Annotated in this window: 53 protein-coding genes (2 of these 53 only partly in view); 30 read left to right on the top strand and 23 right to left on the bottom strand. The window is 71.9% G+C overall.

Translation table 11 applies throughout. The annotated features are described in order from the left end of the window. Window positions 1-44: the 5' portion of a hypothetical protein gene (locus tag K4B79_RS22285; protein WP_232028619.1), read on the bottom strand. The gene continues 487 nt to the left of window position 1, outside the view; 44 of the gene's 531 nt are visible here — the first part of the coding sequence; the start codon lies at window positions 42-44; its stop codon lies off the left edge, out of view. Between the two features lie 245 nt (window positions 45-289). Here K4B79_RS22285 and K4B79_RS22280 point away from each other — a divergent pair, with 245 nt between their 5' ends. The 3 genes from K4B79_RS22280 to K4B79_RS22270 all read left to right on the top strand — a co-directional run bounded on the left by K4B79_RS22280 (window position 290) and on the right by K4B79_RS22270 (window position 3,590). Then, on the top strand, window positions 290-2,299 hold the full coding sequence (locus tag K4B79_RS22280) for a GDSL-type esterase/lipase family protein (RefSeq protein ID WP_232028618.1): 2,010 nt from the start codon (window positions 290-292) through the stop codon (window positions 2,297-2,299). A gap of 134 nt (window positions 2,300-2,433) precedes the next feature. Continuing rightward, a complete protein-coding gene (locus tag K4B79_RS22275) occupies window positions 2,434-2,988 on the top strand; it encodes a DUF2269 domain-containing protein (protein ID WP_232028617.1) in 555 nt (184 codons plus the stop codon). A 236-nt stretch (window positions 2,989-3,224) separates the two neighbouring features. Then, a complete protein-coding gene (locus K4B79_RS22270) occupies window positions 3,225-3,590 on the top strand; it encodes a hypothetical protein (RefSeq protein ID WP_232028616.1) in 366 nt (121 codons plus the stop codon). 19 nt (window positions 3,591-3,609) lie between these two features. On the opposite strand, the gene K4B79_RS22265 is transcribed toward K4B79_RS22270, so the two are convergent. The 4 genes from K4B79_RS22265 to K4B79_RS22250 are packed head-to-tail and all read right to left on the bottom strand — an operon-like array spanning window position 3,610 to window position 7,412. Beyond that, window positions 3,610-4,875, bottom strand: coding sequence for an NAD(P)/FAD-dependent oxidoreductase (locus tag K4B79_RS22265; RefSeq protein ID WP_232028615.1), 1,266 nt, complete (start codon window positions 4,873-4,875; stop codon window positions 3,610-3,612). Next, window positions 4,872-5,681, bottom strand: coding sequence for an amino acid ABC transporter ATP-binding protein (locus tag K4B79_RS22260; RefSeq protein ID WP_232028614.1), 810 nt, complete (start codon window positions 5,679-5,681; stop codon window positions 4,872-4,874). Before K4B79_RS22260 ends, K4B79_RS22265 begins: the two co-directional genes overlap by 4 nt. Further along, window positions 5,678-6,463, bottom strand: a complete 786-nt coding sequence (locus K4B79_RS22255) for an amino acid ABC transporter permease (protein ID WP_232028613.1) — start codon at window positions 6,461-6,463, stop codon at window positions 5,678-5,680. The genes K4B79_RS22260 and K4B79_RS22255 overlap by 4 nt, the downstream gene beginning before the upstream one ends. Before the next feature lie 16 nt (window positions 6,464-6,479). Next, the gene (locus K4B79_RS22250) at window positions 6,480-7,412 is read right to left on the bottom strand and encodes a substrate-binding periplasmic protein (protein WP_232028612.1); all 933 of its coding nucleotides are present in this window, start codon (window positions 7,410-7,412) and stop codon (window positions 6,480-6,482) included. A gap of 199 nt (window positions 7,413-7,611) precedes the next feature. Between K4B79_RS22250 and K4B79_RS22245 the strand changes: the two genes are divergently transcribed. Then, window positions 7,612-8,790, top strand: coding sequence for a CdaR family transcriptional regulator (locus K4B79_RS22245; RefSeq protein WP_232028611.1), 1,179 nt, complete (start codon window positions 7,612-7,614; stop codon window positions 8,788-8,790). Window positions 8,791-8,844: 54 nt separating this feature from the next. Here K4B79_RS22245 and K4B79_RS22240 read toward each other — a convergent pair whose 3' ends face one another. The 4 genes from K4B79_RS22240 to K4B79_RS22225 all read right to left on the bottom strand — a co-directional run bounded on the left by K4B79_RS22240 (window position 8,845) and on the right by K4B79_RS22225 (window position 12,621). Further along, the gene (locus tag K4B79_RS22240) at window positions 8,845-10,485 is read right to left on the bottom strand and encodes a thiamine pyrophosphate-binding protein (protein ID WP_232028610.1); all 1,641 of its coding nucleotides are present in this window, start codon (window positions 10,483-10,485) and stop codon (window positions 8,845-8,847) included. Further along, window positions 10,482-11,270 (bottom strand): cyclase family protein, encoded by a 789-nt coding sequence (locus K4B79_RS22235; RefSeq protein ID WP_232028609.1) that lies wholly within the window; start codon window positions 11,268-11,270, stop codon window positions 10,482-10,484. Before K4B79_RS22235 ends, K4B79_RS22240 begins: the two co-directional genes overlap by 4 nt. A gap of 135 nt (window positions 11,271-11,405) precedes the next feature. Continuing rightward, window positions 11,406-11,603, bottom strand: a complete 198-nt coding sequence (locus K4B79_RS22230) for a hypothetical protein (protein ID WP_067427462.1) — start codon at window positions 11,601-11,603, stop codon at window positions 11,406-11,408. Window positions 11,604-11,925: 322 nt separating this feature from the next. Next, on the bottom strand, window positions 11,926-12,621 hold the full coding sequence (locus K4B79_RS22225) for a lytic polysaccharide monooxygenase auxiliary activity family 9 protein (RefSeq protein ID WP_232028608.1): 696 nt from the start codon (window positions 12,619-12,621) through the stop codon (window positions 11,926-11,928). 224 nt (window positions 12,622-12,845) lie between these two features. Here K4B79_RS22225 and K4B79_RS22220 point away from each other — a divergent pair, with 224 nt between their 5' ends. Next, window positions 12,846-13,865: a LacI family DNA-binding transcriptional regulator gene (locus tag K4B79_RS22220; protein ID WP_232028607.1), complete on the top strand. Its 1,020-nt coding sequence runs from the start codon at window positions 12,846-12,848 to the stop codon at window positions 13,863-13,865. A 66-nt stretch (window positions 13,866-13,931) separates the two neighbouring features. Here the strand turns inward: K4B79_RS22220 and K4B79_RS22215 are convergent, their stop codons facing one another. Further along, the gene (locus tag K4B79_RS22215) at window positions 13,932-14,939 is read right to left on the bottom strand and encodes an aldo/keto reductase (protein ID WP_232028606.1); all 1,008 of its coding nucleotides are present in this window, start codon (window positions 14,937-14,939) and stop codon (window positions 13,932-13,934) included. 88 nt (window positions 14,940-15,027) lie between these two features. Between K4B79_RS22215 and K4B79_RS22210 the strand changes: the two genes are divergently transcribed. Both K4B79_RS22210 and K4B79_RS22205 read left to right on the top strand, forming a co-directional pair. Next, complete coding sequence (locus K4B79_RS22210) at window positions 15,028-15,942, top strand: AraC family transcriptional regulator (protein WP_232028605.1); 915 nt, start codon at window positions 15,028-15,030, stop codon at window positions 15,940-15,942. Between the two features lie 106 nt (window positions 15,943-16,048). Beyond that, window positions 16,049-16,891 carry a maleylpyruvate isomerase family mycothiol-dependent enzyme gene (locus tag K4B79_RS22205; protein ID WP_232028604.1) on the top strand — a complete coding sequence of 281 codons (843 nt, stop codon included), beginning with the start codon at window positions 16,049-16,051 and terminating at the stop codon, window positions 16,889-16,891. 21 nt (window positions 16,892-16,912) lie between these two features. Here the strand turns inward: K4B79_RS22205 and K4B79_RS22200 are convergent, their stop codons facing one another. Continuing rightward, complete coding sequence (locus K4B79_RS22200) at window positions 16,913-17,587, bottom strand: TetR/AcrR family transcriptional regulator (protein ID WP_232028603.1); 675 nt, start codon at window positions 17,585-17,587, stop codon at window positions 16,913-16,915. 140 nt (window positions 17,588-17,727) lie between these two features. Between K4B79_RS22200 and K4B79_RS22195 the strand changes: the two genes are divergently transcribed. Next, on the top strand, window positions 17,728-18,861 hold the full coding sequence (locus K4B79_RS22195) for an FAD-dependent oxidoreductase (RefSeq protein WP_232028602.1): 1,134 nt from the start codon (window positions 17,728-17,730) through the stop codon (window positions 18,859-18,861). A 56-nt stretch (window positions 18,862-18,917) separates the two neighbouring features. Here the strand turns inward: K4B79_RS22195 and K4B79_RS22190 are convergent, their stop codons facing one another. After that, window positions 18,918-19,337, bottom strand: a complete 420-nt coding sequence (locus K4B79_RS22190; RefSeq protein WP_232028601.1) for an arsenate reductase ArsC — start codon at window positions 19,335-19,337, stop codon at window positions 18,918-18,920. A 50-nt stretch (window positions 19,338-19,387) separates the two neighbouring features. Between K4B79_RS22190 and K4B79_RS22185 the strand changes: the two genes are divergently transcribed. Both K4B79_RS22185 and K4B79_RS22180 read left to right on the top strand, forming a co-directional pair. Beyond that, complete coding sequence (locus tag K4B79_RS22185) at window positions 19,388-19,702, top strand: ArsR/SmtB family transcription factor (protein WP_232028600.1); 315 nt, start codon at window positions 19,388-19,390, stop codon at window positions 19,700-19,702. Window positions 19,703-19,742: 40 nt separating this feature from the next. Then, on the top strand, window positions 19,743-20,609 hold the full coding sequence (locus K4B79_RS22180) for an aquaporin (RefSeq protein ID WP_232028599.1): 867 nt from the start codon (window positions 19,743-19,745) through the stop codon (window positions 20,607-20,609). Here the strand turns inward: K4B79_RS22180 and K4B79_RS22175 are convergent. Then, a complete protein-coding gene (locus K4B79_RS22175; protein ID WP_232028598.1) occupies window positions 20,540-20,917 on the bottom strand; it encodes an ArsR/SmtB family transcription factor in 378 nt (125 codons plus the stop codon). The genes K4B79_RS22180 and K4B79_RS22175 overlap by 70 nt on opposite strands. Window positions 20,918-21,071: 154 nt before the next feature. Here K4B79_RS22175 and K4B79_RS22170 point away from each other — a divergent pair, with 154 nt between their 5' ends. Then, complete coding sequence (locus tag K4B79_RS22170) at window positions 21,072-22,439, top strand: NAD(P)-binding domain-containing protein (RefSeq protein WP_232028597.1); 1,368 nt, start codon at window positions 21,072-21,074, stop codon at window positions 22,437-22,439. A 39-nt stretch (window positions 22,440-22,478) separates the two neighbouring features. Here K4B79_RS22170 and K4B79_RS22165 read toward each other — a convergent pair whose 3' ends face one another. After that, the gene (locus K4B79_RS22165) at window positions 22,479-26,420 is read right to left on the bottom strand and encodes a glycosyl hydrolase (protein ID WP_232028596.1); all 3,942 of its coding nucleotides are present in this window, start codon (window positions 26,418-26,420) and stop codon (window positions 22,479-22,481) included. Window positions 26,421-26,652: 232 nt separating this feature from the next. On the opposite strand from K4B79_RS22165, the gene K4B79_RS22160 reads away from it, so the two are divergent. Together K4B79_RS22160 and K4B79_RS22155 are read left to right on the top strand one after the other, a co-directional pair. Further along, window positions 26,653-27,960 carry an MFS transporter gene (locus K4B79_RS22160; protein ID WP_232028595.1) on the top strand — a complete coding sequence of 436 codons (1,308 nt, stop codon included), beginning with the start codon at window positions 26,653-26,655 and terminating at the stop codon, window positions 27,958-27,960. Between the two features lie 41 nt (window positions 27,961-28,001). Then, on the top strand, window positions 28,002-29,471 hold the full coding sequence (locus K4B79_RS22155; protein ID WP_232028594.1) for an L-fucose/L-arabinose isomerase family protein: 1,470 nt from the start codon (window positions 28,002-28,004) through the stop codon (window positions 29,469-29,471). Window positions 29,472-29,518: 47 nt separating this feature from the next. Here the strand turns inward: K4B79_RS22155 and K4B79_RS22150 are convergent, their stop codons facing one another. Further along, window positions 29,519-30,229: a FadR/GntR family transcriptional regulator gene (locus tag K4B79_RS22150; protein ID WP_232028593.1), complete on the bottom strand. Its 711-nt coding sequence runs from the start codon at window positions 30,227-30,229 to the stop codon at window positions 29,519-29,521. 297 nt (window positions 30,230-30,526) lie between these two features. Here K4B79_RS22150 and K4B79_RS22145 point away from each other — a divergent pair, with 297 nt between their 5' ends. The 6 genes from K4B79_RS22145 to K4B79_RS22120 are packed head-to-tail and all read left to right on the top strand — an operon-like array spanning window position 30,527 to window position 37,184. Next, a complete protein-coding gene (locus tag K4B79_RS22145) occupies window positions 30,527-31,423 on the top strand; it encodes a proline iminopeptidase-family hydrolase (RefSeq protein WP_232028592.1) in 897 nt (298 codons plus the stop codon). Window positions 31,424-31,441: 18 nt separating this feature from the next. Next, a complete protein-coding gene (locus tag K4B79_RS22140) occupies window positions 31,442-33,163 on the top strand; it encodes an ABC transporter substrate-binding protein (RefSeq protein ID WP_232028591.1) in 1,722 nt (573 codons plus the stop codon). After that, window positions 33,160-34,176, top strand: a complete 1,017-nt coding sequence (locus tag K4B79_RS22135; RefSeq protein ID WP_232028590.1) for an ABC transporter permease — start codon at window positions 33,160-33,162, stop codon at window positions 34,174-34,176. The genes K4B79_RS22140 and K4B79_RS22135 overlap by 4 nt, the downstream gene beginning before the upstream one ends. Window positions 34,177-34,178: 2 nt before the next feature. Further along, window positions 34,179-35,147: an ABC transporter permease gene (locus tag K4B79_RS22130; RefSeq protein ID WP_232028589.1), complete on the top strand. Its 969-nt coding sequence runs from the start codon at window positions 34,179-34,181 to the stop codon at window positions 35,145-35,147. Further along, window positions 35,140-36,165, top strand: a complete 1,026-nt coding sequence (locus K4B79_RS22125; protein ID WP_232028588.1) for an ABC transporter ATP-binding protein — start codon at window positions 35,140-35,142, stop codon at window positions 36,163-36,165. The genes K4B79_RS22130 and K4B79_RS22125 overlap by 8 nt, the downstream gene beginning before the upstream one ends. Continuing rightward, window positions 36,162-37,184, top strand: coding sequence for an ABC transporter ATP-binding protein (locus tag K4B79_RS22120; protein ID WP_232028587.1), 1,023 nt, complete (start codon window positions 36,162-36,164; stop codon window positions 37,182-37,184). The genes K4B79_RS22125 and K4B79_RS22120 overlap by 4 nt, the downstream gene beginning before the upstream one ends. A gap of 29 nt (window positions 37,185-37,213) precedes the next feature. Here K4B79_RS22120 and K4B79_RS22115 read toward each other — a convergent pair whose 3' ends face one another. The 5 genes from K4B79_RS22115 to K4B79_RS22095 form a co-directional block, all read right to left on the bottom strand. Then, window positions 37,214-37,900 (bottom strand): class E sortase, encoded by a 687-nt coding sequence (locus K4B79_RS22115; RefSeq protein WP_232028586.1) that lies wholly within the window; start codon window positions 37,898-37,900, stop codon window positions 37,214-37,216. A gap of 49 nt (window positions 37,901-37,949) precedes the next feature. After that, on the bottom strand, window positions 37,950-38,861 hold the full coding sequence (locus tag K4B79_RS22110; protein WP_232028585.1) for a YceI family protein: 912 nt from the start codon (window positions 38,859-38,861) through the stop codon (window positions 37,950-37,952). Between the two features lie 64 nt (window positions 38,862-38,925). Then, complete coding sequence (locus K4B79_RS22105) at window positions 38,926-40,005, bottom strand: maleylacetate reductase (RefSeq protein WP_232028583.1); 1,080 nt, start codon at window positions 40,003-40,005, stop codon at window positions 38,926-38,928. Beyond that, window positions 40,002-40,871, bottom strand: coding sequence for an intradiol ring-cleavage dioxygenase (locus K4B79_RS22100; RefSeq protein ID WP_232028582.1), 870 nt, complete (start codon window positions 40,869-40,871; stop codon window positions 40,002-40,004). The genes K4B79_RS22105 and K4B79_RS22100 overlap by 4 nt, the downstream gene beginning before the upstream one ends. A gap of 25 nt (window positions 40,872-40,896) precedes the next feature. Then, window positions 40,897-42,663: an FAD-dependent oxidoreductase gene (locus K4B79_RS22095; protein WP_232028580.1), complete on the bottom strand. Its 1,767-nt coding sequence runs from the start codon at window positions 42,661-42,663 to the stop codon at window positions 40,897-40,899. Between the two features lie 148 nt (window positions 42,664-42,811). Between K4B79_RS22095 and K4B79_RS22090 the strand changes: the two genes are divergently transcribed. From K4B79_RS22090 to K4B79_RS22075, 4 genes are all read left to right on the top strand, one after another. Further along, window positions 42,812-44,575 (top strand): helix-turn-helix domain-containing protein, encoded by a 1,764-nt coding sequence (locus K4B79_RS22090; protein WP_232028579.1) that lies wholly within the window; start codon window positions 42,812-42,814, stop codon window positions 44,573-44,575. A 119-nt stretch (window positions 44,576-44,694) separates the two neighbouring features. Continuing rightward, window positions 44,695-45,129, top strand: coding sequence for a Fur family transcriptional regulator (locus K4B79_RS22085; protein WP_232028577.1), 435 nt, complete (start codon window positions 44,695-44,697; stop codon window positions 45,127-45,129). 133 nt (window positions 45,130-45,262) lie between these two features. Then, window positions 45,263-45,565 carry a hypothetical protein gene (locus K4B79_RS22080; protein WP_232028575.1) on the top strand — a complete coding sequence of 101 codons (303 nt, stop codon included), beginning with the start codon at window positions 45,263-45,265 and terminating at the stop codon, window positions 45,563-45,565. Between the two features lie 71 nt (window positions 45,566-45,636). Further along, window positions 45,637-45,957: an ArsR/SmtB family transcription factor gene (locus K4B79_RS22075; protein WP_232028573.1), complete on the top strand. Its 321-nt coding sequence runs from the start codon at window positions 45,637-45,639 to the stop codon at window positions 45,955-45,957. A gap of 48 nt (window positions 45,958-46,005) precedes the next feature. Here the strand turns inward: K4B79_RS22075 and K4B79_RS47860 are convergent, their stop codons facing one another. Continuing rightward, entirely contained in the window at window positions 46,006-47,181 is a 1,176-nt protein-coding gene (locus tag K4B79_RS47860; protein WP_308280462.1) for a CobW C-terminal domain-containing protein, read from the bottom strand. 12 nt (window positions 47,182-47,193) lie between these two features. Further along, window positions 47,194-47,568 carry a hypothetical protein gene (locus K4B79_RS22065; protein ID WP_232028570.1) on the bottom strand — a complete coding sequence of 125 codons (375 nt, stop codon included), beginning with the start codon at window positions 47,566-47,568 and terminating at the stop codon, window positions 47,194-47,196. 235 nt (window positions 47,569-47,803) lie between these two features. Here K4B79_RS22065 and K4B79_RS22060 point away from each other — a divergent pair, with 235 nt between their 5' ends. The 7 genes from K4B79_RS22060 to K4B79_RS22030 all read left to right on the top strand — a co-directional run bounded on the left by K4B79_RS22060 (window position 47,804) and on the right by K4B79_RS22030 (window position 55,733). Then, the gene (locus K4B79_RS22060; RefSeq protein ID WP_232028569.1) at window positions 47,804-48,739 is read left to right on the top strand and encodes a metal ABC transporter solute-binding protein, Zn/Mn family; all 936 of its coding nucleotides are present in this window, start codon (window positions 47,804-47,806) and stop codon (window positions 48,737-48,739) included. 20 nt (window positions 48,740-48,759) lie between these two features. Beyond that, window positions 48,760-49,620, top strand: coding sequence for a metal ABC transporter ATP-binding protein (locus K4B79_RS22055; protein ID WP_374208505.1), 861 nt, complete (start codon window positions 48,760-48,762; stop codon window positions 49,618-49,620). Further along, a complete protein-coding gene (locus tag K4B79_RS22050; RefSeq protein ID WP_232028566.1) occupies window positions 49,617-50,498 on the top strand; it encodes a metal ABC transporter permease in 882 nt (293 codons plus the stop codon). Before K4B79_RS22055 ends, K4B79_RS22050 begins: the two co-directional genes overlap by 4 nt. A gap of 219 nt (window positions 50,499-50,717) precedes the next feature. After that, window positions 50,718-52,763, top strand: coding sequence for an iron uptake transporter permease EfeU (gene efeU, locus K4B79_RS22045; protein ID WP_232028564.1), 2,046 nt, complete (start codon window positions 50,718-50,720; stop codon window positions 52,761-52,763). Window positions 52,764-52,835: 72 nt separating this feature from the next. Continuing rightward, on the top strand, window positions 52,836-54,125 hold the full coding sequence (efeB, locus tag K4B79_RS22040; RefSeq protein WP_232028562.1) for an iron uptake transporter deferrochelatase/peroxidase subunit: 1,290 nt from the start codon (window positions 52,836-52,838) through the stop codon (window positions 54,123-54,125). A 58-nt stretch (window positions 54,126-54,183) separates the two neighbouring features. Continuing rightward, a complete protein-coding gene (locus K4B79_RS22035) occupies window positions 54,184-54,936 on the top strand; it encodes a DeoR/GlpR family DNA-binding transcription regulator (protein WP_232028560.1) in 753 nt (250 codons plus the stop codon). A gap of 128 nt (window positions 54,937-55,064) precedes the next feature. Beyond that, window positions 55,065-55,733 (top strand): hypothetical protein, encoded by a 669-nt coding sequence (locus K4B79_RS22030; RefSeq protein WP_232028559.1) that lies wholly within the window; start codon window positions 55,065-55,067, stop codon window positions 55,731-55,733. Between the two features lie 70 nt (window positions 55,734-55,803). On the opposite strand, the gene K4B79_RS22025 is transcribed toward K4B79_RS22030, so the two are convergent. After that, window positions 55,804-56,823: the 3' portion of a serine/threonine-protein kinase gene (locus K4B79_RS22025; protein WP_232028558.1), read on the bottom strand. 867 nt of this gene lie beyond the right edge of the window; the window shows 1,020 of its 1,887 coding nt (coding positions 868-1,887); the start codon falls outside the window, past its right edge; it ends in the stop codon at window positions 55,804-55,806.

Below are 56,823 nucleotides of genomic sequence, written 5' to 3'. Positions count from 1 at the left end.
GCGGTGGCCGTCGCGGTGGCGAACATCATGCGGGCAGAACGCATCCGAGAGTCCTTCCGTCGCCCCGGGCAGCTGACGCGTCGCCAGCTGAGGTGACCCGGTTCTGACGTGATCCACCGTCAGCCCTGTCCGCCGGTCCCACCATCCGGGGCGTTCACACGGGTTAAGCGCGCACCCGGTCGGCGGTGGCTCTTCCCGTGTGAGATCCCTTGACGCTGAACCGTTTCATTGCTTCCCTCGGAAGGCTGCCTCTGGGAGCGCTCCCACCCCACTTCTGAAAGGGATCCCCATGCAGATCACCCCCCACACCCCCTCCTCACACCACGTCAGACGCACTCTTCCGGCCCTCCTCACGGTGGTCCTCCTGGCCTGTCTGCTGTCGCTGACCGGCGGCTCCCCGGCCCGGGCCGCCGCGGGCGACGGGTCGGTGTCCGACCCCAACATCGTCTACGTCGGACGCTGGGACACCGGCTCCGGCACCACCGCGGTGCCCGGCTGGACCGGCGCCTATCTCCAGACCTCGTTCACCGGAACCACCGTCAAGGTCAGGGCCAGGGACGCGGTCAACCTCTACGTCAGCATCGACGGCGGGCCCGACGTCTTCCACGCGGGTGTGCGCGGCACGGTGAACCTCACGCCCCGGCCGCTCTCCTCCGGCACCCACACCCTGCGGATCTCCTACCGCTCCGGCGACACCGTCTTCCAGGGGCTGGTCCTGGACTCCGGTGCGCGCACGGTCGCCCCGAGCATGCCCTCCGGCCTGGTCGAGTTCGTCGGGGACTCCATCACCGCCGGTGCCCTCACCGACCGGCTGGCCCTCGACTCGTACGCCTGGAAGACCGGTGAGCGACTGGGGATGCGGCACACCCAGATAGCCCGCTCCGGCTACTGTCTGGTCGCCCAGTCCGGCTGCACGGGTCTGAGCGGCCAGTTCTTCAGGAACGCCAGCGCGGGTGGCACGAACTGGGACTTCTCCCGCTACCGGGCGAACGCGGTCGTCATCAACCTCGGCACCAACGACATCGGGCACGGGGTGAGCGGCGCCGCGTTCCAGTCGTCGTACACCAGGTTCCTGGCCGACGTGCGGGGCGTGTACCCGGACGCCCAGCTCTTCGCGGTGCAGACGCTCAAGAAGCGGTACGTCAACGAGACGAAGGCCGCGGTGAGTGCCCGGAACTCCGCGGGCGACTCCAGGGTCCACTTCGTCGACACCACGGGCTGGCTCACCGACGGCACGGACTACGAGGACGGCAACGGGCATCCCAACGAGGCGGGCCACACCAAGTTCGCGAACCGTCTCGCCCCGGTCGTCAACGCCCGCCTCGACGTCACGGCCACCGCGTCGACCAGGGCGGCGGCCGCTCCCGGCCAGCCCGGCGACCCCAACATCAAGCTCGTCGGCCGCTGGGACACCCAGAGTTCCGGCACCGCGTACACGCCGTACTGGGCGGGGGCGTACTACCGGGCCGGGTTCACCGGGCGGACCGTGAAGCTCAAGCAGCGGAACACGATCGACCTCTGGGCGCGTATCGACAACGGGCCCGTGACCTTCCACAACGACGTCAAGGGGACGGTGAACCTGACACCGACGCCACTGGCGGCGGGCAACCACACCCTCCAGGTCAACTACCAGGTGGTCGCGGGCTCCTACCGCGGTGACGCCGTCTTCCAGGGGCTGGTCCTCGACAGCGGGGCGACGACGTTCGCACCACCGGCGCCCACCAAGCTGGTCGAGTTCGTCGGCGACTCCATCACGGTGGGGACGACGACCTCGCAGAACGCCCGTACCGCGTACGGCTGGCTGATCGGGGAGCGGCTCGGCGTCGAGCACACCCAGATCGCCCAGGGCGGCGCCTGTCTGGTCGCGGCGGCGGACGGCTGCGTCGGCCTTGAGCAGCAGTTCGGCAGGCTCAACCCGAACGCGGCCACGCCGGACTGGAACTTCTCCCGCTACCGGGCGAACGCGGTCGTCATCAACCTCGGCACCAACGACGTCGGGCACGGGGTGAGTTCCCCGCAGTTCCAGACGGCGTACAGCAGTCTGCTGCGGAAGGTCCGCGCGGCCTATCCGCAGGCGTGGATCTTCGTGCTGGAGACCTTCCGGGGCCGGTACGTGCCGCAGACCGAGGCGGCGGTGCAGGCGGCCGTCGCGGGCGGGGACTCCCGGGTCTCCTTCGTCGACACCACCGGCTGGCTGGGCTCCGGCGACCTGTCGGACTCGGTCCATCCCAACGACCAGGGCCATCGCGTGATCGCCGACCGGCTCGCGCCGATCATCTCGGCACGGATCGGGGCCTGAGCCTGGGCCTGAGCCGACGGTCACGGCAGGAGCGTCGGACGTACGCCGGCGCCCCTGCCGTACGCCGTGGCCAGTACACGGGGTTACTCCCGCCGTCAGATGTCCGGCGGGGTCCCCCGGGGCACGGTGGTCGGGTGAAACTCAGCCGCCCCGCACGCCGGGCCTCCCTCGTCGTCCATGTAGCCGCCTCCGCGAGCTGGGTCGGGCTCACGCTCGGACTGCTCGCCCTCGGGGTCACCGCGGCCACCACCGGGTCCGCGGTGACCGTCGAAGCCTCCGTCCGCGCCATGAAGCTCTTCGCCGACTGGCTCCTGCTGCCGGTCGCCTTCCTCACGTTCCTCAGCGGTGTCGTGCTCTCCCTGGGCACACCATGGGGGCTGGCGCGGCACCGGTGGGTCTGGACGAAGTTCTGGCTGACCCTCGCCACCACCACCGCCACGGTCTTCGCCCTGCGCCCCGGGGTGAACTCCGCGGTCGCCGCCGTCGCCACGGGCGGACCACTGCCCGACGCCGGTGACGTGCTGTTCGGACCGATCGTCTCCCTGTCCGCCTACGTGTTCATGACGGTCATCTCGGTCCTCAAGCCCTGGGGCCCGACCCGTCGTGGCCGCAGGCTGCGGGAGTCGGCGCGCCGGCCGTCAGGCCGTGCGGCCGACGCGGCCACGGGGTCGGAATACCTGGTTCCGTGATATCGACGGTCCGGTCGGGGCTGTCGAGGTGTGGGGGCGTGGTGCGCGGTATACGTGCGGTCGTGGTGGCGGGTCTGGTGGGTGTGCTCGGTCTGGCCGGGTGTTCGCCCGGGGGCGAGGAGGGGTCGGGGCGGCCGACGGGCGCCGTGACGGCCTCGTCCGCAGGGCCGTCGCCCGGCTCGCCCCCTCCTCCGGTCCCTTCCACTCCTCCGGTCTCCTCGTCCCCCTCGCCGTCGGTGCGCCCCGCGCCCGTGCCCGTCACCGGTGCGGACCAGAAGCTGGTGACCATGACGGTCAGCGGCGGTTACGCCGGGGTCAGCAAGGAGGTGGTCCTCCGTGGTGACGGCACCGTCCGGGTCACGGACGAGGGCAGGACCGTCGTGCGGCGGGTCGGCGCCGCCCGGTTCACGGAGCTGCGCACGCTGCTCGGGGACCCCGCGCTGGACGAGGTCCCCGAGTTCACCATCGACATGGGCGCGGCGGACATGTTCCAGTACACGCTTCAGTTCGACGGCCGTACGGTCATGACGGACCGCTCGGCCGAGCAGCCCGCGCTGGACCGCCTGATCGGCGCCCTGGAGGCCTGGCTGCCGGAGGGCTGACGGCGTCGGTGACAGCCGGCTAGTCGCGCAGTCGGTCGTAGCGGAACGGGGCGAGGGCTTCGGGGCGGTGGCCGGTGCGGATGTACTCGGCGAGGCGGTGGCCGGTGACGGGGCCGAGGGTGACGCCGAGCATGCCGTGTCCGGTGGCCGCGTAGGCGTTGTCGTGGCCGGGGACGCGGTCGATGACGGGGAGTCCGTCGGGGAGGAAGGGGCGGCCGCCGACCCAGGGGTCACGGATCAGGGCGACCAGGTCGTCGGGGTCGTCGAACCAGCGGCCGAGGTAGTGCCGGCTGGCGAGGGCGACGGCGACGATCCGGCGCCAGTCGAGGCGGTTGTTGTTGCCGCTGAGTTCCATGGTGCCGCCGATGCGCGTGGTGGTGCCGATCGGTGAGGCGACGGCCCGGCGCTCGCCGAAGTACAGGGTGTGCCGGGGAGCCGGGTCCAGGTCCACGGAGAAGCTGTAGCCCTTGCCGGCCTGGAGGGGCAGCGAGTGTCCGAGCGAGCCCAGCAGGTGGGAGGAGCGCATGCCGGCCGCTACGACGACGGCCGAGCAGGGGATCTCGCTCTGGGCGGTGCGCAGCGCGGTGACGCGTCCGCCGGAGGTGCGGAACCCGGTGGCCTCGACGTTCTCGTGGACCTTCACGCCCATGGCGGCCAGCGCCTCGCCGAGCCCGAGGGCGAAGGCCTCCGGGTCGACCACGCCCTCGCCCTCGACGAGGTAGGCCGCCCGCACCCCGGACGACAGGGCGCCGTCCAGCAGTCTGGCCTCGTCGCCGGTGACGACGTCGTCGGGCAGCGGGTAGTGGCCGTCGGCCATCTCGCGTTGCAGGGCGAGGTGGTGGCGGGCCTCGGCCGGGGAGAGGAAGGCGTGGACCATGCCGGGGCGGGTCAGGGTGGTCTCGACGCCGGCCGCGCGCAGGCCGTCGAAGAGGTCGAAGGTGGTGCGGTTGAGCTCGGCGACGGCGGCGTAGCCGTGCCGGAAGGCAGCCGGTGTGCTGCTGCGCCAGAACCGCCACAGCCAGCGCACGAACGCCGGGTCGGGCAGGGGCCGTAGATACAGCGATGAGTCCGGGCGGCCCAGCGAGCGCAGCGCGTACCGGACGACGCCGGGTGCCGGGACGGGCGTCGAGTGGCTGAGGCAGACCCAGCCGGCGTTGCCGCGCGAGGCCCCGGAGCCCAGGCCGCGGCGTTCGACGATCTCGACCTCCAGGCCCGCCTCGGCCAGGTAGTAGGCGGTGCACAGCCCCACCACCCCTCCCCCGACGACGACCACGGGGGCGCTCATGACGCCGTCCCGTAGGAGGCGAGGAACTCCCGGGTGCGAGCCTGGGAGGGGTGGTCGAGGACGTCCCGCGGGTGTCCCTCCTCCACGATCCGGCCGCCGTCCACGAAGACGACGTGGTCGGACACGTCCCGGGCGAAGGGCAGTTCGTGTGTGACGAGCAGCATCGTCATGCCGTCGGCGGCGAGTTCGCGCATCACGCTGAGCACCTCCCGGGTGGCCTCCGCGTCCAGGGAGGAGGTGGGTTCGTCGAAGAGCAGGACCTCGGGCCGCAGCGCGAGGGCGCGGGCGATGGCGACGCGTTGCTGTTCGCCGCCGGAGAGCTGTTCGGGCTGGGCGAGGCCGCGGTGGGCCACCCCGACCCGGCTCAGCAGCGCGACGGCCCGCTCCAGCGCCTCCTGTTCGCCGATGCCCGCCTTGCGCTGGGCGAGGACGATGTTCTCCACGGCCGTCAGGTGCGGGAACAGGTTGAACCGCTGGAAGACCATGCCGACGGTGCGGCGCAGCCGGGGCAGGTCGCGGCAGACCGTACGGCCGCCCTCGTGCACCACCTCGCCGGCGACCTCGACCGTGCCGCGGTCGGGGCGTTCGAGCAGATTGACGCAGCGCATCAGGGTCGTCTTGCCGCCGCCGCTCTGTCCGATGACGCTGACGATGCGGCCGCGGGCGACCTCCAGATGCACGTCGTCCAGGACGAGCCGGCCGTCGAAGGACTTGCTGAGCCCCTCGATCCGTACGACGGCCTCGGAGGGGGTCGGCGGGGCGCCGGCCGGTGCGGTGGTCTTCTCGGTGATGACGGGCTCGGTCATACCGCCGCCTCCTTCCGCTCGGGGTCGGTCCTGAAACCGCTGCCGGTCTTGATGTCACCGTTGAGTTCGGCCGCGAGCAGGGCCCGGGCGGCCCGCACCCGGCGTCGTCGCCACGGGGACAGTGGCACTCCGGCCCGTACCTTGCGCTCCAGCAACAGCAGGAGCTGGGAGAGCGGGTAGCACAGCGCGAAGTAGATCGCCGAGATGACCAGGTAGACCTCCAGCGCCCGGAAGGTGGCCGAGGTGATGAGCCGTCCTTCGGACATCAGCTCGGCGGCGGAGACGGTGACCAGCAGCGAGGTGGACTTCAGCAGGTCCACGAGCATGGTGTTGGTGCCGGGCAGGGCCTGCCGGACCGCCTGGGGCAGCACGACGTGGCCGAAGATGCCCACCTTGCCGATGCCCAGGGCCTCGCCCGCCTCCGTCTGTCCGGCGTGCACCCCGCTGATCGCGGAGCGGAAGATCTCGGAGAGGTAGGCCGCGTAGAAGACGACGAGGCTCAGGCAGCCGGCCGTGAACACGTCGAGCCGGATCCCGGCCGAGGCCAGGCCGAAGTAGGTCAGGAAGATGATGGCGAGCAGCGGGACGTTCTTGAAGACCTCGGTGTAGACGGCGGCCACCGCCCGCGCGGGCCATGCCTTGCTCAGCCGCAGCAGTGCCACCGCCAGGCCGAGCAGGACCGCGCCGGCGAAGCTGACGGCGGTGTAGGAGACGGTGCGCCCGAGGGCGTCGAGCAGGTCGGACTGGTAGTCGGACCAGGGGACTTGGAAGAGACCGGACATGTCTGTTCCTCCCTCCTCACTGTGCGATGAACGGGGGCGTCCAGTCCTGCGGCCGGTCCACGCCCCGGCGCGCGCCGGCGACGTCGGCGGCGGGCCTGAGGAACTGCTCGGGGTCGCCGCCGTACTTCTCGACGAGCTTCTTCAACTCGCCGTCGGCATACATGGCGTCGATCTGCTCGGAGATCGCCTTCTCCAGCTTGGTGGCCTGCTTGGGGAGGTAGAAGCCGGTCTGGTACGGCTGGAAGTAGGCGTAGTCGGGCTTGGCCTTGACCTCGGCGGCGGTCGGCGGGGTGAGGTACTCGGTGCTGATCCTCAGCTCGGGGCGCTCCTTCTGCGCCGCGATGATGATCAGCGGGTCGAGGAAGCCGACGTCGACGCGGCCCGCGCCGAGGTCGTCGAAGACGCCGGTGGCGTCCGGGTAGGCGTGCAGTTTGGCGCCGGGTACGGCCTGGATGGACTTGACCCAGACGTAGCCCTCGACGGTGCCGAGGTCGAGGCCCTTGAGGTCGTCGACCGTCTTGTACGTCTTGCCGCTGCGGACGGCCATCGCCGGTGGCGAGTAGTAGGGCGGGTCGGTGAACAGGCCCTGTTTCTGCCGCTCGGCGGACCAGGCGACACCGCCGACGGTGATGTCCACGCGGCGGGACTGGACCCCGGCAAGCATGCCGGCGAAGTCGGTGACCTCGGGCTCGATCCTGAGGCCCAGCTTCTTTGACACGGCGGCGAGGATGTCGCCGTCCAGTCCGACGATCCTTCCGTCCTGGACGCTGGTGTAGGGGGCGTACGGCTGGACGGCGACCTTGATGACGCCCGGTGTGAGGGTGCCGAGGGCGGCGGTCTTCGCGGAGACGTTCTTCGGGGCTTCCTCGTCGTCGGAACCGCAGGCGGCGACGGAGGAAAGCAGCAGGATCGCGGACAAAGCGGATATGAGGGAACGCATACGGGTCATGGCTCGGGCCTTCCGTAGGGCGCTGAAGGGGCCCGCCGTTCACCACTTCGTGCCCCCGGCGGGGTGGGATTGGGCCCATACGCTAGGGATCAACCCCGTCGCGCGTCACCGTTCACTTCGTACGAACTTGTGGCCGGAATCGCTCGGTGCACTGTACGGTGCGTCCAACCCGGCCCGCCCGCGACGGGAGGAACCAGTCGTGCTGAGCCCGTCACTCGCGCAGGAGATCGCCGGGGACACCTCCGCCGTCATCGGCTTCAACGTGCTGATCACCGACGCGGAGGGCATGGTCATCGGCAGCGGGGACAGCAGCCGGGTCGGGACCTTCCACGAGGCGTCCGTCGAGGTCGTGCGCACCCAGGAGGCCGCCACGCACAGCGCCCCCGAGGCCCAGCGGCTGCGCGGGGTGCGCCCCGGGGTCACGCTGCCGCTGGTCACCGACGGCCGCGCGGTGGGGACCGTCGGGATCACCGGCACGCCCGCCCAGGTGCGCCGTTTCGGCCTGCTGGTCAAACGCCAGACGGAGATCCTGCTCAGGGAGTCCGTGATGCTGCGCTCCCGGCTGCTGTCGGAGCGGGCCGCGGAGAAGCTGCTGGCCGACATCGCCTCCTACGACCCCCAGGTCGTCGAGGGCGACTTCCTGCTGTTCCGGGCCGCCGAACTCGGTTTCGACCTGCGGCTGAGGCGGGTCGCGGTGGCCTTCGAGGTGACCGTGCCCGACACGGCCGCGCGCCGGCGGGGAGCGCCCACGCAGGACATGGCCCTGATCCGCTCGGAGCTGCTGCGCAGCGTCCGCGAGGTCTTCGCCGATCCCCAGGACATCGTGGCCGGCACCGCCCCCGGTTGGATCGGTGTCCTGCACCGGCTCCCGGCCCGTCGTCCCACCACCGCCCTGGTCGCCGACTGCCGCCGGGTGGCCGATGTCATCGCCGCGCAGGACGGACTCGCCGCGCGCGTCGGCATCGGCGAGCCCGCCACCTCCGTGAGCGGGCTGCACGACTCCTACCAGGACGCCTGCGACGCGCTCCGGCTGGGCGGCCGGTCCACCGACGACTCCCCCGTGCACCTCATCACCGACCTGCGGGTCCACCAGGTCGTCGCCGCCGTGGGCCAGTCCGCCCGCAACCGGCTGCTCGACCTCACGGCCGCCGAACTGCGCGCCCAGCCGGACTGGCCGGCACTGCGCGACACGGTCACCGCCTGGTGCGAGAACGGCTTCAACCTCGTCCGCGCCTCTGCCGCCCTGCACGTCCACCGCAACACCGTCGTCTACCGCATGCAGAAGATCGAGCAGATCACCGGCCGCCCGATGCGCGACCACCGGGCCACCATGGCCCTGTACCTGGCGTGTCTGGCGGACCGGCTGGGCGGTGGGTGACGACCCCGGTACGGGACCGAAGGGCGCCCCCGGCCTCCATGGACGCCCCCGCTCTCAATGCCCCCGGAACGCCTCCTCCAGCCACCAGGACCCCCGGTCCTTGACCACCTGGGCGTCGATGAGCAGCGGCGCGGAGCGGGGCCCCGCGACCCAGTCGGCCACCGCCTTCAGGTCGGTGCGGGTGCGGACGGTCACCGCCTCGAAGCCGTAGCCGCGGGCGATGGCGGCGATGTCCGTCGGAGGGAACTCGACCGTGTCGAGGCGGTGGCCGTCGGGGCCGAAGTGGTGCACCTCGGCGCCGTAGCCGTCGTCGTTGTAGACGACGGCCACCAGGGGGAGGCCGAGGCGGCGTACGGTGTCGAGGTCCGCGGCGCCCATCAGCGCGCCGCCGTCCCCGAGGGCGGCCACCGGGAGCCGGTCCGGGCGGGCCAGGGCCGCGCCGATGGCGGTGGCCAGGCCCAGGCCGATGGACTGGAACGCCTGGGTGAAGCAGAAGCCGTTCTCGTCCGGCACCGACAGGAACATGCTGGGGTGACCCATGAAGTTGCCGGAGTCCACGCCGACCACCCGCTCCGCGGGGAGGATGTCGTCGAGCGCGATGGTCAGGGTGCGCGGGTCGATCCGGTCACGGGTGCTCGTGTCGTCGTAGGGGATGTCCCGCCACCGCACGCGGGCGGCGACGGCCTCGGCGATGTCGGGGGTGCGGCGCCCCCGGCGTCGTTCGCCGGCCGTCTCCAGCGCGCGCCGTGCCGTGAGTTCGACGTCTCCGGTGACTTCGAGGTGGACGTCGCGGTGCGCGCCGAGCGCCGAGGGGTCGTCGTCGATCTGGGCCACGGTCGCGTCGGGGGCGATCAGTCGGCCGTGCCGCATGGTCCACATGTTCAGCGCGCAGCCCCAGCCGACGATCAGGTCGGAGTCCCGGACCAGTTCGGCCGTCAGGGGTGAGGCGAAGCCTCCGGAGACGTCGAGGGACCAGGGGTTGCCGTGGAAGAGCCCCTTGGCCACGGCGGAGGTCGCGAGCAGCGCGCCGTGGTGGTCGGCGAGCGCCTCGATCGCGTCGCGGGCGCCGGGCGAGCGGGAGCCCCGGCCGGCCACGAAGACGGGGCGCCGGGCCCGGTCGAGCGCCCGCGTCAGGGTCGCCACGTCGGCCGGGGCGGGCTCGACGGCGGCGCGGGGCGGGGGTGGCGCGGCCCGGTCGAGGACACCGTCGGGCACCTCCAGGGTCTGCACGGGCAGCGGCACGTTGAGCAGCACGGTCCGGCGTTCGTGCACGGCCCGGCGTACCGCGGTGAGGGTCTCGGTCACCGCGTCCTCGGTCGAGGTGATCCGCAGCGGCAGCGCGCCCACCGCCCGCGCCAACGCCTCCTGGTCGACGTGGAAGTTGGACCGCGGCTCGGTCACCTCGGCGGCCAGGACGAGCAGCGGGGTCCGGCTCTTGGCCGCCTCGGCCAGCCCCGTCATCGCGTTGGTGAGACCCGGCCCCTGGTGGACGCTGAGCGCGGCGACGGTGCCGCTGGTGCGTGCGTAGGCGTCGGCCATGGTCGCGGCGCCGCCCTCGTGGCGGGCGGCAACGAACCGCGCACCGGCCGCGACCATGGCGTTGGTCGCATGGAAGTTGCCCGATCCGACCACGCCGAAGACCTGCGTGATCCCGGCGGCTACCAGGGTCCGCCCGACGGCCTCGGCTACCTTCACGACCGCTCCACCAGGGCGAGCACCCGGGCGGGCGATCCGGATCCGGCGACGATGGGCAGGGGCCCGGCGACCACGACGGAGCCGGTGGCCGGCAGCTCCCCCAGGTTGCGGAGCTGGGTCAGCCCGTACTTGTCGCTGCCCATCAGGTAGGAGTGGCAGGGAAAGGCCGGGTCGAAGGCGTGTCCGCGTCCGGCGTCGGTGCCCACGGTCTCGACGCCGAGGCCGATCACGGGCGCCTCCTGGGCCACCCAGCGGGCGCACTCCGGCGACAGGCCGGGGGTGTGAGGGCCGTTCTCGTCCGCGTTCAGGAAGCTCTCCCGGGAGTGCCCGCGGGCGTCCCAGCCGGTGCGCAGCAACAACCAGCCGCCGTCGGGCAGCGGCCCGTGCTTCGCCTCCCACGCCTGTACGTGTTCCACCTCGACGAGGAAGTCCGGGTTCTCCTCGGCCTCGGCGGTGAAGTCCAGTACCGCGGCCGGGGCGATCAGCCGGGCGGCCGGTACCGATGCCACGTCGGCGAGGTCCTTGCCGGTCACCCAGTGGTTCGGGGCGTCGAAGTGGGTGCCGGTGTGCTCACCGCTGCGGAAGTTGTTCCAGTACCAGGCCGGTCCCCGGTCGTCGTACCTGCTGATCTCCTCCAGCTCGAACACCGCCGTCTGGCCGAACTCCGACGGCAGTTGGATCACCGGGGTGGCGGACGACAACGGCGAGGTGAGGTCGACGACTTCGATCGATCCCTCTCGCAGTGCGGACACCAGTGAAGCGAGTACCGACGGCTGCGCGGACATGACGGCCTCCCGGGCGTATGCGGAACTCACAGCATGACAGCAGGAGGTGACGGTCTTTCGAGTGTCGGGGTCATGAGGGGCGCGCAGGCGACGGGCCCCGGATCGGATGATCCGGGGCCCGTGGAGCACGCCGCGTCAGTGAGCGCCGAGGTGCAGGTTCGCGCCCGCCTTGACGCCGTCGGCGGAGAGGACGGCACCGGCGTCGGCGCAGACGGTGATCCCCGCGAGGTCGACGTGGAGGTCGACGGCGACGCCGCCCGCGAGACCGCCGGAGATGGTGTCCAGGTCGGCGTCGAGGATTTCGGCCGTCTCAATCGGGGAAATGGAGTTCATGGCGCGCGGTTCCTTTCGCAGCAGCAATTCTTGAAAGCGGCTTACGCCGTGCGGAGGATCGAAGCACGTCGCAGCCGTGCTGGCCAGTCACCCGGCGGCAATCCGGGAGATGCTCCGGCAACCTGCTTCACCAGCGTTGCAATGTGCTCACCGAATACACCGAATTCTTCACACGCATTCCCTTCGGGCTGCCCGCCCGGCCGTGTCGGCGCGGCGCCTTCCCGGTGGCCGTATGACCGTGCGGTGAACGGTGTGCAGGTTTGCTGGTTTTTTCTGCCGCCGTGCGACCGGCCGGCCCGGCTTCCGACGAACTGCCCGTGGCTCAGCTGATGTTCACGTCGCTGCACAGGAAGTACGTCTGGTCCATGTGCGAGGCCTGCCAGATCGTGTAGACGACGTGCCGGCCGCTCAGGCCGGACGTGCTGACGTCGATCGAGTAGTTCTGGCTGGGGGCGTACCTGCCCGTCCTGGCGACCAGTTGGAGGTCGCTCCAGGTCAGCGGCCGGGTGGTGGGGTCGAAGCCCTGGCGGGTGACGTAGACGAGGAAGTAGTCGGCGCCGTGGCTGGCCTGGTCGTACAGCCGCAGGGTGAAGTCGTCGGCGACGTTCGTCGTCTTCCAGGGGCCCACGGCGTCCAGGGAGTTGTACCGGCCGCCCTCGGTCCGGCCGCCGCTGCACAGCTGCCCGTCGGGGACGACGGCCTGGAAGTTGCCGGCCGAGCCGTTGCGGTACAGGCCGTTCCAGTTCCACATGGCGTTCGGGTTGTCCTGCCAGGCCTGCCAGCACATGGGGTCTTCCTGTGCCATGGCGGGGTTCTGGAAGTCCGACCCCCAGCGCAGCCAGCAGCCGTAGTTGCGGGACGCCGGGTCGACGACCGATCCGTGGGCGGCGGCGGTGCCGCTCCAGGGGATCAGACAGAGCAGCGCGGCGACGAGCGCACCCAGCGCGAGGGCCGGACGGGAGCGGATCCCGACGATCCTGCGTTCGATCCTGCGATTGTCCTGATCATGCCAACTCATGGGTTCCCTTTCGCGTGGGGACGGAGGGACGGATGGCGGGAAGCGAGGTGTGGGAGCGCTCCCGCACGGTTCAACGTGCACCTCACGCACCGGGCCCGCAACGCTCGTTCGCGCCACTTTCGGAACCGCACCTTCGAAAAACGTTTCACGCGTGGCCGGGGTAGACTTGCGTCGCCCATGCCGGATCACATCGTGCCTGGTCGCACGGCTGCCACAGCGAGGGGGTGGACGACATTTCGGTTCGCCCCGCCCGCATCCAGGACGTCGCGGCCGCCGCCGGAGTCTCGGTGTCCACGGTGTCGAACGTCCTGAACCGCCCCGAGCGTGTGAACGCGCGCACGGCCGCACGGGTCCGCGACGCGGTCGCCGCCCTCGACTACGTGCCGCACCCGGGAGCCGCCGGCCTGCGCACCGGCCACTCGTCCTCGATAGGCCTGGTGCTCCCCGACGTCACCAACACCTTCTACTCGCGCATCGCCCGGGGCGCCGCCGACGCGGCCTACGACCACGGCTACTCCCTGGTGCTCTGCCACAGCGCGGACGCACCCGAGCGGGAGCAGGGCTACTTCACCATGCTCGTCGAACAGCGGGCCGTCGGGGCGGTGGTGGTGCCGCTCAGCGCCGACCCCACCCGGCTCTCACGCCTGCGCGAGCGGGGCATCCCCCTCGTCCTGGCCGACCGTGCCATGTCGGCCGAGGACGGCTGCTCCGTCTCCGTGGACGACATGGCCGGCGGCCGGATAGCCGTGCAGCACCTCCTGGAGCGCGGGGCGCGCGACCTCCTCGTGGTCAACGGCGAGCGCACGATCCGGCAGTGCGCCGACCGCCACCAGGGCGCCCGGCAGGCCGTGCGCAGCCGGCGCGAGGCACGGCTGGAACAGGTCGTCGCCAAGGAGATGACCGTGGCCTACGGCCTGGAGATCGCCCGCCGCCTCGACGACCTGCCCGACGGGGTCTTCTGCACCAACGACTTCCTCGCCGCCGGCCTCTGCCGCGGCCTCGCCGAGCGCGGCGTGCGCATACCCGACGACGTCCAGGTGGTCGGCTACGGCGATCTCGACATCGCCAGCTTCGTGGGCACGCCGCTGAGCACCGTCCATCAGCCGGTCGAGGATCTCGGCAGGGCGGCCGTGGAAATGCTGCTCGACGAGGTCGAGGCACGCGCCGAACACGCCCATGAGGCGCGGGTGTTCGCACCCGGACTCGTGGTGCGCGACTCCACGCGGCCCGCCTCCGGGGGCTGAACGTCCTAGCGGGCGGTCAGCCCCGGCGGGCGGCGCCGGTCGATGACGAGCCGCGGCCCGTGGCCGTCACCAGGTGGGCATCATGGCCGCGGGGTAGCGGGAGCCGGCCGCGCCGTGCGGGAGGATCTCCTGGACGCGGGCGAGGTCCTCGGCGGTGAGGGTGACGTGCGCGGCGGCGACGTTCTCCTCCAGGCGGCGCGGGCTGCGGGTGCCGGGGATGGGCACGATGTCGTCGCCCTGGGCGAGGAGCCAGGCCAGGGCCAGTTGGGTCACGGCGATGCCCTTGCCGTCCGCCAGGGCCGTGAGTTCGCGGACGGCGGCCAGGTTCCTCTCGTAGTTGCCGGGCTGCCAGCGCTCGTCGAAGCTGCGCATGTCGTCGGCGGGGTAGTCGGCCGCGGGCCGCACCGCGCCCGTGAGGAAACCGCGGCCCAGCGGCGAGTACGGGACGAAGCCGATGCCCAACTCCCGGACCACCGGCAGGACCTCCGCCTCCACGGCCCGCTCGAACACCGAGTACTCGGTCTGGAGCACGGACACCGGCTGCACCGCGTGGGCGCGGCGGATGATGTCGGGGCCGGCCTCGCTCAGCCCGAAGTAGCGCACCTTGCCTTCGGCGATCAGCTCTCCGACCGTTCCGGCAACGTCCTCGATGGGGACGTCCGGGTCCACCCGGTGCTGGTAGAGCACGTCGATGTGATCGGTGCCGAGGTGGCGCAGGCTGTTCTCGGCGACCTCGCGAATGTGGTCGGGACGGCTGTCGAGGCCGAGGCCGATGTTCCGCGGATCGCTCAGGTCGAAGCCGAACTTGGTGGCGAGGACGACGTCGTCGCGGAAGTCCTTCACCGCCCGGCCGAGGAGTTGCTCGTTGCTGCCGGTTCCCATGCCGTACAGCTCGGCGGTGTCGAAGAAGGTGACGCCGAGTTCGTGGGCGCGGCGGATGGTGGCGATGCCGCCCTGCTCGTCACCGGCCCCGTAGGCCATGGTCATGCCCATCGTGCCCAGCCCTACGGCCGACACCTCCAGACCTTCGGTGCCGAGCCTGCGGTGCGGGAGGTTCCTGTGCTGCTGTGTCATGCCGTCCACGCTAGGAAGGCGGCGACGGGACGTCATGGGGCACCGGTCGCATAGGATTGCCTGATCCTCTCACGCAAGGACACGACTCATGGTGGACCGACTTGCCCGCGCCGTCGAACGGCACTGCGAGGGGCTGTGGTCCGAGACCGCGGTACCACGGCTCTCGCTGGTCTCGCTCGACGAGTTCATCGAGCCGACGGAGCTGATGTACGAGCCGATGATCTGCTTCATCGCGAGAGGCTCCAAGCGCACCGCGGTGGGCGAGCGCTCCTGGTTCACGCCTCGTGGCGAGATGGCCCTGATCACCCTCGACATGCCGGTCACCGCGGCCTTCGAGGAGGTGCCCTACCGCGCCGCGGTCATGCGGCTCGACAGCCGGGCACTGGCCGCCGTACAGCTCGAACTGGAGGAGACCGGGCCGCCGTCCCCGCCGGCCGTGTCCGCGGCGGTCACCGCCGCCATGGCGCCGGAGCTCGTCGACGCGGTCGCCCGGTGGGTCGAGCTCCTCGACACCCCGGCCGACATCCGGCCCCTGGCCTCCCGTATCGAGAGCGAGATCCTCTACCGGCTGCTGCGCGGCCCGCTCGGCCCCGTCCTGAGCCACTGGTCCGTGGCCGACTCCGCCGCCTCCCGGATCCGCTCGACGGCCCGCTGGATCTGCGAGCACTACACCGAACCGCTCGGCATCGACCAGATCGCCGAGGTCGCCCGCATGAGTCCGGCCACGCTGCACCGGCACTTCAAGGCGGCCACCGGCATGAGCCCGCTGAAGTTCCAGAAACGCCTGCGGTTGCAGGAGGCGCGACGGCGGCTGTTCACCGGCGGCACGACAGCGGCCCAGGTCGCCCAGGCGGTCGGCTACGTCAGCGCCACTCAGTTCAACCGCGAGTACCGCGGCGCCTACGGCCTGCCGCCCGGCCAGGACGCGGCCCGGCTGCGCACCCGGCTGACCGAGGCCGGGGAGATGCCGGTCCTGCTCGACGGGTCGGGCGCGAAGCCCTGACCTGCCACCGCCCCGCCCGGGTCGCCCCGTCGGCCGCACAGGCACGCCGGCGGGCTGACGGGCAACTCGGTGGCGGGCCGGTGCTCCGAACAGGCAGGCTCTGCTCATGAGCTCCGAGCCCGACCACGTGCCCGGCCCCTCATGGCTGGGCGACCCGATCGACCCCCGCCCGCTGTTCGGTCCCGAGCTGGAGGCGTTGCTCGGCACCCTGCGGGGGCTGCGGCCCGACGACTGGTGCAGGACGGCCCTGCCCCGGTGGACCGTTCAGGACGTCGCCGCTCACATACTCGGCGACTACCACGGGCGTCTCGGCCGCGGGTCCCGGACCGCCTTCGCCCCGGGAGAGACGCTGGAGGCGTTCATCCACCGCACCAACCAGGAATGGGTCGACCTCCGCGCCGGCGACAGCCCCGCCTCGCTCGTCGAGGCCCTGGAGGAGGCCGGCACCGAGCTCGCCGAGCGGTTCGCCTCCGCCGATCTCGCAGCACCCTCCCTCGGTGTGTCGTGGGCCGGCGTCGACCCGGCGCCGGGATGGCTGGACATCGCCCGGGAGTTCACCGAGTACTGGACCCACCGGCAGCAGATCCGTCATGCCGTCGGCCGCTCCACCGACCCGGAACCGCACACCTTGTCCACGGTCCTGGACACCTTCATGCGGGCCCTGCCCCACACCCTGCGCCGCACGACGGCACCGGTCGGGACCCAGGTCGACGTGATCACCGAGGGGCCGGCCGGCGGCAGGTGGACGGTCACCGCCGGCGCGGGCCGCTGGTCACTGGCCGTACCGCGCAGCGGCCGGCCGGCCGCGTCGGTCGTCCTGGACACGGAAACCGCCTGGCTCATGTGCACGCGGGGCATCGCACCGGGCACCGCCCTCGGCCGAGCCCGGGTCCGGGGAGAACGCCGGCTCGCCGAGGCCGTGTGCCGGATCGTGGCCATCGTCCGCTGACGGCTCGCGGCGGCCGGTCGGTCACCGGCCGGCGGTGATTCCCGCCAGGATGAGGTCGATGCCGGCGAGGAACTCCTCCCGGTCGTCGTGGGTGCGCAGTTGTCCGGCGACGGTCCGGGTGAAGGGGTACTGGTCGGGGTCGAGCCGCGCCCAGGTGGTCGCCACGGCGTCGAGGAACTCGGCGCGGTCCGTGCCCGGTTGGACCGTCCCGGTGTTGGCGGCGTTCTGGCCCGCCACGCCGAGGATGTAGTTCAACAGCGTGCAGGCCGCGGTGAACTGGGCGGCCTCGGGCACCTGGAGCGCCTGGACCTGGCGGCCGATGCCTTCGAGGATCCGCAGCAACGGTGGCGGCGCGGGGGCCCGGCCGAGCTGCGGGCCGGCCCAGGGATGGTCGTCGATCGCGTCGAACAGGTCGCCCGCGAGCGTGCGGATCGCTTCCTGCGGCGTCGCGTCGGCCGCGTCGGCGGCGTCGAGGGCGGGGGCGACGACGGCGTCGGTGGCGGCGGCCAGCAGTTCGGCCCTGCCCGCGATGTGCCAGTAGATCGCCCCCGGCCCGGTCGCGAGGCGCTCGGCCAGTGCGCGGAAGGTGAGACCGCTCTCGCCCACCGTGTCGAGGAGTTCCACGGCGGCGTCGACGATGCGCTCCCGGGAGAGCGGTTCCTGGCGTCGTTCCGGATGACGGGTCCTGGTGGCCATGCCCGCATTCTAGCCGGACTGGAACACCGTTCCAGCTTGACAGGCTCTGGAACGGCGTTCCACCCTGGGTTCGCTGGAACGCCGTTCCAGCTGGCCCGACGGGTGCCTGCCCGGCGGTCCGCGATCAGGAAGGAACTCTCATGACCACTGAGGTCACGATCATCGGAGCGGGGCTCGGAGGACTGACCCTCGCCCGCGTCCTGCACGTCCACGGGATCCCGGTGACGGTCCACGAGGCGGAGCCGTCGCCGACCGCCCGCTCCCAGGGCGGCATGCTCGACATCCACGAACACAACGGGCAGCTCGCCCTGAAGGCCGCCGGCCTCTTCGAGGAGTTCCTCGGCATCGTCCGCCCGGGCGCCGAGGCGTCGCGGGTGCTCGACAAGGACGGAACGGTCCTGCTGGACGAGCCCGACGACGGCACCGGCGGACGGCCCGAGGTGCCTCGCGGCGCGCTCCGGCAGATCCTGCTCGACTCGCTGCCCGCCGGCACGGTCCGGTGGGGGCGCAAGGTCACCGGGGCCCGGGCCCTCGGGGACGGCCGGCACGAGGTGACCTTCGCGGACGGGGCGAGTGTGACGACCGGCCTGCTGGTGGGCGCGGACGGCGCGTGGTCACGCGTCCGCCCCCTGCTGTCCGCGGCACGGCCCGCGTACGTCGGCACGGTGTTCGTCGAGACGTACCTGTTCGACGCCGACGAGCGCCATCCCGCCAGTGCGAAGGCGGTCGGCGCGGGCGCCATGTCCGCGCTCGCTCCCGGCAGGGGGATCTCCGCCCACCGGGAACCGGACGGGGTCCTGCACACCTACGTCCAGCTCACCAAGGACGAGCAGTGGATCGACACCATCGACTTCACCGACCCCGGCACGGCCGCGGCCCGCGTCGCCGAGGAGTTCGACGGCTGGGCGCCGGAACTCACCGCACTCATCACCGACGGCGAGACCGCCCCGGTCCCGCGGACCATCCACGCGCTGCCGAGCGACCACCGCTGGGACCGTGTGCCCGGCGTCACCCTGCTCGGCGACGCCGCCCACCTCATGCCGCCGTCCGGCGAAGGCGCCAATCTCGCCATGTACGACGGCGCCGAGCTCGGCAACGCCCTCGCCACGCACCCGGACGACATCGAGGCCGCGCTCACCGCCTACGAGCAGACCCTGTTCCCGCGCAGTGCCGCCGCTGCCGTCGAGTCGTCCCGCATCCACGCGATGTGCCTCGACGCCGACGCCCCGTACAGCCTCGTCGACTTCTTCAGCCCTGACCGTCGTACACCTTGACCGCCGTACGCCCTGACCGCCCTACGCCCCGATCCGGTGGCGGTCCGCCACGGAGGTCACGCCTCCTGTCGGGCGTCGACCTCGGCGATCAGCGCCTCGATCCGGGTCCTGATCTCGTCGCGGATCGGGCGGACGGCCTCGACGCCCTGGCCGGCCGGGTCTTCGAGGGCCCAGTCGAGGTACTTCTTGCCGGGGAAGACCGGGCAGGCGTCGCCGCAGCCCATGGTGATGACGTAGTCGGAGGCCTGGACGGCATCGGTGGTGAGGATCTTCGGGGTGGCCGCGGAGATGTCGATGCCGACTTCCTTCATGGCCTCGACCGCGGCGGGATTGACCCGGTCGCCCGGGACGGACCCGGCGGAGCGGACCTCGATCCGGTCGCCCGCCAGGTGGGAGAGGAATCCGGCGGCCATCTGCGAACGGCCGGCGTTGTGGACACAGACGAACAGCACGGAGGCGAGCGGACTGGAGGGCATCGGTTCTTCCTTGCTGGTATCAGTGCGGAGTGATGTGACAGTATCAGCCCATGCTGATGTCAGTCGATACTGATCTGATGCGGGTTCTCGCGGACCCGCTCCGGCTGCGGATCGTCACCCTGCTCGCCCAGGAGACGCTCTGCAGCACGCACCTGATCGAGGAGACGGGGGCCCGGCAGACCAACCTCTCCAACCATCTGAAGGTGCTGCGCGAGGCAGGAGTCGTGGAGACGGAGCCCTGCGGCCGGTTCACCTACTACCGCCTCAAGCCCGACGTCATCGCCTCGCTGGCCGGCCGGTTCGCCGACCTCGCGGAGGCGGCGCGCGCCACCGCCGAGAACAACGTCAAGCGGTCCTGTCCCTGACAGGACGCCCGTCGCCGTCCACCCGTACCGAGGAGTCCCGTTGACCGCCACCGAGGCCACCGAGCACGACAGTGCCGGCGAGTCCCCCACAGCCGCCGAAGCGCCCGGCCCCGAGCCGCGACCGGCCCCGGGTGCCACCCCGCCGCAGACGCCCCCGCTGATCGCCCGGGCCGCGGCCGAACTGGTCGGCACGGCGGCGCTCGTGACGGTCGTGGTCGGTTCCGGCATCCAGGCCACCGAGCTGACGAAGGACGTCGGGCTGCAACTGCTGGCCAACTCCACGGCCACGGTCTTCGGCCTGGGCGTGCTGATCACCCTGCTGGGTCCGGTCTCCGGCGCGCACTTCAACCCGGCCGTGACCCTGGCCGAGTGGTGGACCGCCCGCCGCGGCGGCGCCGGGGTCGGCCCGCGCGAGGCGGCCGTCTACGTCCCCGCCCAGGTCGCCGGTGCGATCGCGGGCGCGATCCTGGCCGACGCCATGTTCGGCGAACCGCTGGTGGCCTGGTCCACCCACGACCGGTCGGCGGGCCACCTGCTGCTCGGCGAGGTCGTGGCGACCGCCGGGCTGATCCTGCTGATCTTCGGCCTGGCCCGCACCGACCGACTACGCTTCGCGCCCGTGGCCGTCGCCTCGTACATCGGCGCCGCCTACTGGTTCACCTCGTCCACGTCCTTCGCCAATCCGGCGGTGACCATCGGCCGCGCCTTCACCGACACCTTCGCGGGCATCGCGCCCGGGTCGGTCGCGGGCTTCATCGCCATGCAGCTGATCGGCGCGGTGGTGGGGCTGGGTCTGGTGGCGCTCATCTTCATGCCCGGCCGGGCGGCGACCGGCGGTCAGAGCACGGCCGGTGCGACGGTGAGCAGCTTGCCCATCGCGGACAGCACCGACGGCTCGACCCGGTAGTACACCCAGGTGCCCCGCCGCTCGGAGGTCAGCAGACCGGCCTCCTTGAGCTTCTTCAGGTGGTGGGAGACGGTCGGCTGGGAGACGCCGACGTCGGAGATGTCGCACACGCACGCCTCGCCGCCCTCGTGCGAGGCGACCGCGGAGAACAGCCGCAGCCGCACCGGATCGCCCAGCGCCTTGAACATCCGGGCGGCCGTCTCGGCCTCCTCCGCGGTGAACGGCCGCTCGGTGAGCGGCGGGCAGCACGGCCCCGCGGCGGCATCCGACTCGGGCGCGAGCAGTGGCAGCGACCTGGTGTTCGACATGCGTCTATGTTGACACACGTCGAACCAGCCGGACGAGTGCCGACCGTGAACCTCCTCCATTTCGATATATGTCTATGTTGACGTCTGTCGAATCAGATGCCATGCTGGCGACCGAGAAGACATTGACAGACGTCGAAACAAGCTAGGAGTCGCCGTGAACGCGCCCACCACCGAGCTGCCCGTCGTCGTGATCGGGGCCGGTCCCGTCGGTCTGGCCGCCGCCGCCCATCTCACCGGCCGCGGCCTCACCCCGCTCGTCCTGGAGGCCGGTCCGGCCGCCGGGGCGGCGGTGCGCGAGTGGTCGCACGTGCGGCTGTTCTCCACCTGGGGCGAGCTCACCGACCCCGCGGCCGAGAAGATCCTCGCCCCGACCGGCTGGACCAGGCCCGATCCGGCGACGTACCCCTCCGGCGGAAACTGGGTGGAGCGGTACCTCCAGCCCCTCGCCGACGCCCTCGCCGAGCACGTGCGTTTCGGCGCCCGGGTCACCGGCGTCTCCCGCGCCGGACGCGACCGCGTCGTGGACGCCGACCGCGACACCCAGCCGTTCGTCGTCCACGTCACCCGTGCCGACGGCCGCGAGGAACGGCTGTTCGCCCGCGCGGTCATCGACGCCTCCGGCACCTGGACCACCCCCGGCCCCGCCGGCGGCAGCGGTCTGCCCGCCCTCGGTGAGCGGGCCGCCGGCGACCGCGTCACCTACCGCGTCCCCGACCTGAAGGACCCGGCCGTCCGGGCCCGGTACGCGGGCAGGCGGACCGCCGTCATCGGGTCCGGAGCGTCCGCGTTCACCGCTCTCGCCCAACTCGCCGACCTGGCCCGGGCCGACGACGGGGCGGGCACGAAGGCGGTGTGGATCCTGCGCCGCGGCATCTCCGGCTCCACCTTCGGCGGTGGCGAGGCCGACGAGCTGCCCGCCCGCGGTGCGCTCGGCCTGGCGGCGAAGGCCGCCGTCGACGCCGGACACGCCGACGCCGTCACCGGCTTCCGCACCGAGGCGATCGAACGCGACACCGACGGCCGCCTCATCCTCGTCGCGGAGGACGGCCGCCGCCTCGACGCCGTGGACGAGGTCGTCGTCCTCACCGGATTCCGCCCGGACCTGTCCTTCCTCTCCGAGATCCGCCTCGGTCTGGACGAACGGCTCCAGGCCCCGGTCGCGCTCGCCCCGCTGATCGACCCCAACCAGCACTCCTGCGGCACCGTCTACCCCCACGGCCACCGCGAGCTCGCCCACCCCGAACAGGGCCTGTACCTGGTCGGCATGAAGTCCTACGGCCGTGCCCCGACCTTCCTGGCGATGACCGGCTACGAGCAGGTCCGCTCCGTCGTGGCCGCGCTCGACGGCGACCAGGAGTCCGCCGACCGCGTCGAACTCACCCTGCCGGAGACCGGGGTGTGCGGTGGCGCCGGGCTGTTCGACGCCCCCGAGTCCGACCAGGCGGCGGGCGGCTGCTGCGCCCCGGCACCGCAGCTGATCCAGCTCGGCGCACCCACCGGAACGACCGCGGGCGGTTGCTGACCTCGTGACCGCACCCGGCACGCGCGGCCCCGCGGGCGGCTAGCGCCGCCCGTCCCGCGTCCACAGCGTCACCGGCCCCAGCAGTCCGGACGCCAGCTGGGAGGGGAACGCCCAGGCCGTCGGGGTGGCCTCGGCGAGATACGGGGCCAGGGTGTTGTGGACGGTCACCTCGATACGGACCGTACGCCCCGCGGCGCCGGGCAGGGCGAAACGGTACGGCGCGCAGAACGCCTCGCCGACGGGCTTCCCGTCGACGAGCACCGTGACGCTGCCCCGTACCCGCCCGAGGTCGAGCACCGGGTCCGGCCCGGCCGGTACCGCCACGGAGCGGGCGTAGGTCACTCCCCCGCTCCAGCCGCCCAGCCCCAGCGAGCACCAGTCGCCCAGCGACAGCGGGGCCGGCACGGTGCGCACGCGCACGGGCCCGCGCCAGGCGGAGCCGCCGCGCAGCACGGCGGTGGGGTCGGTGACGACCTCGATCTCCGTGGGCTCGCGCGGCACCTGATCCAGCGTCAGCGTCCGCCCGTGGAGCGGCCGTTCCCCGCCCTGGCCGACGCGCACCCGTGCGGGCAGCTCCAGCGGCAGTTCGACCGATACGGTTCCCGACGGCACGGTGAAGCGGAAGCGCTGCGCGCTCGCGTGGACGTCGTCGGTGGAGCGCAGCGGCAGCACGGGAGCGCCGAGCACCGGGGCACCGGTGAGCCACTCGGTGTCCGGCAGCGGGTGCGGCCGTACGGCGGCGTAGCAGTGCTGCACCTCGCCCCAGCGGCCCTCGTGTTCGACGGTACGGCCGTGCCAGGCGCCCGTCTCGGCCTCCCAGCCGGGGCCGCTGACCAGCGCGGTGGACTCCGCGGCCGCCACGAGGTCGACGAAGACCGCGTCCTGGGCGTGGACGCTGTCGGCCACGACCTCCAGGACGTGCTCGCCCGCCCCGAGGGTCAGTGCGTGCCGGAAGAACATCGGCACCGCGCCCCAGTCGGACTCGTAGTACTCCACCTTCTCCTGGCGGGCCACCACGGTGTCGTCGAGCGACACGGTGAGGCCGGTCGCGGCGCCCACCACGAGCGCCGCCTCCACCTCGTCGCCCGTGACGCGCAGCCGTCCGCGGTAGGTCACGCGGCCGTCCGGTCGTACGTCCTCGGGCAGGCGCATGAAGCGGGGACGCGGCGCGAAGCCGTCGGGGCGGGTCAGGCAGAAGTAACTGCCGAGCGGGGTGCCCGCGGCGCCCGAGATCAGCAGGGGCCGGTCCTGGGCGTCGGCGAGTTCGTACTCCAGGACGTTGCGGGAGCGTGCCACGTCCACCCGGGCCGTCGCCTGGCAGCCGCCGGTCGTCTCCAGTGGCTCGCCGTTCCACCACACGCGTTTGGCCGCCGCCGCGCCGACGTGCAGTTCGGCGGGGCCGCGGTGGCCGGTCTCCACGATCGCGCGGATCCTGGCGACGGTCCCGGGTCCGGGCACCGGCACACGGACGAACTCCTCGGGGACCAGGCCCTTGTTGCCGAGCAGTCCGTCCGGGTCCGGGATGCCCCGGCTCGACGAGTACAGCGAGACGCTCCAGCCCGCGTCCGGGGGGACGAGGGGCTGGTCCCCGGCCAGGATCCGTTCCACCGAGGCGCTGTCCAACGGCTCGGGTGCCTGCGCGGAGGGCACGGGAGGCAGGACGCGCACCCGGTTGCCGTAGGTCGCCCGCGTCGGCTCCCAGTCGGTGCCGGACTCGGTCCACCGCATCGTCCAGATCTGCGGCTCGTCCACGGCGGCCCCGGCGGGCAGGGCCAGGTCGCCCCAGGTGTTGTCCAGGGTGGGGACGAGGCGTCCCTGCCAGCCGGTGGAGAGGTCGAGCGTCTCCACGGAGGTGGTCGGTGGCGGTGCGGCCGGCCGGGGTGGCGGGGTGCCTTCGCGCCATACGACGAGGGCGGCCGGGGCGCCGTCCAGGGGGACCTCGATGGTCGAGACGCCGTCGGACACGGCGACCTGTGCGGGACGACGGGCGCCGGTCGCCGGGTTCCAGAGCTCGGCCTCGGCGACCGGGGCCCGCACGGTGACGGAGGAGGCGGCGGCGTAGCGCGCCGGGTCGATCTCGTGCCGGCCCTCGGCCGGATCGACGCGGGCGTCGGGGAAGGCGCCGGTCACCAGGGCGACCGCCATGTCGTCCTTGCGCCGGACGAGCAGCGGCACCTCGCCGGTCGCGTATCCGGCGAGGTCGGCCACCGCCGCCGCGCCGGTCTCCGCGTCGTCGGCCCGTTCCAGCCGCGGATGGGACAGGAGCGCGGTGACGGCGAGGTCGTCACCGGCCAGGCCGGCCGCCGTCGAGGGTGGGCGGCCGACGACCACGACCCGGCCGCCGGCGTCCAGCAGATCGGTCAGCCGACGGGCCGTCTCCTCCTCCAGGACGCTCGCCGAGGGCAGCAGCACCGCGCGGTAGGCCAGGTCCCCGACCCGCAGGGCGGCGTCGGCGGCCTTGGCGCGCTGCACCGAGGCGTCGTCGATGACGTCGAAGGAGATCCGGTGGCGGTCCAGGGTGCCGATCCGGGGCCCGAGCCAGTTGTTCGTGCCGCACAGGTCCAGATAGTGGCGCTGGGTCTCGTCGGCCTCGGCGTGTCCGGCGCCGAGACGGCCGTCCCCGAAGTGCTTGACGGGGGCGTCCAGCGGGATGAGGGACTGCATGGTGGCGGTGGGGTGCAGGACGGCGACGTCGGCGCTGTAGGTGCCCCAGGACATGAGCGAGCAGATCCGGGCGACGGCCCGGGAGAACGCCGGGTACTGCCGCCAGTAGGGCTGGCGCCAGTCGGTGGACGGCGGTGCCCACTCGAACCAGCCGCCCGCGGTGCCGAAGTAACTGGCGTGCGGGTTGTACAGGTTGGCGCCGCTGCGCAGGAACGGCAGCAGCCAGTCGTAGGTGTCCTCCAGGGTGCCGCCCCAGCCGGAGGAGTGGAACGCCTCGATCCAGACCCGCTCGTGGCCGTAGAGATGGGCCATGGAGGAGTGGACCTTGGCGTCGCCGTGGTGGTCGCTGCCGGCCGCGCTGTACCAGCGGTGGGTGCGGAAGTAGTCCGAGTAGATCTGCGTCGACTGGGCCGGGTAGCCGGAGCGGGCGGGGTGGCTCTGGTCGCAGCCCAGGAGCAGTCCGCGTTCGTCGTGCCAGGCGGCGAGCGGCCGGAACAGGGCCTCTTCGGCGAGTTCGGCGCGGACGGCGTAGTAGTCGGCGCGGATGCGCGGCGCCTGCGGGGCGTCGCCGAAGAGGGCGGGGAGGTGGTCGAGGAGGTCGTAGCCGCGCCTGGCCCGGAACTGATCGGGGAGGCGGTGGCTCCAGGAGTTGGTGCTCGGCAGTTCGTCCTGGAAGCTGCCCGCGATCACGTTGCCCAGGTACTGGGGGACGCGGCGGTCGAACTCGTGGTGGACGGCGTCGAGGAGCAGGCCGACGGCCCGCGGGTCCAGATAGTCGAAGGCGGTGGGGACGGCGACCACGAGGCGCACCTCGCGGCCGTCCGCGGCCTCGACCCGGTCGGGTCCGGTGGTCCGCAGCCGCGCGCCCGCCCCGTCGTAGGCGGCCACCAGTGTCTCGGAGCCCGTCAGGGCGACGGTGCCGCCGGTGACGACGGTCCGGCGCGAGCGCAGGGCCTGCCCGGCCACCTCGGGGTGACGGCGCGTCACACTGCCCTGGATGTTGGCGCCGGAGAACCCGATCTGGTCGTAGAACCACAGCCGCGTGCCCAGATCCCCGGCGATCTCGCAGGCGTCGGTGAAGCGGGCCCACCACTCCTCGCCGAACCAGGCCGGTTCGTCGGTGCGGGCGCCGAAGGTCGGTCCGGCCGGGGCCAGGTTGATCACGACGAGGTTGTGGACGCCCCCCTCCGCGAACCTGCGCATCTGCCAGGCCAGACGCTCACGGGTGACCCTCGCGCCCGACCACCACCACAGCGGGGTGGGGCCGAAGTCCCGGGGCGGGTCGTCGAACAGCTGCTCAAGCGCGGGAGAGATCACGAGTGCGGTCCTTCCGGGTACGGCGGACACCCTGACGGATCCAAAAACGTTTTACATCCGCATCACCGTAAGCGACCTGGGCGGGAGAGGCCAGGTGCGCGACATCCCACACGGTTGGCCCTTCTTTGCGCGGATGTGCGCGAGAACTATTGTTGGAACGTTTTATGGCTCCTATAGTCACCGTCGATCGAGGACCACCCCAAGGCCAATCCCCAGCCGACGGAGTCTCATCATGGCCCGAATCCCCTCTGCTCCGGAGCACCCGGAACACCCTGAACAGCCCATTCCCAAGCGCCTGTGGAAGGTCGCGGCGCTGTCCGGCATGGCCTCGTACCTGGATGCCGCTCTCATCGTCAGCATCGCCGTCAACCTGGCCATCTACCGGGACAGTTACGACATGGGCGTGTGGATGGCCGGTGCGATCAGCGCGATCGTCACCGGCTGCATCGCCGTCGGGTCCCTGGTCGGCGGCCGGCTCGCCGACATGTTCGGCCGCCGCCGCGTGTACAACCTGGACATCTTCTGCTTCGCGCTGGGCGCGATCGTCATCACCCTCGCGCCCAACGACATCGTGCTCTTCATCGGCGTGCTCATCGCGGGACTGGCCGCCGGCGCCGACCTGCCGACCTCGCTGGCCGTGGTCTCGGACGCCGCGCCCCCGGCGGCGCGGGCGCGTCTGGTGTCCTTCACGCAGGTCATGTGGGTGGCGGGCATCGTCGTGGTGATCTTCCTCGGCTATCTGCTGTCGGACACGGGCATGACCGGGGCGCGGCTCATCACCGGCCATCTGGCCGTGGCCGCGCTGGTCACCTGGCAGCTGCGGGCCCGGCTGGAGCTGGCCGCCGAGCCGACACCGGAGCAGGTGGCGGCCGAGGCGGCGGCGCTGGCCGCCCCGCGCGGCAACGACCTGAAGAACATCTGGAACCGTGCCGCGCTGCTGCCGATGGCCGCGACCTTCGTCTACTACGTCACCTGGGGCATCGGCGCCAACACCTTCGGCCAGTTCGGCACCTATCTGCTGGTCACCGTCAGCGGCGCCTCGCAGAGCCTGGCCACCGGGATCAACCTGGCCTTCCTGCCGATCGCGCTGGTGCTGACCTTCGTCTTCGTCCGCATCGCCGACACCCCGTGGCGCGACCGGATGTTCTACGTGTTCACCGTCGTGCAGATCGTCGCCTTCTGCATCGCCTCCCTCACCGCCGGCGCCCTCGTCGGCATGCTCGTCTTCTTCGTGCTCTACCAGATCTCCAACCCCTTCGCGGGGGAGGCGAGTTACAAGGTGTGGTCGCAGCTCACGCTGCCTCCGGACACCCGCGGCACCACCCAGGGCCTCACCTACGCCCTGTCGCGGGGCGTCTTCGCGGGCGTCGCCTTCGTCACGCCCGCCCTGATGGAGTACAGCGCGTCCCTGCTGCTCTGGTCGATCACCCTGTGCATGGCGGCCTCGGCGGTCGCGGGCGTCTACATCATCCGCGTGCTGATCCAGCGTTCCCCGGATCCCGCCACCGCGCCCGCGGATCTGGGAGTGGCCCGGGCCTGACCGCGTACCGGATCTCGGAACTCCGAAGGAGCACACCGACCATGACAACGACCGAACCCACCACCCCGGCCGCGGACCGCGCCGCCCCGCTGCGCGATCTGCTGCCCCCGGTGACCCGCCGCCGCACGCGCGTGGGGCTGGTGGCCGGCGGGCTCGGCACGTACTGGCCCCAGTTCCCCGGACTCCTCCCCCAGCTGAAGGAGTCGGCCTCCTACGTCACCGAACGCCTGACGCGACTGGACGCCGAGGTCGTCGACGTCGGGTTCGTCTCCGACGCCCAGGACGGCGCGGCCGCCGCCGAGCGCCTGCGCCGCGCGGACTGCGATCTGATCGTGCTGTTCCTGACGACCTATCTGACCTCGTCGATGGTGCTGCCGATCGCCCAGCGCTCGCACACCCCGGTCCTGGTCGTCGACCTCCAGCCGTCGGAGCGGATGGACCACCCCTCCTTCGACACCGGCGCCTGGCTGGCGTACTGCGCGCAGTGCTCGGTACCGGAGGTCGGCAACGTCTTCCGGCGGGCCGGGATCCCCTTCCGGTCGGTGTCGGGCTGGCTGCGCCAGGAGTCGGCCTGGCGGCGGATCGAGCAGTGGGTGCGCGCCGCCCATGTGCGGGCCGCGCTCCGGCATGCCCGGCACGGTCTGATGGGGCATCTGTATCCCGGCATGCTGGACGTGTCGACCGATCTGACGCTGCTGCCGGCGACGTTCGGCTCGCATGTGGAGGTGCTGGAGTTCGACGACCTGCGCCATCGGGTGGAGCGGGTGACCGAGGCGGAGACCCGGGAGCGCATGGCGCTCGCCCGCAAGGTCTTCACCCTCGACGACAGCGTGGTGGACGAGGACTTCGCCTGGGGAGCGACGGTGTCGGTCGCCCTGGACCGGCTGGTGCAGGACTTCGGCCTCGACACCCTCGCCTACTACCACCGCGGACTCGACGGCGAGCAGCACGAACGGCTCGGCGCCGGCATGATCCTGGGCGCCTCCCTGCTCACGGCCCGGGGCGTGCCGGCGGCGGGCGAGTACGAACTGCGCACGAGCGTCGCCCAGTTGGTCTCCCAGAGTGTGGGCGGCGGGGGCTCCTTCACCGAGATCCAGGCCCTCAACTTCGAGGACGGTGTGGTGGAGATGGGCCATGACGGTCCCGCCCATCTCGCGGTCTCCGCCCGTGATCCGCTGCTGCGGGGTCTGGGCGTCTACCACGGCAAGCGCGGCTGGGGCGTCAGCGTGGAGTTCGACGTGCAGCACGGGCCGGTCACGCTCCTCGGCCTCGGCCAGGACGCCGACGGCAGCCTGTCGTTCATCGCCTCCGAGGGAACCGTGGTCCCCGGGCCGCTGCTGGAGATCGGCAACACCACCAGCCGGGTCGACTTCGGCCGGGACCCGGGCGAGTGGGTCGACGCGTGGAGCGCCACGGGGGTGGGCCATCACTGGTCCCTCGCGGTCGGCCGGCACGCGGCGGACTTCAGGGCCGCGGCGAGTCTGCTCGGCATCGACTACCGGGAGGTGTGACGTGATCTCCCACCGTCCGTACGGGTCGGGCTGCCGGTGGGAGATCCTCAGGGCGTCTCCTCCCCCTGGACCCGGGCCAGCACCTCGCGGATCATCTCGGCGCTGATCATGAAGTGAGACCGTGCGATCTCCTCCGCGCGCTCGGGCTCGCCCGCCGCGACGGCCTCGTACAGGGCCGTGTGGCCCTCTCCGGCGCGGTGGTGGTGGGACCGCTCGCCCTTGCCCCAGGGCTCGATCGGGAAGCCGAGGCTGATCCGGGACAGCAGATCTCGGCTCAGCCGGGCGATCTGCGGGTTGTGCGTGGCCGCGCAGACGGCCTCGTGGAACGCGCTGTCGGCGGCCTGCTCCTCGCGGGGCGTGCTCGCGCTGAGATGCGCGGCCAGGGCCTCGCGCATCGGTTCGAGGTCCTCGGGCCGGCGGCGCCGGGCGGCCGTCGCGGCCACCATGCCCTCCACCAGTCCGCGCAGGTCGAAGAGCTGCTCGAACTCCGCCCTGCGGGGCAGCAGCGTACGGCGTACGGCGGCCGCGGAGGACTCGCTCCAGCTGTCGCGGACGAAGGCTCCGCCGTTGCGGCCCCGGCGGATGTCGATGACACCCAGGGCCTGCAGACGCCCGACGGCCTCGCGCACGGTGGGGCGGCTCACCCGCAGCAGCCCGGTGAGCTCGCGTTCGGTGGGCAGCCGTTCGCCCGGCAGGAAGTCCCCGACGGCGATCGCGGTGAGCAGCCGGTCGGAGACCTCGTCCACGGCCGAGGCCACGCGCACCGGGTGCAGCGACGGCGACGCGGTGCCGCCGAGGAGAACACGGTCGAGTACGCGTGAGAACTCGTCCCCCGGTTCGGGTGCCTCAGGTACGGATGTCAGTTGTCCTCCCCTTCACATGCCGCTGCGGTAAACGAGCGGGGGCCACGTGAACGCGCCGTTACGTCTTGCGCCGACCTCACCAAAAGGTCTTGTGCGCTGACCTTTTTCCCCTTCACCATCTCATCCATCCGTCACACCCATCCAGTTTCAGACATCGGCCGGCTGTTCCCAGCCGCTCCGGGAGGCTTCCCCGTGGCGATCCCCGAACCGAACCACACCGGAACCGTCGACTTCAACGGCTGGTCCACCTGGTACCGGATCACCGGCGAACCGGGCAGAACACCGCTGGTGGTCCTGCACGGCGGTCCCGGTGCCGGCCACGACTACACCCTGAGCATCGCTGGCATCGCCGAACAGGGCCGCCCGGTGGTGCACTACGACCAGCTCGGCACCGGGCTGTCCACCCATCTGCCCGACAAGGGCGCGGACTTCTGGACCGTCCAGCTCTTCCTGGACGAACTCGACCACCTGCTCAAGACCTTGGGCATCGCCGACGCCTACCACCTCCTCGGCCAGTCCTGGGGTGGCATGCTCGCCGCCGAGCACGCCGTGCGCAGGCCGCCGGGGCTGCGCGGGCTGGTCATCGCCGACTCCCCCGCGTCGATGGAGCTGTGGCTCAGGGCGGCCGCCGAACTGCGCGCCGGCCTTCCCGCGGACGTCCAGGAGACCCTGCTCGCCCACGAGGCGGCCGGGACCACGGACCACCCCGACTACCGGGCGGCCGAACAGGTCTTCAACGAGCGCCATGTCTGCCGACTGACACCCAACCCGCCCGAGGTACAGGCCACTTGGGCCAACATCGAGGCCGATCCGACCGTGTACCACACGATGAACGGCCCCAACGAGTTCCATGTCGTCGGCACGCTCAAGAACTGGTCCGTCATCGACCGGCTGCACCTGGTCGAGGCGCCCACCCTGCTGGTGTCCGGACGGTACGACGAGGCGACTCCCGAGACCGTCCGCCCCTTCGCCGACCGCATCCCCGACGTGCGCTGGCACATGTTCGAGCACTCCAGCCACATGCCGCACGTCGAGGAGGAGGAGCTCTTCCTCCGGGTCGTCGGCGAGTTCCTCGACTCCACCGACTGATCCCGGGAGTTCCCCGCCATGCCCCTCTTCGCGAGACGGGGCGCGCTGGCCGCCGCCACCGTCGCCCTCACCCTCACCGCCGGCTGTTCGTCCTCCGATTCGGGCTCCTCCTCGGATCCGAGCGCGTCCTCCTCCGGCTCCGGTTCCTCCGCCTTCCAGCCGCAGCACAAGGGCGGCACCCTCAAGCTCGTCGCCCACGCGGCCGCCGGCAGCCTCGACCCGCAGGTCAACTACACGCTCCAGTACTGGCAGTTGTACCAGTCGATGTACGACGGGCTGCTCGCGTTCAAGAAGGTGGGCGGCGACCGGTCGTTCACCGTCGTCCCCGACCTGGCCGCGGCGATGCCGAAGGTGACCAACGGCGGCAGGACCTACACCTTCACCCTGCGCAAGGGCATCACCTTCTCCAACGGCAAGGCCCTGACCACCGATGACGTGGTGGCGTCCTTCGAGCGCGTCTTCAAGGTCTCCAGCCCCACCGCGGGCACCTTCTACAACGGCATCGTCGGAGCCGACGCCTGTCTGAAGAAGCCGGCGTCCTGCACCCTGCCCAAGGGCGTGACCGGCGACGCCGGGGCGAACACGGTCACCGTCAACCTCACCGCCCCGGACCCGGAGTTCGCGTACAAACTGGCCGTCCCGCACGCCAGTGTCGTACCGAAGGACTCGCCGGCGAAGGACTCCGGCACCAAGCCGCTGCCGACGACCGGCCCGTACATGGCCGCCTCCTACGACCCGAACCGGGCCCTGAAGCTGGTGCGCAACCCGCACTTCAAGGAGTGGTCGCGCGAGGCCCAGCCCCAGGGCTACCCCGACGCCATCGACTACACCTTCGGCCAGACCGTCGAGTCCGAGGTGACCGCCGTCGAGAACGGCCAGGCGGACTGGATGTACGACGCCCCGCCCGCCGACCGCCTGGACGAGATCGGCACCAAGTACGCCTCCCAGGCACATGTGAACCCGCTGACGGCGTTCTGGTACGCGACCCTGAACGTCAACATGGCGCCCTTCGACAACAAGCTGGCGCGCCAGGCGATCAACTGGGCCGTCGACCGGTCGGCCGTGGTCCGGCTCTACGGCGGGACCAACCTCGCCTCTCCCGCGTGCACGATCCTGCCGCCGGGCTTCCCCGGGCACGTCGACGAGTGCGCCTACACCAAGGGCGGCGGCACCACCTGGAAGGCGGCGGACCTCGCCAAGGCCAAGGAACTGGTGAAGCGGTCCGGCACCGCGGGGCAGGAGGTCGGGATCGTCGTCCAGGACGACGACGTCAACAAGTCGATCGGACAGTACCTGCAGAGCCTGCTCACCCAACTCGGCTACAAGGCGACACTCAAACCACTGTCGGGGAACATCCAGTTCACCTACATCCAGAACACCAAGAACAAGGTGCAGCTGGCGCTGACGTCCTGGTACCAGGACTATCCGGCGGCCTCGGACTTCCTCAACGTGCTGCTGTCCTGCGCCTCGTTCCGCCCCGGCAGCGACTCCAGCATCAACATCTCCGGGTTCTGCGACAAGGGCGTCGACGCCAGGATGCGGACCGCGCTGACGACCATGCAGACCGACCCCGCGGCCGCGAACAAGCAGTGGGGCGCCCTCGACCAGGACATCATGGCCGAGTCCCCGGTCGTCCCGCTGATCAACCCGAAGATGATCGACTTCACGTCGACGCGGGTCGGCAACTACCAGTTCAGCAAGCAGTTCTACATGCTGGTCGGGCAGCTGTGGGTGAAGTGACGTCCGCCCCGACGCCAGGGACCCGGCGCCCGCCGGGCCCCTGGCGGACCGCCGCCGCCGACCTGCTGCGCAACCGGCCGGCGATGGCCGCGGCCGCGGTGCTGTTGTTCGTCGTGCTGGCGAGCCTGTGCGCCCCGCTGTACGCGGATCACATCGCCCACACCGACCCGTTCCAGTCCCATGTCTCCGGCACCACGGTCGTCGACGGCAGGACCGTACCGGTGCTCACCCCGAGCAGCACCGGCCTCGGCCTCGGGGTCACCCCGATCGGCCCGACCTGGGATCCCGCCCACTACTTCCTCGGCGCCGACAACCAGGGCCGCGACGTCATGGCCCGGCTGCTGTACGGCGGGCGCACGAGCCTGTTCATCGGGGTCACGGCGGCCCTGCTGACCTGCGTCCTGGGGACGGCCGTGGGAGTGGTCGCCGGTTACGCGGGCGGGGTCGTGGACGCCGTCATCTCCCGGATCCTGGACGTGATCTGGGCGTTCCCGGTCTACCTGCTGGCCATCTGTCTGTCGGTGGTCCTGCTCACCGACGGGCTCAGGCTCGGTCCGCTGCGTGTGGACGCGGGCAGTCTCTGGCTGCCCGTGACGATCATCGCGGCGATCTATGTGCCGTACATCGCCCGCCCGTTGCGCGGCCAGGTGCTGGTGCTGCGGAACAAGGAGTACATCCAGGCGGCCGTCGGCTCCGGCGCGGCCACCCCGCGCATCCTGCGCCGCGAGGTCCTGCCGAACGTCGTGCCCACCGCGATCGTCTTCGTGCCGCTGATGACCGCGCTGGCCATGCTCACCGAGTCGGCCCTGTCCTTCCTGTCCGTCGGTGTGCAGCCGCCCGACGCCAGCTGGGGGACGATCATCCAGGACGGTCTGGGGCTGCTCTACACCCGCCCCGCCGTGACCGTCGCCCCCGGTCTGCTGATCGCCCTGACCACGGCCGCGCTGAACGTCCTCGGCGACGGGGTGCGCGACACGCTCGACCCGGGCGCCCGGCTGCGCGGAGGGGTGTGACCATGCTGTATTTCACCCTCAGACGGTTCGCGTCCGCCCTCCTGGTGATGTTCTCGATCAGTGTTCTGGTCTTCCTGATCTTCTTCGCCACTCCGGGGGCCGATCCGGCGGCACGTATCGCGGGCCGCAACGCCGATCCGGCCACCCTCGCCCAGGTGCGGCACTCCTTCGGCCTGGACCGCCCGATGCCCGTCCGCTACCTGCTGATGATGCGTCACCTGCTGATCGACCGGGACCTGGAGTCGTTCGTCAACCGCGGCTCCCGGGTCATCCCGCAGATCGTGCAGGCCACCCCGGTCACCCTGTCCCTGGTCATCGGCGCGGCCCTGATCTGGATGACGGCCGGCATCCTCATGGGCACGGCGGCGGCCACCCTGCGCGGCAGGGCCGCCGACCCGCTGATCATGCTGGTCGGCGTGGTGGGCGTGTCGCTGCCGGCCTACTGGCTCGGCGAGGTCGTCAACCTCCTCACCCAGAAGCAGCTGCACGACTCACTCTTCTCCTGGGTGCCACCGCCGGGATACGCCGACCTGAGCGCGGGCCCGGGCCAGTGGGCACTGCACCTGCTCTTCCCCTGGCTGACGCTGGCCCTGCTGTACGCCGGGATCTACGCCCGGCTGCTGCGCGGCGAGGTGGTCACCGCGCTCGGTGAGGACTACGTCCGCACGGCACGGGCCAAGGGCCTGTCCGAGCGGCGGATCCTGCTGCGGCACGCGCTGCGCTGCTCGCTCATCCCGATCGTGTCGTTGTTCGGCCTGGACTTCGGCGCGCTGGTGGGCGGGGCCGCGCTGCTGACCGAGGTGGTCTTCGGGCTGCCCGGCATCGGCAAGCTCACCTTCGACGCCCTCCAGAACCTCGACCTGCCCGTGATCATGGGGACCGTCCTGTACGCGGCGTTCTTCGTGGTCCTCGCCAACGCCCTGGTGGACATCCTGTACGCCCGACTCGACCCGAGGGCCCGCCATGCCTGACCAACCCCTGCTGGACGTACGCGACTTGAGCGTGCGCTTCCGCACCCGCCGAGGCCCCGTCACCGCCGTGGACGGACTCTCCTTCTCCGTGGCACCCGGTGAGGTCCTGGGCGTGGTGGGCGAGTCCGGCTCCGGCAAGAGCGTGTCGATGCTGGCCGTGCTGCGGCTGCTGACCCACCCCGACGTCATGGTGTCCGGTCAGGTCCTCTTCCGCGGCCGCGACCTGCTCGCCCTGCCCGACAAGGAGATGCGGGCGGTGCGCGGCCGGGAGATCGCGATGGTCTTCCAGGACCCGATGACGGCGCTGACCCCCGTCTACACGGTGGGCTGGCAGATCGCCGAGCAGATCCGGGCGCACACGCGGGTCTCCCGAAGGGAGGCGCGGGCCCGTGCCGTGCGGCTGCTGTCGGACGTCGGCATCCCCGACGCCGTCTCGCGGGTCCACGCCTACCCGCACGAGTTCTCCGGCGGTATGCGGCAGCGCGCGGTCATCGCGATGGCTCTCTCGTGCGGCCCCGCGCTGCTGATCGCCGACGAGCCGACCACCGCGCTCGACGTGACCGTGCAGGCGCAGATCCTCGATCTGATGCGGGAGCTCAACGCGCGCGGCTCGGCGATGGTGCTCATCACGCACGACATGGGCGTGGTCTCGCAGATCGCCGACCGGGTCCTGGTCATGTACGGCGGCCGGGCGGCCGAACAGGGCCCGCGGCGGGCCGTGTTCCACGGGCCCCGGCACCCTTACACCTGGGGCCTGCTCGACTCGGTGCCCCGAGTGGGCGGTCCCCGGCTGCGGCGGCTGCCCACCATCGCGGGGATGCCCGTCGCACCGGGGGCGATCCCCGAGGGGTGCGCCTTCGCGCCACGCTGCCGGCTGCGTCACGAACAGTGCGCGGAGCGCCCCGCACTGACCGCCGGCGACGGCGATCCCACGCACCTGGACGCCTGTTGGCTGCCGCCCGACGACCGTACGGGTCTGCGGTTCGAGGCCGGGGAACGAACGGAGGCCACCTCATGACGGAACAGGACGACGCGGTGGCGCTGCGGCAGCCACCGAAGAACGGCACCGTGCTGCTCAAGGCCACGGACGTCACCAAGCACTACCCGCTCTCCCGCCCCCGCCGGGTGCTGCACGCGGTGGACGGCGTCTCCCTGGAGGTGCGCACCGGGGAGACCCTCGGCGTGGTGGGCGAGTCGGGCTGCGGCAAGTCCACCCTCGGCCGCTGCCTGGTCCGGCTCACCGACCTCACCGGCGGCCGGGTCGAGTTCGACGGACAGGACATCAGCACCCTGTCCAACCGCCGACTGCGCCCCGTCCGACCCGGTATGCAACTGGTCTTCCAGGATCCGCAGGCCTCCCTCAACCCCCGCCGCCGCGCCGGGGACATCGTGGCCGAGCCGCTGCTCGTGCACCGCTACGGCGACCGGGCCGCGGTGCGTCGCAGGGTCGCCGAGCTCTTCGACGTCGTAGGACTGGCCGCGGCACATCTGGAGCGCTATCCGCACGAGTTCTCCGGCGGACAGCGCCAGCGCATCGGCATCGCCCGGGCCCTGGCCACCGCCCCGAAGCTGATCGTCGCCGACGAGCCGGTGTCGGCCCTCGACGTGTCGATCCAGGCCCAGGTGCTCAACCTCTTCGCCGATCTCCAGGAGGAGTTCGCGCTCACCTATGTCTTCATCGCCCACGACCTGGGGGTGGTACGGCATGTCTCGGACCGTATCGCCGTCATGTACCTGGGGGAGATCGTCGAACTCGCCGAGACGGAGGCCCTGTACGCCTCACCGGCCCATCCCTACACCCAGGCGCTGCTGTCCGCGGTCCCGGACATCGACGACGGCGGCGCCGCGGCGACCACGGCACACCGGGAACGCGTCGTGCTCACGGGGGAGGTTCCCAGCCCCGTGGACAGACCGACGGGCTGTCCGTTCCGTACCCGCTGCCCGTACGCGCGCGAGCGCTGTGCGGTGGAACGCCCGCGGCTCACGGCGACGGACTCCGGCCGCAGCACCGCCTGTCACTATCCGCTGGTCCCCTGACCGATCCGCCGGCCTCTTGAGCGGAGCGGCTAGGAGACCAGCACGCCGATCTTGTCCATGCGGTGTTCGGGGTTGCCCCGGTCGTCGCGCCAGAAGTTGCCTGCCGCGTTGTCCTCCGGGGTCAGACAGGTGGAGACGGTGATCATGGCCCGGGTGGGGTTCCGGCCGGGGAACCCCGGGACCGCCGCCCGCTGCTCGGCCAGCGAGCGCGGGGAGCGGAAGGACGTCTCCCTGGTCTGCGTGACGACGTACTCGTAGCGGGTGCCGCCCGCCGTCACGAGGATCCGGTCGCCCTCGTCCAGCTCCGGGAGCCGGCGCAGGGGGCCGCCGGCGGACAGGCGGTGGGCCGTGACGAGGTAGTTGCCGATGTCGCCGGGGCCGACGCCGCCCCGCTCGCCGTAGGGGCTGGCGGCGTCGCCGCGGTTCTGGATGCGGGTGCCCGGCCAGTCGTCCGTCGTCCCCTCGTACGGGACCACGCGCAGGCCGGTGACACCGATCGCCGGGATGGTGAGCGAGGCGGTCCGGATCCGGGCGGGGGTCTCACGCGGGGTCGGCGGCACCGATGTCGGGGGCGGGGCCGGGGCGGGCGTACGCGAAGGGGTCGCCTCGGGAGGCGCGGCCGCGCTGCTCGGAGCGGTCGCCGGGCCTTCGGTGGAGCAGCCGAGGAGCGCGGCGACGCCCAGGACTAGGACGGGAAGAGCGCGGTGACGGGACATGGCACTGGGAAGAACGCCCGGAGCCGGACCGGCGTTCCCGTCCCCGCTGCTACTCCGGCGGGGTCGGCGTGTCGTGCGTGCGGTACATCGCCTGGACGTCCAGCTCCAGCTGGACCGTGGGACCGACCACCGCGATCCCGCGGGCCAGCATGGACCGCCAGTTGAGGGTGTAGTCCTCGCGGTGCAGCTCCGCCTTGGCGAGGGCGGCGCAGCGCAGTTCCTCGCCGTAGCCGCCGTTGACCATGCCCAGGTAGGTCGTGTCCAGGGCGACCGAGCGGCTCACGCCGTGCATGGTCAGGGTGCCCTGCAAGGTCCACTTGTTGCCGCCCTTGAAGGCGAAGCGGGTGCTCCGGAAGTCGATGTAGGGGAAGTTCTCGACGTCGAGGAAGTCCGCGGACCGCAGATGGGTGTCCCGGGTGTTGTTGCCGGTGGTGATGCTCGACGCGTCGATGCGGACGTGGACGCGGGACTCGGAGATGTCCGGGGTGACCTGGATGCCGCCCTCGAACCGTTCGAAACGGCCGTGCACATGGGCCATGCCGACGTGCTTGGCGATGAACCGGATCGCCGTGTGGGGCGGGTCGAAGAGCCAGGTGCCGGGCACCGGGAGTTCGGCCTGGCGGCCCGGCTGGAGCCACACCCGCTGTGCGGCGACGCCCGCGTCGGCGACGACCTCGACGGTCTCGCGATGGGGTTCCAGTCCCTGCGCGATGACGAGCACGCTGTAGCTGCCCGGCGGCAGGACGGCCATGAACAGGCCGTACGGGTCGGTCGTGCCACGGGCGGCGACCTGGTGGCTGTGGAGTGCGGTCACCGTCACGTCGGCGCCGCCCAAGGGCTGGTTCACCGGGTCCATGACCTCGCGGACGACGACACCCGCGCCGGCCGGGAGGGGAAGCGTGAGGCCCGCGGCGCCTCCGGAGGCGTTGTTGCGTCGCCGCCGGAGCAGTCCGAGGGGCATGGTGTTCACCTTTCGATATGTGATGTGCGGTTCTTGTCGATATGCGATGTGCGGTTCTGACGGGTCAGGGATTCGTTCGCGGTCGCTCGCCCGCGTACGCCGCTCTCAGGACGCCCAGGACACCGTCCGCGGTGATCTCCCGCGGGTTGGCGTACGCCTGTCCGGTCGCCTCGCGGGCCGCCACCACCAGGTCGGTCTCCTTCAGGCCGAGGCCGGCCAGGGAGCGGGGTGCGCCGAGGCGGCCGGAGAGCTCCCACAGGGCGTGCGGGGCGTCGTCGGTGCCGAGGGCACGGCCGAGCGCGGTCATGGCCTCGGGTGCGGCGGGCGCGTTGTGGGCGAGGGCGTACGGCAGGACCACGGTGTGGGTCTCGGCGTGCGGCAGGCCGAAGGTGCCGCCGAGGACATGGCACAGCTTGTGGTGCAGTCCCATGGTGGTCGCGCCCAGCGCGGCACCGCACAGCCAGGCCCCGTACAGGGCACGGCCGCGGGCGTCCAGGGACTCCGGCGCGTCGGCCACCTGGGGCAGCGCCCTGGCCATCGCCCGTACGCCTTCCTCCGCCATCAGCGAGACCAGCGGCGAGGCGTCCGGCGCGTACAGGGCCTCGGCAGCGTGCGCGATCGCGTTGACGCCGCTGGTCACCGAGAGGGCCACCGGGAGCGAGAGGGTGAGCTCGGGGTCGTAGACGACGCTGCGGGGCAGGACCGACCGGTCGCGGCCGGTGCGTTTGGCGCCGTCCTCGGTCAGGCCCCAGACGGGGGTCATCTCGGAGCCGGAGTACGTCGACGGCACGGCGATCAGCGGCAGGCCGGTGCGCAGCGCGATCGCCTTGCCGAGGCCGATGGCGGAGCCGCCGCCGACGGCCACGCAGCCGTCGGCGCCCGCGGCGCGCGCCACCTCCACGGCCCGCCGGGCGACCTCGGCGGGCACGTGCATACGGGCCTCGGTGTGCAGCCCCGCGCAGGCGTCACCGAGGGCGTCCGCGACCGTCCCGGCCGTGTCGGCGCCGCGCGGCCCGCTGACCACCAACAGGCGGCGCAGACCGAGCCGTCGGGCCTCGTCCGGGGTGGCGGTGACGGCGGCACCGGGCCGCAGGACGACCCGCATGGGCTGGGCCTCGTAGCTGAAGTCCGTGAACTCCCTCATGAACCCTCCGGGTTGAGCACGAGATCGAAGCGGGCGTGCCGGAACGGGTTCGGGATGCCGAACTCCCGTGCCAGGGAGGGGTCGTCGGTCTCGGTGAAGTCCTTGACGAGGCTTTCCTTGACCGCGAACACGGCGTCCGAGTCGAGGTGGTCGCTGCCGGCCACGAAGATGTGCGTGGTGACCGGGGTGTGCCCGGCGGCCGAGGCGATGAAGTGGATGTGGGCCGGGCGGTAGGGGTGCCGGCCGGTCGCGCGCAGGAGGTCGCCGACGGGTCCGTCGGTGGGGATCGGGTAGGGGCTGGGCACGCAGGTGCGGAACCAGAAGCGGCCCTCGCCGTCGGTGGTGAACAGCCCGCGCCCGTTCCCGGGCGGCTGGACCTCGGGCTGCTGGACGTCGTAGTACCCCTGGTCGTTCGCCTGCCAGACGTCGAGGACCGCGCCGGGCAGCGGGGTGCCGTCCCGGGCCAGCACCCGCCCGCTGATCACGCACGGCTCGCCGCCGCCGACCAGGTCGATGTCGGCGCCGAGTTCGCGGACCGGGGACTCGGTCATGTGGAAGGGGCCGAGCACGGTCGACTCGGTCACTCCGCCGCGCTCGTCGCTGTTGATCGTCTCCACGAGCATCGAGACGCCGAGCACGTCCGACAGCAGGACGAACTCCTGCCGGGTGTCCGTGCAGGTCTGCCCGGTCGCCGTAAGGAAGGCGATCGCCCGCTCCCACTCCGCCATGGTCGGCTCCGTCTCGCGGACGAAGGCGTGCAGATGGCGGGTGAGGGCGGCGAGCAGCTCGCGCAGCCGGGGGTCGGCGGTGTCCTCGAAGCTGTCGACGACGGCCTCGGTGATGCGCGTGGTGAACTCTGTGGTCATCCCACTCTCCTGCTCCCGGAGCTGTTCAGGCATGCCCGAGGATCCGCCGCACGGCCCCGGTCAGCAACCGCTCGGCGTGCTCGGCGGACGTGGCCGCGGTGGCGTGCCGGAAGGCGACGTACCCGTCCGGCCGCACCAGGAGCGCTCCGCCGTCGGCGACCTCGCTCAGCCGCGCCCAGTCGCCGTAGGGGTCCTCGTACTCCTGGCCGGGTCCGATGACGACGGTGGCGATCCGAAGGTCCTGGGCCTCGGCGGCCCGCACCCAGTCGGCGCCGCCGATGCCGGTGAGCAGGGTGAAGCGGCCCTGTCCGACCGTGTCGAGCGTGGACAGGGTGCGGGTGCCCGAGGTGATCCAGGCGTGCGGGAGCTTGGCGCCGGGGCGGGAGGTGGGCTGGTGGTACAGCTCGGGGTCGCGGTCGAAACCGGGGTCGTCGGTGTCGTCGGGAACGATCGCGGCGGAGCTCTCGGGGGAATAGCGCTGGTTGAGGTCGACGCCGTGCGCGTTGAACTCGTACACCTTGAACGCGATCGCCTCGCGCAGTCTCGCCCGCTGCTTCTGGGCCGCCTCGGTGTCCTCCTTGCGGGCGGCGATGTTGGCCCACAGCTGCTCGGGGGTCTGCGGGGAGAGTCCGTCGAGCGCCTCGAAGATCGGCGCGGTCTCGCCGATGGACTTGTTGGCGCGGGTGACGATCTGCTTGCCGATCGGGGCGCGTTCGGCGGTGTAGGTGTCCAGCAGCTTCGGGGAGGCGGTGCCGTCGAGGACGAGCTTGAGCTTCCAGGCCAGGTTGTAGGAGTCCTGGATGGAGGTGTTGGAGCCGAGGCCGTTGGACGGCGGGTGGCGGTGCGTGGCGTCTCCGGCGCAGAAGACGCGGCCGTTGGAGTAGGTCTCGGCGTACATCTCGTTGACCGTCCAGGCCGAGGACGACTTGATGGTCACCGGGATCTCGTCGTCGCCGACCAGCTGGCGGACGATCGACTCGGCGTACTCGGTGGTCAGGTCGGGGGCGCCGGCGCTCACGTCGTAGCCCCACACGATCAGCCACTCGTTCCAGGGCCGGACGCAGCGCACCAGGCCGGCGCCGATACCACCGACGGTGGCACCCGGGGCGAGTACCCAGTAGAGGGTGGAGGGCCGGTGCGCGGTGTACTTGCTCAGGTCCGCGTCGAAGACGATGTTGATGCTGCCGGCCACGCCCATCTGGCCGCCCATCGGCAGCCCGGCGTCCTCGGCGACCTGCGAACGGCCGCCGTCGGCGCCGATGAGGTACTTGGCGCGGATGGTGTACTCGTCGCCACGCAGCCGGTCCTCGACGGTGACCGTCACACCGAAAGCGTCCTGGACGAAGGACTTGTAGACGGTGCTGAAGCGCAACCGCGTACCGCGCGCGACCGCCGCGTCGATGAGCACGGGTTCCATGAGGTGCTGGGGCATGTCGCACATGCGGGTGGGGCTGGCGAGGTCGTGCGCGGCCTGCACGAGCGGGTCGTTGCCCCAGGAGCGGACCCGGCCGAGTTCCTCGCCGGCGAGGCTGGTGCAGAACGTCGTGTTGCCCATCAGATGCTGGGGTGTGGCCTTCGCGACGACCTCCTGCTCGACGCCCAGGTCACGCAGCACTTCCATGGTGCGCTGGTTGGTGATGTGCGCCCGGGGCGTGTCGGCGAGGCTCGCGTAGCGGGTGACGACGATGTTCGGGACGCCGTAGGTGCTCAGGGCGAGCGCGGCGGAGGCGCCGGCGGGGCCGCTGCCGACGATCAGTACGTCGGTCACGACATCGGGCTCGACGGTGTGCACGGTAACGCTCCAGGGAATGAGAAATGAGGCCGACCTTCCAAGATCATGTAGAGCGGCGCGCGATCACGGGTGTCTCAGTTTGAGACACCGCGCCGCTCGCGCCAGAGGTTGTTGCGCGTTAAACCGCTCCCGTAGGGTGAACGGCGTCGTGACCACCGCAGAGCATCCCCCGGCCCGCCCCACCCTCGCCTCGCTGCGCAGGGCCCGCACGCTGTTCCTGACAGGGCGGCAACTGCCGGACGAGATCCCCGAGGACATCGCCGCCGCCTGGAGGCGCGCCCGCTTCTTCGGCGTACGGCACGACGTGACGGATCCCTCCCCCGCTTCCCGCGTACGGTCTTCCGCGTCCCCTCTGCTGGCAGCGGCCCGCCCGGTGCTGGAACGGATCGCCCCCACCCTAAGTACGGGGCGACCGGCGCTGGTGCTCACCGACGAGCGGCTGCGGATCCTGTGGGCGACCGGGCTCGCGTCGGACGGCCTCCGGGACCTCTCCGAGCACCTGGTCGGCCACAACAGCGCGGCCCTCGCGCTGCGGACCGGCCGACGCGCCGAGGTGCACGGCCCCGAGCACTTCCTCGACCTGTGGCAGGACGTCTCCGCGGTCAGTGTGCCGCTGCGGGCACTGGAGACCGGCCGGATGCTGGGCACCGTGACGGTGGCCTCCGCCCTCCGCGCCGGGTGCGGGCCGCATCCCGGCGCACCGCTCGCCGAGGCCGCGGCGATCGCCGTCGAGACGGAACTCCTCTCCCGGTCACGGACGGCGGAACGGGTGCTGCTGGACGCGTATCTGCGGGCCGCCGGACAGCCCGGGAGCGCGGTCGTCGCGCTCGACGGACGCAACCGGTTCGTCAGCGAGGCGGCGGAGCGCCTGCTGTCGCCGGAGGGGCTGGAGGCGCTGGAGCGGGGCGCGCTGGCCCTGCGCCTCGGAACGGAACCGGAGGCGGCCCACCCCGCCGACGGGCCGACGGCACCGGCCCCCGCGCCAGCCACTTCCGCCTCACACCACCTCCGCCTTCCGGACGGCACGGGGTGCGACGCGGTCCTCACCCCGGTCCCGCACCTGGGCTCGGTCATCGGTGCCGTCGCCGTACTGGAACCGGTCGGCCACGCGGCGCCGGCCCCGGCCGCGCGGACCGACGTGGGGCTGGCCGGACACTCGGTGCCCTGGCGCCACGCGGTCGCTCGGGCGGTGGAGCTGGCGAGGTGCCCCGAGCCGCTGCTCCTCGTCGGGGAGCGCGGCACCGGGAAGACATCGCTCGCCCGCGAGCTGGTCGCGAACCCGAGGACCTTCGATGCCGCGGAAGGCGAACTCCCCGCCTGTCTCGACGAGTTGGTCTCCGGTCGCCCCCTCCTCATCCGTCACGCCGAGCGGCTGGCACCCCAGGACACGGCGACGCTCAACTCCCTGCTCGACACGCATCCGGGCGTGCCCCTGCTGGCCACCTACACCCCCGGAGCGTCGCCGGGTCCGTGCCTGCAGCGCCTCCTGGACACCCTGGGGGCCCGCACGGTCACCCTGCCGTCCCTCCGCGAACGCCCGGACGACCTGCGGGAGTTGGCCGCGGCACTGACCCCGCACCCCGCACCCGGGCAGCCCCCGCTCACCTGGACGCTGGACGCCCTGCGTGCCCTGGAGGAGCACCCGTGGCCCGGCAATGTCACCGAACTCGCCCATCTGGTCCGGGCGTTGGCCGAGAACCGGCGCGTCACCGGCCCCGTCCGGCGCGCCGAACTACCCGACCCCGTGCGCGAGGGCCCCGCGACCCGCCCCCTCAGTCCGATGGAGCACGCCGAGCGCGCCACGATCCTGGAGACCCTGCGCCTGCACGGCGGCAACAAGGCCCGCACGGCGGCAGCCCTGGGCATCGCCCGCGCGACGCTGTACCGGAAGCTGCGCGGCTACCGCGGCTGACCCGCACGCCTCCGCCCGGCGTGATCCCGCCACAACCCGGCGCTACATGGACATGGATGTCATTGTCATTTACGGTGTTCGGCATACCGGAGCGGCGAACACGATGGGGGTGATCTGCCGTGAGCGGCCGGACGACCCGGCAGCGGAGGGCGGTGCTGCGCGTTCTCGCGGGCTGCCAGGACTTCGTGTCGGCCCAGGAGTTGCACGCGCTTCTGGTCGCCGAGGCCCACTCGATCGGGCTGACCACCGTCTACCGCGCCCTGCGCGAGCTGGAGGCCGACGGCGGGGTGGACGTCGTGCGCGACGAGGCGGCCGGGCGGCTCTATCGGCGCCGCCCCACGGACGGCCACCGCCACTACCTGATCTGCCGCGACTGCGGCCACAGCCTGCCGGTGGAGTCCGGGGTCGTCGAGGAGTGGGCCGACCGGATCGCCGCCGACACCGGGTTCGCGGCGGTGCGGCACACCGTCGAGCTCACCGGCCTGTGCTCCGACTGCCATGCCGGCGGGGACGGCGAGGAGGAGCCGCCGTACGCCTGGGACCACGTCCACTGAGCCCACCGAGAGGGCACTCCCACTCGGGCACCCCTACGTGACACATGCGCAGATCGCTATATGTTAATGTCGCTATGCACGGTCTGCGGGACACCAGCCGCAGGCGCCCATGTCGCACCACCAGGAGCACGTCATGACCACCGCCACCGAGCACCGCACCCACGACAGCCACACGCACACCCATGGTGTGGGCTGCGGCCACGTCGCCATCCCGCACGGCGACCACACCGACTTCGCCCACGACGGCCACGTCCACCGGGTGCACGAGGACCACGTCGACGAGTGCGCCCCCGCCGGCCATGTCGCCCACGAGAGCCACGACCACCAGCACGGCGAGGGCTGCGGCCACGTCGCCGTGCCGCACGAGGACCACGTCGACTACGTGCACGACGGCCACCGGCACGCCGCGCACGAGGGCCACTGGGACGACCACTGAGCCGCGGCCCCTCTCCCGTCCGGCGACGGCATCCCTGATCGGAAATCATTGTCACTTGCTAATATGTGCATGTGACGCCGACTTCCCCTCCCCCGCCGCCCGCGACGGACGAGCCGATACGCGCCCTGGAGGCCGCCAGCGACCTGCTCAAGGCGCTGGCCTCCCCGGTCCGCCTCGGCATCGTGCGGGAACTGTCCGAGGGCGGAAAGTACGTCCACGAACTGGTCGACGCCCTCGGAGTGAGCCAGCCGCTGGTCTCCCAGCACCTCCGGGTCCTGCGCAACTCCCGCATCGTGACGACCCGTCGGCAGGCCCGTGAGATCCAGTACTGCCTCATCGACGAGCACATCGCCCACATCGTGCTGGACGCCATCCGGCACGCACAGGAGTAGCCCGGCACCGTTGCGGCGCGGCGGGCGCCGGGCCTCCCGGCGGGCCGTTCAGCGCAGGCCGACGTCGCCGAGCAGCGGATCCGGGACCGCCGTCCAGCCCTCCCGGCCGAGGGACAGTTCCGCGTCGGTGAGCAGGGCCGCGTCCAGGGCGCGGTGGATCGCCTCGGGGTCGAGGCCGGGACCGGTGAGGGTGATCTCGTTGCGGCGTTCGCCGAAGCAGTCGTCCCAGAACCAGGAGGCCAGCGTGCGCCGTTGAGGCGACGCGGCCTTCCAGGCGTGCGCGTCCGCCGCCTCCAGCCAGCGGCCCGCCTCCTTCAACTCCAGGTGGCTCCCGGCCGAGCGCCAGGTCACGACGGACTCCGGCCGGCTGCACAGCCACAGATGACCGGTGCCGCGCACGACCCGCCACATCACCTCGGGCAGGGCGTCCGCCAGCCGCTCGGGATGCAGCGGTCGGCGGGCCCGCCACAGCACCGATGTCACCCCGCCGTCGACGCCGGTTCGTGCGCGGGGAACCGCCACCGCCTCCAACCGCGCTCGCCACCGCTCCTCCGCCTGCGAAGGCAGCGGCCCGGCGAGGGTGTCGGGCAGTGCGTCGTCCGGGCCGACGGTCACGAGGCGCGCATGCGCGTTGAGATGCGCGGCCAAGGCGACGGCCTCCGACGTCCGCCCGGTGTCCGCGCCGCCCGCCGGGGAGGGGACGACCAGGGCGTCCGCCGCCTCCACCCGTCGGACGGCGACCTCGGCCGGCGTCAGGGGTTCACCGCGCTCACCCCCGCTCCACAGCCGTACACCCCGGTGGACGCAGCCGATGTCGACGGCGAAGGACGCCGGGTCCACGCCGACCACCACCGGGGCCGCCGCGAAGTGGTCCCCGAGGGATCCGCTCGCCACCCGGGCACGCCACAGTTCGACCAGGAAGGGCAGGGCGTCGACGTCCTCGGGCAGGGCGAGGACGACGTGCTCCGCGCCACGGCGGCGCAGGTGGAACAGGTCCTGGCGGAGGACGACCACGGGGTCGCCCGTGGCGCTCAGGCAGGTCTCCCCCACCGCCGTTCCGGCGCCCGACAGGAAACGCTGGACGACCGGATACCCCTCGTCCCGCGCCTCGATCGTCACGGCCAGCAGCACCGGGCGCGGGGACAGCCGTAGCAACCGGTCGACCACCGTGCCCCGGACGGCCGGTGTGTCGCCGAGCGCCACGCTCAACAGGGCCTTGGGCACGCGGACGCCCCTTCAGTTGAGGTGGGCGACGTGCCGCGGGGCGGGCGCCGCGCGCAGGCGGTCGGGCAGGGTCCCGTCGTCCGGCATGCCGGCCCGCAGCCAGACTCCGACGGCCGCGGCGTCGGCGTCGGTGCGGAGCGGGCCGAGGCGGACGACCGCCCCGGTGGGCCTGCGGTCCGCGGCGCAGGGCTGCACGGCGGCGTACAGGCCGTGCTCGCGTCGGCAGTGCAGTACGCGTGCCAGGCAGCCGGTGGAGACCATGACCCCGTGGGGGCAGGCGCGGACCGCGTGCCGCAGCCCGTCCATCACCTCGTGCGGGGCGTCGCAGGAGGCGCAGGTGACAAGGGTGAAAGGACGCCCCCGACGGCCGTCCGCGGCATCGCTCATGTCCGCACCTTCCCTGCTATTGAAAATGGTTCCCATTTTTATAGCACACGAGTCCGCCATCCCGAGGGCGCAGATCGACGCGTCAAGTCTTGGCAATGATCGGCACATCAAACGGGTACGAACGCAGTTCTGACATTCGTTTTCATCTAGCCTGAGCGCGCCCGGTCGACGCGGACCGGCCCATATCCCCGTATCCCTCGCGAACATCCCTGTTCACGCCTGTCGTGGAGGAACCATGCCCACGCCCTCGTCCCGGCGCCTCGCCCTGATCACCGGCGCCTCCCTCGCCTTCCTGGCAGGCTGCTCCAGCTCGTCGGACTCCGGCAGTGACACCAGCGGCTCCCACCAGCCCGCCGCCTCGTCCCAGGTCGCCGTGGTGGCCTCGACCAACGTCTACGGCGACATCACCGAGCAGATAGGCGGCGACAAGGTCAGCGTCACGTCGATCATCAGCGACCCCGACCAGGACCCGCACTCCTACGAGGCCAACACCCAGAACCAGTTGGCCCTGTCCAAGGCGAAGGTCGTCATCGAGAACGGCGGCGGCTACGACGACTTCGTCGACCGCATGCTGAAGAGCAGCAACTCCTCCGCCGAGGTCATCAACGCCGTCAAGGTGTCCGGCAAGACCGCCCCGAAGGGCGGCGAGCTCAACGAGCACGTCTGGTACGACTTCCCCACCGTCGCCAAGGTCACCGACAGCATCGCCGCCGCCCTGGGCAAGGCCGACCCGGGCTCCGCCGCCACCTTCACCAAGAACGCCGAGGCCTTCAAGGCGAAGCTGAAGCCGCTGGAGGCGAAGGAGGCGCAGATCAAGAAGGAGCACGGCGGGGAGGGCGTGGCCATCACCGAGCCGGTGCCGCTGTACATGCTCGACGCGAGCGGTCTGGTGGACAAGACGCCCGCCGCGTTCAGCGAGGCCATCGAGGAGGGCGACGACGTCTCCCCCAAGGTCCTCCAGGCCACGCTCGCCCTGTTCTCCGCCAAGCAGGTCAAGGCGCTGGTGTACAACGCGCAGACCTCCGGCCCGCAGACCGAGAAGTCCGAGGCGGCGGCCAAGGCGGCCGGCATCCCCGTCGTACCGGTGACCGAGACCCTGCCCCAGGGCAAGGACTACCTCGGCTGGATGACCGACAACGTCGACGCGCTCGCGGGCGCGCTGGACAAGTGAGCCGGCCGGTCACGGCCGCCGTGCCCCGGGCCCGACAGGAGAGCGCCGAGCCGGTCGTCAGCCTGCGCGGTGCCGCCCTGTCGTACGGCCCGCGGGAGGTGTGGCGCGACCTCGAACTCGACGTGCGGCCCGGGGAGTTCCTGGCGGTGCTCGGGCCGAACGGCGCGGGCAAGACCAGCTTCGTGCGGGCCCTGCTGGGTCGGCAGCCGCTGTCGGCCGGTTCGCTGACCGTGCTCGGCCGGACGCCCCGCGAGGCCGCCCGGCACATCGGATACGTGCCGCAGCAGGCGGAGTTGTCCGCGCAGGCGATGCTGCGTGCCCGCGATCTCGTGCGCTTCGGGATCGACGGGCACCGCTTCGGACCGCGGACCGGCGGCCGGGCCGTGCGCCGCCGGGTGGACGAGATCCTCGCCTCGGTGGGGGCCTCGGCGTACGCCGACGTCCCGCTCGGCATGCTGTCCGGCGGCGAGCGGCAGCGCGTACGGATCGGACAGGCCCTGGCCACCGACCCGCGGATCCTGCTGTGCGACGAGCCGTTGCTCTCCCTCGACCTCAACCACCAGCGTGCCGTCACGGAACTGGTCGACGCCCGCCGCCGCTCCCATGCCACGGCGGTCGTCTTCGTGACCCACGAGATCAACCCGGTGCTCGGCCTGGTGGACCGGGTGCTGTACCTGGCCCCGGGCGGCCACCGGGTCGGCCCGCCGCAGGAGGTGCTGACGTCGGCGTCCCTGTCCGAGCTGTACGGCACGCAGGTCGACGTGATCCATGTGCGCGACCGGATCGTGGTCGTCGGAGCCAACGACGACTCGGGCGGCCCACCGCATCACCCGAACGAACCGGCCCCCGCGGCCCACGAGACGGACGGAGTGCGCCCATGACGCTCGCCGACGGGGTCTGGCAGCAGATCTTCAGCTTCGACAACTACGGCGAACTGCTGACGCTGGTCCGCAACTCCCTGATCGCCGGTGCCGCGCTCGGCCTGGTCGGCGGTCTGGCCGGGGTCTTCGTCATCATGCGCGACCTGCCGTTCGCGGTGCACGGCATCAGCGAGCTGTCCTTCGCGGGCGCGTCGGCGGCGCTGCTGCTGGACGTGAACGTGGTGGCGGGCTCGATCGCCGGGTCACTGCTCGCGGCGGGAGCGATCGGGGTGCTGGGGGTGCGGGCCCGGGAACGCAACTCGGCCATCGGCATTCTGATGCCGTTCGGCCTCGGACTCGGTGTACTCTTCCTCGCCCTCTACAAGGGCCGCGCGGCCAACAAGTTCGGCCTGCTCACCGGGCAGATCGTCGCCGTCGACACCCCGCAGACGACCTGGCTGCTCGGCACCGCCGCGGTGGTCCTGGTCGCCCTGGCGGTCATGTGGCGGCCGCTGTCCTTCGCCAGCGCCGATCCGGACGTCGCCGAGGCCCGCGGGGTGCCGGTGCGGTCGCTGTCGTTCGCCTTCATGCTCGTGCTCGGTCTGGCGGTCGCGCTGTCGGTGCAGGCCGTCGGGGCCCTGCTGGTCCTCAGCCTGGTCGTCACCCCCGCCGCGGCCGCCGCCCGGGTCACCGCCTCGCCGGTCCTGCTGCCCCTGCTGAGCGTGGTCTTCGCGGTCGTCGCGATCGAGGGCGGCATCCTGCTCGCCCTGGGCAGCAGCATTCCCATCAGCCCCTACGTCACGACCGTGTCGTTCGCCATCTACGGCGTCTGCCGCCTCGCGGGCGCCCGGCGCACCCGGCGATGGGGTGCGGCGAGGGTGAACACGCTGCCCGCCTGAGTCTCATTGCGTAGATATGCACAGTACGTCACGGCTTCCCACCCGACTCTTACTCCTCCCCCAACTCCCCGCCTGAACAGGTCTTTTGAGCGGTTCGGAGGGTCCGGGGGTCATGCAGTGCGCCCGGTGTGCCGTCGCCACGCCTGGTTAGGTTTGCCTACACTCAGCGCGCCCCGGCCGGAACGTGCTCGTGCCGGGCGTGCCCGAGAGGAGTTCCCGGTGTGGGACAACGCGCTCCCGAGCTTCCTGATCGGCCTGCGTGAGGGCCTGGAAGCCGGCCTGATCGTTTCCGTTCTGGTCGCCACCCTCGTCCGCTCCGGCCACCGTTCGCGCCTGCCGCACGTGTGGACCGGGGTGCTGGCCGCCATAGGTGTGTCGATGGGGTTCGGGGCCGTGCTGACGTTCACGTCGGCCGGACTGTCCGGGCAGGCCCAGGAGGCGTTCGGTGGTGCGCTCAGCGTGGTCGCGGTCGCCTTCGTCACCGCGATGGTGTTCTGGATGCGGCGCTCGGCGCGCAGCCTCTCCGGCGAGATCCGGGAGAAGGTCACCGCCGCCCTGGGCACAGGCGCGGGCGTGCTGATCATCACCTCGTTCCTCGCCGTCGGACGCGAGGGGCTGGAGACGGCCCTGTTCCTGTGGACGACGGGGCAGGCGGCCGGGGACTCCGTGGGACCGCTGGTCGGCGCGGGTGCGGGGCTGGTGCTGGCCGCCGCCGTGTGCTGGGGGCTGTACCGGCGGGTGCTGCACCTGAATCTGACACGGTTCTTCACCCTCACCGGTGCCGGGCTCATCGTGATCGCGGCGGGCGTCCTCGGCTACGGTCTGCGCGACCTCCAGGAGGGCGGTGTCCTGCCGGGGGCCACCGCGTACGCCTTCGACCTGCCGGGCGGCATCGACTCCGGCTCCTGGTACGCCACCCTGTTCAGCGGCACGCTCAACCTCACGCCGCAGATGACATGGCTTCAGGTGGTGGCCTACGGCGCGTACCTCGTCGTGGTGATGACCCTGTTCCTACGCGGAGTACGCGGGGTGCTCGGGGCCGGCACGACCGCACCGGTGGCCACCGGGCCGACCGCCCCGCGTCCCGTCCGGGCCGCCCGGCGGAGCATGCCCGCCTGGGTCGTGCCGGTGGCCGCGCTCGCGATTCCCTCGCTGCTCGCGGGGGTGCTGGTGGGCGTCGGCGACGCCAAGCCCGCCTCCGCCGCCACCATCGCCGTCTCCACCGCGGACTGCGGCAAGGGATTCGGCACGCCGAAGCCGGGACAGCAGACCTTCCAGGTTCGCAACGGCGGCGGCAGCACGGTCGAGGCGTATCTGATCGACCCGGCCACGGCGGCCGTCTACGGCGAGGCCGAGGGCATCGCGCCCGGCACCACGCGCGCCCTGGTCGCCACGATCGGCGGCGGGAGCTACGCCTGGCGCTGTGTGCCGAGCAGCGGCAAGGCGGTCACCTCGGCCGCCGTGCGGGTCTCCGGCGGCGCGGCGGAGCGGGCCGTGCTGCCGGTGACCGACAAGGACCTAGCCGCACCGCTGGCCTCCTACCGCGCGTACGTGCAGAAGGGCCTGGCCGTGCTTCGGGGCAGGGCCGTGACCCTGCAGCGCGACATCGAGGACGGCAGGCTCGGCAGGGCCCGCGCGGACTGGCTGCCCGCCCACGAGGAGTACGCCGCGCTCGGCGCCGCCTACGGCACCTTCGGGGACTTCGACGCGAAGATCAACGGAAGGACGGCCGGACTGCCCCTGGGGCTGAAGGACCCGGGCTTCACCGGCTTCCACCGCATCGAGTACGGCCTGTGGCACGGCGAGTCGGCGGCCTCCCTCACCCCGGTCGCCCGGCGGCTCACCGCCGACGTGGTCGCCCTGCGCAAGGACTTCCCGCACCAGGACTTCGACCCGGGCGACCTGCCCCTGCGCACCCACGAGATCCTGGAGGCCACCCTCCAGCAGGAGTTGACCGGTGCCACCGACTACGGCAGCGGCACCAACCTGGCCACCGCCGAAGCCAACATCAAGGGCACCCGGGAACTGCTCGGTCTGCTGCGGCCGTTGATCGCCGCACGCGACCCCGAGGTCCTGACCGATGTGGACGGTTGGCTGCGGCGCACGGAAGCGACCGTGCTCTCCGCCCGCCGGGCGGAGGGGAGTTGGACCCCGGTCGAGAGGCTTCCCGCCGCCACCCGTCAGCGGCTGAACGGTTCCATGAGCCAGCTGCTGGAGGAACTCGCCCCGATCCCGGACCTGTTGGAGATCCGCAAGTCGGCGTGACGCACGGGCTCGCTCCGTCGCACCCCCTTACCGCGTTCCCTTGCACCCAACCGTCAGGAAAGGACCATCCCGATGACGACCCAGCAGCCGGGCCCCGCAGCAGGGCAGGACGGGGCCCTCCCGACGGGCCGTCGTACGTTCGTCAGGACCGCGCTCGGGGTCGGCGCGGCCGGTGCGGCGCTCGCCGGGGCCGGTCTCGTCGGGGCGGAGCTCACGGGCGGGCGGGCCGACGCCGCCGAGAACAGCGCGGCGGACAGCGGCACGGTGCCCTTCCACGGCGTCCACCAGGCCGGGATCGTCACCCCGCAGCCGCCCGCCGCGGCCTTCGTCTCCTTCGACGTCACCGCCGAGAACCGCGCCGAACTCACCGATCTGCTGCGCACGTTGACCTCCCGGGCCCGATTCTTGACCGGCGGCGGTACGCCCGAGAACCTGGGCGTGGGGGCCCCGCCCTCCGACAGCGGCATCCTCGGGCCCGAGATACCCGCCGACGATCTGACCGTCACCGTGGGTCTGGGCGCCTCGCTCTTCGACGACCGCTACGGCCTGGCGGCCTCCCGGCCACGGCACCTCACCGCGATGCGTACCTTCCCCAACGACGACCTGGACGCCGCCGAGTGCCACGGCGACCTGTCCCTGCAGCTCTGCGCGGGCCACTCCGACACCGTGCTGCACGCGTTGCGCGACCTGACCCGGCACACCCGCGGAGCCATGCAGATCAAGTGGCGGGTGGACGGCTTCCAGAACCCTTCGCGTCCTTCCGGCGCCCAGCGCAACCTCCTCGGCTTCAAGGACGGCATCGCCAACCCCGACACCTCCTCCGGACGCGAGATGAACCGCCTGGTGTGGGTCACCGACGCCGACGGCGAGCCGTCCTGGGCGGTCGGCGGCAGCTACCAGGTGATCCGCATCATCCGGATGCGGGTGGAGTTCTGGGACCGGGTCTCGCTCATCGAGCAGGAGACGATGATCGGCCGCCGCCGTGACACCGGTGCCCCGCTCGACGGCACCGAGGAGACCGACATCCCCCACTACGCCAAGGATCCGCACGGCAGGGCCATCCCCCTCGACGCCCACATCCGCCTCGCCAACCCGCGTACCGCCGCAACCGACACCTCGCGCCTGCTGCGCCGCGGCTACAACTACGACCGTGGCGTCGACAAGGCCGGCAACCTCGACATGGGGCTGGCGTTCTGCTGCTACCAGCAGGACGTGGTCCGCCAGTTCGAGGCCACCCAGACCCGGCTGATCGACGAGCCCCTGGTCGACTACATCACCCCGACCGGCGGCGGCTACTTCTTCGCCCTGCCCGGCGTCCGCGACCGCTCCGACTGGCTGGGCCGCGCCCTGCTCAAGGGGTGAGACGCCTCGGCGGACCGGAGACGGGCCGTCGGGAAGGGCGCGTGTAGTGTCTCGCTGCGTGCTGGCCGAACAACGACACCAACTCATCATGCGGGAGCTGCGATCCGGTGGCACGGTCACCGTGACCGAACTCGCGGGCCGGCTGGGTGCCAGTGCGGCGACGGTACGACGTGATCTCCTCAAACTCGAGGAGGAGGGGCTGCTCACCCGGGTCCACGGAGGAGCGGTCATCGAGGACGACCGTGCGCCGTTCGCCGAGGCCGCCGAAGCGAAGCTGCCCGAGAAGGACGCGATCGCCGCTCTCGCCGCGACCATGATCGAGGACGGGCAGTCGGTCATTCTCGACTCCGGCACCACCGTCCACCGGCTGGCGCCCCTCCTGCGCGGACGCCACCTCACGGTGATCACCAACAACCTCGCCGTGTACGAGGAGCTCGTCGACGACGACACCGTCGAGCTGATGCTGCTGGGCGGCATGGTCCTGCGTGACTCCCGTTCCCTGGACGGTTTCATGACCGAGGACGCCCTTCGCCACGTGCACGCCGACTGGCTCTTCATGGGAGCCTGCGGCATCCGGCCCGGCGGCCAGGTCATGGACACCACCGTCGCCGAGGTCCCCGCCCGGCGTGCCATGATCGCCGCGAGCGACAAGGCCGTACTCCTCGCCGACCACGGCAAGTTCCCCGGCACGGGCATGGTGAAGATCTGCGGTCCGGGGGACCTGGACGCGGTGGTGACCGACCCGTCGGCGGACAGGGGGACGTGTACGGCGCTCGAGGAGGCAGGGGTGCGGGTGCTGCGTACGCGGTGACGGTGTCGGTAGGGCCACCCCCGCATCGGGTGTCCAGGCCCAGGGACTGGCCCGGCCGGGAACGGCAGGATTCAAGGCGTCGGGAAGGAACCGACGAGGAATCCGCCACCGGACTTCGGGGGAACCCCATGAACGAGACCTTCGCCAGGCGTCTGACGGGCCTGGCCGGCATCGTCTCCGCAGCCGCTCTGATCATCGAGGTACCGCTGTACTTCATCTACTCCGGTCCGCCGCCGGACTCGAACGTCCTGGCCCGGCTGCTGATCGCGATCGTCTCGCTGACCTGCCTGATCGTGTTCGTGACGGCCTTCCGTGAGCTGGTCAAGCGGGTGAACCCGGCCTACGAGTGGGTGGGTTCGATGGCCTTCTCCGTCGGACTGGTCTACACGACGGTCACCCTGGTCTCCAGCGGGCTGGAGGCCGGCGCGGTCATCGCCGCCGACCATTCCATCGATCCGACCATCGCGGTCAGCGGCACCTACATCCTCTACGGCTCGATCGGCCGCATGCTGCTGGCGCTGTTCCTCACGACGGTGGGGTACGCCATCTCCCGTACGAACCTGCTGCCGCGCTGGACCAGCCGCTCCGCCTACATCCTGGCCGGCGTCAACCTGGTCTTCGTACCGTCCATGTTCTTCGGCAACGACCCGGCGAACTTCTACGCGGCCAACGGCTGGGGCAGCACCGCCTCGATGGGCGCCATCCTCAGCTACTGGCTGCTCGCCCTGGGCATCTCGGCCTACCTCAGTGCCAACCGCGTGACGCCGAAGGCCGACACACCGTCCCTGCGGCACTGACCGCGGAGCCCAACCATGGGTGTGGGGCCCGGCCTTCAAGCCGGGCCCCACACCCATGTGCGCATGAGCGTCAGTACGCCGGCTTCAGCACGCCCCCGGGCAGCTTCTTCTCGTCGTCGCGGGCCACGCTGCACATCACCTGGCGGAACCCGTCGTCCCACTCGTCGGAGGAGGTCCAGCCCCACATCTTGTGGCCCTGGCCGCGGGCCCAGTTGACGCCGTACTTCTCCTCGCACAGGCTGCCGGTGTCGACGCTGTCGGAGGAGCCCTCACCGGAGGCCCAGGTCCAGCCGACCACCTGTTCGTCGTGCGGCCGGTCGCAGCTCACCAGGGTCTCGGTGGACGAACCCTCGCCGTCCTCCACGGAGTTGATGCAGTCCCCCGCGCCCAGCTGCGTGATGAACACCTCGTCGCCGACCTTGCGGAAGTCGCCGACCGGGCCGCCGAGGGTGGCGTTCTTCAGGAACAGCAGGCACGCCGAGTCCGGCGGCTCGCTCTGGCCCTTCTCCGGGGTGAGGACGTACAGCACGGGGTCGGGCATGCTCGCTCGCAGCTTCGCGGTACGCCGGGCGCACGCGCCCCGCACGGCGTCCCCGTCGGAGGCCGACACGGCGGGCCCGGCCACGGTCGCGATGACCTGGCCCTCGGGATCGTCGTCGCAGTCCACGGCATTGATGCCGGCCCGCCCCTGGTACGCCCCGTCCTTCCAGTCGGCGTCGACGCACTGCCCCGCCGCGAGCGCGTCGCGCAGCCCGGCCTGCCTGCCGTACGGATACGCGCTGCGCGTCACCGTCGGCGAGGGCGTCGGGGACGGCGTCGCCACCGTCTTGGCCCTGACCTCCATCGGCCGCGTGCCCTCGCCCCCGTCGCCGAACACGGCGGCGCCCAGCGCGAATCCGGCACCACCGGCCAGTGTCGCGGCGAGCGCGAGGAACACGGGCGCGCGACGACCGGGGCCGCCCCTGAGCAGCCGGGCCGCTGTGGCGGACGCCCGGGCGGGCACAGCGGGGTGGGCCGTGCCGGCCGCGGTGGCGGGGACGGCCGGGTCGCCGGAGCCGTCGGACTCTGTTGCGCCCTGACGTCGAGGGGA

The organism is Streptomyces lincolnensis, assembly GCF_021173675.1.
Lineage (GTDB): Bacteria > Actinomycetota > Actinomycetes > Streptomycetales > Streptomycetaceae > Streptomyces > Streptomyces lincolnensis_B.
The sequence above is the reverse complement of the archived record's forward strand: the minus strand, read 5'-3'. Positions and strand labels throughout refer to the sequence as shown.

Coding starts and splice junctions, on each gene's coding strand:
- K4B79_RS22110 (WP_232028585.1), bottom strand. CDS start 38,861: ATGCCCCTCGGACTGCTCCGGCGGCGACGCAACAACGCCTCCGGAGGC.
- K4B79_RS22190 (WP_232028601.1), bottom strand. CDS start 19,337: ATGCCCTCCAGTCCGCTCGCCTCCGTGCTGTTCGTCTGTGTCCACAAC.
- K4B79_RS22215 (WP_232028606.1), bottom strand. CDS start 14,939: ATGACACAGCAGCACAGGAACCTCCCGCACCGCAGGCTCGGCACCGAA.
- K4B79_RS22100 (WP_232028582.1), bottom strand. CDS start 40,871: ATGACCACAGAGTTCACCACGCGCATCACCGAGGCCGTCGTCGACAGC.
- K4B79_RS22260 (WP_232028614.1), bottom strand. CDS start 5,681: ATGACCGAGCCCGTCATCACCGAGAAGACCACCGCACCGGCCGGCGCC.
- K4B79_RS22120 (WP_232028587.1), top strand. CDS start 36,162: ATGACGGAACAGGACGACGCGGTGGCGCTGCGGCAGCCACCGAAGAAC.
- K4B79_RS22160 (WP_232028595.1), top strand. CDS start 26,653: ATGGCCCGAATCCCCTCTGCTCCGGAGCACCCGGAACACCCTGAACAG.
- K4B79_RS22200 (WP_232028603.1), bottom strand. CDS start 17,587: ATGGCCACCAGGACCCGTCATCCGGAACGACGCCAGGAACCGCTCTCC.
- K4B79_RS22105 (WP_232028583.1), bottom strand. CDS start 40,005: ATGAGGGAGTTCACGGACTTCAGCTACGAGGCCCAGCCCATGCGGGTC.
- K4B79_RS22115 (WP_232028586.1), bottom strand. CDS start 37,900: ATGTCCCGTCACCGCGCTCTTCCCGTCCTAGTCCTGGGCGTCGCCGCG.
- K4B79_RS22175 (WP_232028598.1), bottom strand. CDS start 20,917: ATGTCGAACACCAGGTCGCTGCCACTGCTCGCGCCCGAGTCGGATGCC.
- K4B79_RS22280 (WP_232028618.1), top strand. CDS start 290: ATGCAGATCACCCCCCACACCCCCTCCTCACACCACGTCAGACGCACT.
- K4B79_RS22255 (WP_232028613.1), bottom strand. CDS start 6,463: ATGTCCGGTCTCTTCCAAGTCCCCTGGTCCGACTACCAGTCCGACCTG.
- K4B79_RS22185 (WP_232028600.1), top strand. CDS start 19,388: ATGCTGATGTCAGTCGATACTGATCTGATGCGGGTTCTCGCGGACCCG.
- K4B79_RS22140 (WP_232028591.1), top strand. CDS start 31,442: ATGCCCCTCTTCGCGAGACGGGGCGCGCTGGCCGCCGCCACCGTCGCC.
- K4B79_RS22250 (WP_232028612.1), bottom strand. CDS start 7,412: ATGACCCGTATGCGTTCCCTCATATCCGCTTTGTCCGCGATCCTGCTG.
- K4B79_RS22265 (WP_232028615.1), bottom strand. CDS start 4,875: ATGAGCGCCCCCGTGGTCGTCGTCGGGGGAGGGGTGGTGGGGCTGTGC.
- K4B79_RS22065 (WP_232028570.1), bottom strand. CDS start 47,568: ATGAGCGATGCCGCGGACGGCCGTCGGGGGCGTCCTTTCACCCTTGTC.
- K4B79_RS22080 (WP_232028575.1), top strand. CDS start 45,263: ATGACCACCGCCACCGAGCACCGCACCCACGACAGCCACACGCACACC.
- K4B79_RS22060 (WP_232028569.1), top strand. CDS start 47,804: ATGCCCACGCCCTCGTCCCGGCGCCTCGCCCTGATCACCGGCGCCTCC.
- K4B79_RS22155 (WP_232028594.1), top strand. CDS start 28,002: ATGACAACGACCGAACCCACCACCCCGGCCGCGGACCGCGCCGCCCCG.
- K4B79_RS22195 (WP_232028602.1), top strand. CDS start 17,728: ATGACCACTGAGGTCACGATCATCGGAGCGGGGCTCGGAGGACTGACC.
- K4B79_RS22050 (WP_232028566.1), top strand. CDS start 49,617: ATGACGCTCGCCGACGGGGTCTGGCAGCAGATCTTCAGCTTCGACAAC.
- K4B79_RS22130 (WP_232028589.1), top strand. CDS start 34,179: ATGCTGTATTTCACCCTCAGACGGTTCGCGTCCGCCCTCCTGGTGATG.
- K4B79_RS22210 (WP_232028605.1), top strand. CDS start 15,028: ATGGTGGACCGACTTGCCCGCGCCGTCGAACGGCACTGCGAGGGGCTG.
- K4B79_RS22230 (WP_067427462.1), bottom strand. CDS start 11,603: ATGAACTCCATTTCCCCGATTGAGACGGCCGAAATCCTCGACGCCGAC.
- K4B79_RS22205 (WP_232028604.1), top strand. CDS start 16,049: ATGAGCTCCGAGCCCGACCACGTGCCCGGCCCCTCATGGCTGGGCGAC.
- K4B79_RS22225 (WP_232028608.1), bottom strand. CDS start 12,621: ATGAGTTGGCATGATCAGGACAATCGCAGGATCGAACGCAGGATCGTC.
- K4B79_RS22030 (WP_232028559.1), top strand. CDS start 55,065: ATGAACGAGACCTTCGCCAGGCGTCTGACGGGCCTGGCCGGCATCGTC.
- K4B79_RS22125 (WP_232028588.1), top strand. CDS start 35,140: ATGCCTGACCAACCCCTGCTGGACGTACGCGACTTGAGCGTGCGCTTC.
- efeB (WP_232028562.1), top strand. CDS start 52,836: ATGACGACCCAGCAGCCGGGCCCCGCAGCAGGGCAGGACGGGGCCCTC.
- K4B79_RS22235 (WP_232028609.1), bottom strand. CDS start 11,270: ATGTCCGCGCAGCCGTCGGTACTCGCTTCACTGGTGTCCGCACTGCGA.